Origin of the sequence: Sphingomonas folli, from assembly GCF_019429525.1 — a bacterium.
Classification (GTDB): domain Bacteria; phylum Pseudomonadota; class Alphaproteobacteria; order Sphingomonadales; family Sphingomonadaceae; genus Sphingomonas; species Sphingomonas folii.
The window spans coordinates 1-54797 of record NZ_JAHXZL010000002.1; the positions used below are offsets into that span (position 1 = coordinate 1).

Annotated in this window: 60 protein-coding genes, 3 tRNA genes and 1 pseudogene (1 of these 64 running past the window's edge); 27 read left to right on the plus strand and 37 right to left on the minus strand. The window is 69.1% G+C overall.

Annotated features, from left to right (window positions below; genetic code table 11):
- Positions 1-189: pseudogene (locus tag KZ813_RS02465) on the plus strand (hypothetical protein); the annotation flags it as partial.
- A gap of 64 nt (positions 190-253) precedes the next feature.
- Here the strand turns inward: KZ813_RS02465 and KZ813_RS02470 are convergent.
- Positions 254-1684, minus strand: coding sequence for an ISNCY family transposase (locus KZ813_RS02470; RefSeq protein WP_116462995.1), 1431 nt, complete (start codon positions 1682-1684; stop codon positions 254-256).
- 441 nt (positions 1685-2125) lie between these two features.
- Positions 2126-2524, minus strand: coding sequence for a MerR family transcriptional regulator (locus KZ813_RS02475; protein WP_219753421.1), 399 nt, complete (start codon positions 2522-2524; stop codon positions 2126-2128).
- Positions 2525-2587: 63 nt separating this feature from the next.
- Between KZ813_RS02475 and KZ813_RS02480 the strand changes: the two genes are divergently transcribed.
- The 3 genes from KZ813_RS02480 to KZ813_RS02490 are packed head-to-tail and all read left to right on the plus strand — an operon-like array spanning position 2588 to position 3976.
- Positions 2588-3355, plus strand: a complete 768-nt coding sequence (locus KZ813_RS02480) for a MauE/DoxX family redox-associated membrane protein (protein ID WP_219753422.1) — start codon at positions 2588-2590, stop codon at positions 3353-3355.
- 31 nt (positions 3356-3386) lie between these two features.
- On the plus strand, positions 3387-3722 hold the full coding sequence (locus tag KZ813_RS02485) for a hypothetical protein (protein WP_174195066.1): 336 nt from the start codon (positions 3387-3389) through the stop codon (positions 3720-3722).
- A gap of 38 nt (positions 3723-3760) precedes the next feature.
- Positions 3761-3976, plus strand: coding sequence for a hypothetical protein (locus KZ813_RS02490; RefSeq protein WP_174195065.1), 216 nt, complete (start codon positions 3761-3763; stop codon positions 3974-3976).
- 40 nt (positions 3977-4016) lie between these two features.
- On the opposite strand, the gene KZ813_RS02495 is transcribed toward KZ813_RS02490, so the two are convergent.
- From KZ813_RS02495 to KZ813_RS02535, 10 genes are all read right to left on the minus strand, one after another.
- Complete coding sequence (locus KZ813_RS02495) at positions 4017-4439, minus strand: DUF411 domain-containing protein (RefSeq protein ID WP_258046367.1); 423 nt, start codon at positions 4437-4439, stop codon at positions 4017-4019.
- Between the two features lie 81 nt (positions 4440-4520).
- A complete protein-coding gene (locus tag KZ813_RS20325; protein ID WP_308461765.1) occupies positions 4521-4685 on the minus strand; it encodes a DUF305 domain-containing protein in 165 nt (54 codons plus the stop codon).
- Between the two features lie 9 nt (positions 4686-4694).
- Positions 4695-4901 carry a hypothetical protein gene (locus tag KZ813_RS20330; RefSeq protein WP_308461766.1) on the minus strand — a complete coding sequence of 69 codons (207 nt, stop codon included), beginning with the start codon at positions 4899-4901 and terminating at the stop codon, positions 4695-4697.
- 74 nt (positions 4902-4975) lie between these two features.
- Entirely contained in the window at positions 4976-5578 is a 603-nt protein-coding gene (locus tag KZ813_RS02505) for a DUF305 domain-containing protein (RefSeq protein WP_219753423.1), read from the minus strand.
- 35 nt (positions 5579-5613) lie between these two features.
- Entirely contained in the window at positions 5614-6357 is a 744-nt protein-coding gene (locus KZ813_RS02510) for a PepSY domain-containing protein (RefSeq protein WP_258046396.1), read from the minus strand.
- Complete coding sequence (locus KZ813_RS02515; RefSeq protein WP_219753424.1) at positions 6348-7619, minus strand: copper resistance protein B; 1272 nt, start codon at positions 7617-7619, stop codon at positions 6348-6350. Before KZ813_RS02515 ends, KZ813_RS02510 begins: the two co-directional genes overlap by 10 nt.
- Positions 7616-9571 carry a copper resistance system multicopper oxidase gene (locus KZ813_RS02520; protein WP_219753425.1) on the minus strand — a complete coding sequence of 652 codons (1956 nt, stop codon included), beginning with the start codon at positions 9569-9571 and terminating at the stop codon, positions 7616-7618. The genes KZ813_RS02515 and KZ813_RS02520 overlap by 4 nt, the downstream gene beginning before the upstream one ends.
- Positions 9572-9641: 70 nt before the next feature.
- Positions 9642-10211 carry an RNA polymerase sigma factor gene (locus KZ813_RS02525; protein ID WP_219753426.1) on the minus strand — a complete coding sequence of 190 codons (570 nt, stop codon included), beginning with the start codon at positions 10209-10211 and terminating at the stop codon, positions 9642-9644.
- Positions 10208-10648, minus strand: a complete 441-nt coding sequence (locus KZ813_RS02530; RefSeq protein ID WP_219753427.1) for a periplasmic heavy metal sensor — start codon at positions 10646-10648, stop codon at positions 10208-10210. Before KZ813_RS02530 ends, KZ813_RS02525 begins: the two co-directional genes overlap by 4 nt.
- Positions 10645-10917 carry a hypothetical protein gene (locus tag KZ813_RS02535; RefSeq protein WP_219753428.1) on the minus strand — a complete coding sequence of 91 codons (273 nt, stop codon included), beginning with the start codon at positions 10915-10917 and terminating at the stop codon, positions 10645-10647. The genes KZ813_RS02530 and KZ813_RS02535 overlap by 4 nt, the downstream gene beginning before the upstream one ends.
- A gap of 119 nt (positions 10918-11036) precedes the next feature.
- On the opposite strand from KZ813_RS02535, the gene copC reads away from it, so the two are divergent.
- The 7 genes from copC (at position 11037) to arsH (ending at position 15705) form a co-directional block, all read left to right on the plus strand.
- A complete protein-coding gene (gene copC, locus KZ813_RS02540) occupies positions 11037-11408 on the plus strand; it encodes a copper homeostasis periplasmic binding protein CopC (RefSeq protein ID WP_219753429.1) in 372 nt (123 codons plus the stop codon).
- 1 nt (position 11409) lies between these two features.
- Positions 11410-12339: a copper homeostasis membrane protein CopD gene (gene copD, locus KZ813_RS02545; RefSeq protein ID WP_219753430.1), complete on the plus strand. Its 930-nt coding sequence runs from the start codon at positions 11410-11412 to the stop codon at positions 12337-12339.
- Between the two features lie 130 nt (positions 12340-12469).
- Positions 12470-12802, plus strand: a complete 333-nt coding sequence (locus KZ813_RS02550; RefSeq protein WP_219753431.1) for an ArsR/SmtB family transcription factor — start codon at positions 12470-12472, stop codon at positions 12800-12802.
- Between the two features lie 11 nt (positions 12803-12813).
- Positions 12814-13242, plus strand: a complete 429-nt coding sequence (gene arsC, locus KZ813_RS02555; protein WP_219753432.1) for an arsenate reductase (glutaredoxin) — start codon at positions 12814-12816, stop codon at positions 13240-13242.
- Entirely contained in the window at positions 13242-14528 is a 1287-nt protein-coding gene (locus KZ813_RS02560) for an arsenic transporter (RefSeq protein ID WP_219753433.1), read from the plus strand. Before arsC ends, KZ813_RS02560 begins: the two co-directional genes overlap by 1 nt.
- Positions 14525-14959 (plus strand): arsenic resistance N-acetyltransferase ArsN2, encoded by a 435-nt coding sequence (gene arsN2, locus KZ813_RS02565; RefSeq protein WP_373369236.1) that lies wholly within the window; start codon positions 14525-14527, stop codon positions 14957-14959. Before KZ813_RS02560 ends, arsN2 begins: the two co-directional genes overlap by 4 nt.
- Complete coding sequence (gene arsH, locus KZ813_RS02570; protein WP_219753434.1) at positions 14959-15705, plus strand: arsenical resistance protein ArsH; 747 nt, start codon at positions 14959-14961, stop codon at positions 15703-15705. Before arsN2 ends, arsH begins: the two co-directional genes overlap by 1 nt.
- A 31-nt stretch (positions 15706-15736) precedes the next feature.
- Here the strand turns inward: arsH and KZ813_RS02575 are convergent, their stop codons facing one another.
- Positions 15737-16150, minus strand: coding sequence for a MerR family transcriptional regulator (locus KZ813_RS02575; protein ID WP_219753822.1), 414 nt, complete (start codon positions 16148-16150; stop codon positions 15737-15739).
- Between the two features lie 67 nt (positions 16151-16217).
- On the opposite strand from KZ813_RS02575, the gene KZ813_RS02580 reads away from it, so the two are divergent.
- From KZ813_RS02580 to KZ813_RS02600, 5 genes are all read left to right on the plus strand, one after another.
- Positions 16218-16850 (plus strand): cation efflux transmembrane domain-containing protein, encoded by a 633-nt coding sequence (locus KZ813_RS02580; RefSeq protein ID WP_219753435.1) that lies wholly within the window; start codon positions 16218-16220, stop codon positions 16848-16850.
- An 80-nt stretch (positions 16851-16930) separates the two neighbouring features.
- The gene (locus KZ813_RS02585; RefSeq protein ID WP_131818578.1) at positions 16931-17263 is read left to right on the plus strand and encodes a hypothetical protein; all 333 of its coding nucleotides are present in this window, start codon (positions 16931-16933) and stop codon (positions 17261-17263) included.
- Between the two features lie 54 nt (positions 17264-17317).
- Positions 17318-18580, plus strand: coding sequence for a TolC family protein (locus KZ813_RS02590; RefSeq protein WP_219753436.1), 1263 nt, complete (start codon positions 17318-17320; stop codon positions 18578-18580).
- Positions 18577-19740, plus strand: a complete 1164-nt coding sequence (locus tag KZ813_RS02595; RefSeq protein ID WP_069319171.1) for an efflux RND transporter periplasmic adaptor subunit — start codon at positions 18577-18579, stop codon at positions 19738-19740. The genes KZ813_RS02590 and KZ813_RS02595 overlap by 4 nt, the downstream gene beginning before the upstream one ends.
- A 4-nt stretch (positions 19741-19744) precedes the next feature.
- Entirely contained in the window at positions 19745-22939 is a 3195-nt protein-coding gene (locus tag KZ813_RS02600; RefSeq protein ID WP_219753437.1) for an efflux RND transporter permease subunit, read from the plus strand.
- Here KZ813_RS02600 and KZ813_RS02605 read toward each other — a convergent pair.
- The 9 genes from KZ813_RS02605 to KZ813_RS02645 form a co-directional block, all read right to left on the minus strand.
- The gene (locus KZ813_RS02605; protein ID WP_219753438.1) at positions 22936-24354 is read right to left on the minus strand and encodes an ISNCY family transposase; all 1419 of its coding nucleotides are present in this window, start codon (positions 24352-24354) and stop codon (positions 22936-22938) included. The two genes, KZ813_RS02600 and KZ813_RS02605, sit on opposite strands and share 4 nt — an antisense overlap.
- A 136-nt stretch (positions 24355-24490) precedes the next feature.
- The gene (locus KZ813_RS02610; protein WP_219753439.1) at positions 24491-24655 is read right to left on the minus strand and encodes a hypothetical protein; all 165 of its coding nucleotides are present in this window, start codon (positions 24653-24655) and stop codon (positions 24491-24493) included.
- Positions 24652-25416 carry an MBL fold metallo-hydrolase gene (locus tag KZ813_RS02615; protein ID WP_219753440.1) on the minus strand — a complete coding sequence of 255 codons (765 nt, stop codon included), beginning with the start codon at positions 25414-25416 and terminating at the stop codon, positions 24652-24654. Before KZ813_RS02615 ends, KZ813_RS02610 begins: the two co-directional genes overlap by 4 nt.
- Positions 25413-26192 (minus strand): TatD family hydrolase, encoded by a 780-nt coding sequence (locus KZ813_RS02620; protein WP_219753441.1) that lies wholly within the window; start codon positions 26190-26192, stop codon positions 25413-25415. Before KZ813_RS02620 ends, KZ813_RS02615 begins: the two co-directional genes overlap by 4 nt.
- Positions 26192-27742: a methionine--tRNA ligase gene (gene metG / locus KZ813_RS02625; protein ID WP_219753442.1), complete on the minus strand. Its 1551-nt coding sequence runs from the start codon at positions 27740-27742 to the stop codon at positions 26192-26194. Before metG ends, KZ813_RS02620 begins: the two co-directional genes overlap by 1 nt.
- Before the next feature lie 9 nt (positions 27743-27751).
- On the minus strand, positions 27752-28741 hold the full coding sequence (locus KZ813_RS02630) for a DNA polymerase III delta subunit-related protein (RefSeq protein ID WP_219753443.1): 990 nt from the start codon (positions 28739-28741) through the stop codon (positions 27752-27754).
- Complete coding sequence (gene tmk / locus KZ813_RS02635) at positions 28738-29367, minus strand: dTMP kinase (RefSeq protein WP_219753444.1); 630 nt, start codon at positions 29365-29367, stop codon at positions 28738-28740. The genes KZ813_RS02630 and tmk overlap by 4 nt, the downstream gene beginning before the upstream one ends.
- Positions 29367-30539, minus strand: a complete 1173-nt coding sequence (locus tag KZ813_RS02640; RefSeq protein WP_183943591.1) for a D-alanyl-D-alanine carboxypeptidase family protein — start codon at positions 30537-30539, stop codon at positions 29367-29369. Before KZ813_RS02640 ends, tmk begins: the two co-directional genes overlap by 1 nt.
- Positions 30540-30603: 64 nt before the next feature.
- Positions 30604-31659 carry a lytic murein transglycosylase gene (locus KZ813_RS02645; protein ID WP_219753445.1) on the minus strand — a complete coding sequence of 352 codons (1056 nt, stop codon included), beginning with the start codon at positions 31657-31659 and terminating at the stop codon, positions 30604-30606.
- Between the two features lie 97 nt (positions 31660-31756).
- Here KZ813_RS02645 and KZ813_RS02650 point away from each other — a divergent pair.
- Together KZ813_RS02650 and KZ813_RS20335 are read left to right on the plus strand one after the other, a co-directional pair.
- Positions 31757-31846, plus strand: a tRNA-Ser gene (locus KZ813_RS02650).
- Between the two features lie 362 nt (positions 31847-32208).
- Complete coding sequence (locus KZ813_RS20335) at positions 32209-32844, plus strand: DUF4253 domain-containing protein (protein WP_219753446.1); 636 nt, start codon at positions 32209-32211, stop codon at positions 32842-32844.
- Positions 32845-33074: 230 nt separating this feature from the next.
- Here the strand turns inward: KZ813_RS20335 and KZ813_RS02660 are convergent.
- Positions 33075-33151, minus strand: a tRNA-Arg gene (locus KZ813_RS02660).
- A gap of 53 nt (positions 33152-33204) precedes the next feature.
- A tRNA-Arg gene (locus KZ813_RS02665) sits at positions 33205-33281 on the minus strand.
- 83 nt (positions 33282-33364) lie between these two features.
- On the opposite strand from KZ813_RS02665, the gene KZ813_RS02670 reads away from it, so the two are divergent.
- Both KZ813_RS02670 and KZ813_RS02675 read left to right on the plus strand, forming a co-directional pair.
- Positions 33365-33895 (plus strand): hypothetical protein, encoded by a 531-nt coding sequence (locus KZ813_RS02670; RefSeq protein WP_219753447.1) that lies wholly within the window; start codon positions 33365-33367, stop codon positions 33893-33895.
- Positions 33896-33993: 98 nt separating this feature from the next.
- Complete coding sequence (locus tag KZ813_RS02675) at positions 33994-34359, plus strand: VOC family protein (RefSeq protein ID WP_308461767.1); 366 nt, start codon at positions 33994-33996, stop codon at positions 34357-34359.
- Between the two features lie 48 nt (positions 34360-34407).
- On the opposite strand, the gene KZ813_RS02680 is transcribed toward KZ813_RS02675, so the two are convergent.
- The 4 genes from KZ813_RS02680 to hemB are packed head-to-tail and all read right to left on the minus strand — an operon-like array spanning position 34408 to position 38654.
- Positions 34408-36555, minus strand: a complete 2148-nt coding sequence (locus tag KZ813_RS02680; RefSeq protein WP_219753823.1) for a spermidine synthase — start codon at positions 36553-36555, stop codon at positions 34408-34410.
- A 46-nt stretch (positions 36556-36601) separates the two neighbouring features.
- Entirely contained in the window at positions 36602-37135 is a 534-nt protein-coding gene (locus KZ813_RS02685; protein ID WP_219753449.1) for a GNAT family N-acetyltransferase, read from the minus strand.
- Positions 37132-37665, minus strand: coding sequence for a GNAT family N-acetyltransferase (locus KZ813_RS02690; protein ID WP_219753450.1), 534 nt, complete (start codon positions 37663-37665; stop codon positions 37132-37134). Before KZ813_RS02690 ends, KZ813_RS02685 begins: the two co-directional genes overlap by 4 nt.
- Positions 37662-38654, minus strand: coding sequence for a porphobilinogen synthase (hemB, locus tag KZ813_RS02695; protein WP_219753451.1), 993 nt, complete (start codon positions 38652-38654; stop codon positions 37662-37664). The genes KZ813_RS02690 and hemB overlap by 4 nt, the downstream gene beginning before the upstream one ends.
- Positions 38655-38732: 78 nt before the next feature.
- On the opposite strand from hemB, the gene KZ813_RS02700 reads away from it, so the two are divergent.
- The 5 genes from KZ813_RS02700 (at position 38733) to acs (ending at position 44632) form a co-directional block, all read left to right on the plus strand.
- Entirely contained in the window at positions 38733-39620 is an 888-nt protein-coding gene (locus KZ813_RS02700; protein ID WP_219753452.1) for a diacylglycerol/lipid kinase family protein, read from the plus strand.
- Between the two features lie 231 nt (positions 39621-39851).
- Complete coding sequence (locus KZ813_RS02705; protein ID WP_219753453.1) at positions 39852-41033, plus strand: MiaB/RimO family radical SAM methylthiotransferase; 1182 nt, start codon at positions 39852-39854, stop codon at positions 41031-41033.
- The gene (ftsY, locus tag KZ813_RS02710; RefSeq protein ID WP_132907957.1) at positions 41030-41962 is read left to right on the plus strand and encodes a signal recognition particle-docking protein FtsY; all 933 of its coding nucleotides are present in this window, start codon (positions 41030-41032) and stop codon (positions 41960-41962) included. Before KZ813_RS02705 ends, ftsY begins: the two co-directional genes overlap by 4 nt.
- Positions 41959-42660, plus strand: a complete 702-nt coding sequence (locus KZ813_RS02715) for an inner membrane-spanning protein YciB (RefSeq protein WP_219753454.1) — start codon at positions 41959-41961, stop codon at positions 42658-42660. The genes ftsY and KZ813_RS02715 overlap by 4 nt, the downstream gene beginning before the upstream one ends.
- 43 nt (positions 42661-42703) lie before the next feature.
- Positions 42704-44632 (plus strand): acetate--CoA ligase, encoded by a 1929-nt coding sequence (gene acs / locus KZ813_RS02720; RefSeq protein WP_219753455.1) that lies wholly within the window; start codon positions 42704-42706, stop codon positions 44630-44632.
- A 206-nt stretch (positions 44633-44838) separates the two neighbouring features.
- Here the strand turns inward: acs and KZ813_RS02725 are convergent, their stop codons facing one another.
- Complete coding sequence (locus KZ813_RS02725; RefSeq protein ID WP_219753456.1) at positions 44839-45630, minus strand: alpha/beta fold hydrolase; 792 nt, start codon at positions 45628-45630, stop codon at positions 44839-44841.
- Between the two features lie 88 nt (positions 45631-45718).
- Here KZ813_RS02725 and KZ813_RS02730 point away from each other — a divergent pair, with 88 nt between their 5' ends.
- Complete coding sequence (locus KZ813_RS02730) at positions 45719-46654, plus strand: LysR family transcriptional regulator (RefSeq protein ID WP_219753457.1); 936 nt, start codon at positions 45719-45721, stop codon at positions 46652-46654.
- Between the two features lie 497 nt (positions 46655-47151).
- Here KZ813_RS02730 and asd read toward each other — a convergent pair whose 3' ends face one another.
- Positions 47152-48003, minus strand: a complete 852-nt coding sequence (asd, locus tag KZ813_RS02735; RefSeq protein ID WP_219753458.1) for an archaetidylserine decarboxylase — start codon at positions 48001-48003, stop codon at positions 47152-47154.
- A gap of 38 nt (positions 48004-48041) precedes the next feature.
- Here asd and KZ813_RS02740 point away from each other — a divergent pair, with 38 nt between their 5' ends.
- Positions 48042-49697: an aminotransferase class III-fold pyridoxal phosphate-dependent enzyme gene (locus KZ813_RS02740; protein ID WP_219753459.1), complete on the plus strand. Its 1656-nt coding sequence runs from the start codon at positions 48042-48044 to the stop codon at positions 49695-49697.
- 115 nt (positions 49698-49812) lie between these two features.
- Here KZ813_RS02740 and KZ813_RS02745 read toward each other — a convergent pair whose 3' ends face one another.
- The 7 genes from KZ813_RS02745 to KZ813_RS02775 all read right to left on the minus strand — a co-directional run.
- On the minus strand, positions 49813-50454 hold the full coding sequence (locus KZ813_RS02745; protein WP_219753460.1) for a DUF962 domain-containing protein: 642 nt from the start codon (positions 50452-50454) through the stop codon (positions 49813-49815).
- Entirely contained in the window at positions 50454-51095 is a 642-nt protein-coding gene (locus KZ813_RS02750) for a class I SAM-dependent methyltransferase (RefSeq protein WP_258046368.1), read from the minus strand. The genes KZ813_RS02745 and KZ813_RS02750 overlap by 1 nt, the downstream gene beginning before the upstream one ends.
- A gap of 352 nt (positions 51096-51447) precedes the next feature.
- Positions 51448-51996 carry a 30S ribosomal protein S9 gene (gene rpsI / locus KZ813_RS02755; RefSeq protein WP_219753462.1) on the minus strand — a complete coding sequence of 183 codons (549 nt, stop codon included), beginning with the start codon at positions 51994-51996 and terminating at the stop codon, positions 51448-51450.
- Entirely contained in the window at positions 51996-52475 is a 480-nt protein-coding gene (rplM, locus tag KZ813_RS02760) for a 50S ribosomal protein L13 (protein WP_219753463.1), read from the minus strand. The genes rpsI and rplM overlap by 1 nt, the downstream gene beginning before the upstream one ends.
- Before the next feature lie 149 nt (positions 52476-52624).
- Positions 52625-53665 carry a COX15/CtaA family protein gene (locus tag KZ813_RS02765; RefSeq protein ID WP_219753464.1) on the minus strand — a complete coding sequence of 347 codons (1041 nt, stop codon included), beginning with the start codon at positions 53663-53665 and terminating at the stop codon, positions 52625-52627.
- Position 53666: 1 nt separating this feature from the next.
- Positions 53667-54458 (minus strand): prolyl hydroxylase family protein, encoded by a 792-nt coding sequence (locus KZ813_RS02770; RefSeq protein ID WP_219753465.1) that lies wholly within the window; start codon positions 54456-54458, stop codon positions 53667-53669.
- Between the two features lie 58 nt (positions 54459-54516).
- Positions 54517-54797, minus strand: the 3' end of a protein-coding gene (locus tag KZ813_RS02775; protein WP_258046369.1) for an RcnB family protein. The gene runs 667 nt beyond the window's last position; 281 of the gene's 948 nt are visible here — the last part of the coding sequence; its start codon lies beyond the right edge, outside the window; its stop codon occupies positions 54517-54519.

Sequence of the window (54797 nt, forward strand, 5' to 3'; positions counted from 1 at the left end):
GCGGATCAGTGGAAGGCGACCGTCACCAAGATGCGTGAGGTGTATAAGGCGCCAGTGGCCGAGAAGGACGTCGATGCGATCGTTGCTTATCTCACCGCTATGCCGAGCCAGAAGGTGGCACCCGCGATCGGCAAGGCGCAGGACCCGGACCCCAAAGTGGCTCCTGATGTCTCAGGTGGAACCGGCTAACCGATCTACTTCCATAATCCCGAAATACCATCGTTTTTGAGACGCTGGCAGGCGTAGCTCCGGGTCATCCTGTTTGCTGGCGGACATACTCGCCGAGGCCGCGCGCGACGAGTTCGTCGTTGGAGAGGCGAGGGCCTCGCTTCAGGCGCTGATTGCCGAGTTTGCGGCGGTCCAGCTTCGGCCCGGGTAGTACGGGCGAGGGGGCCTTGAACACCCCGCCGGGCTGAGCGGTACGCGCCGGTTCCTTGTTGTTGCGCCTCGCGTGGTGCGGCTGCACCTGCTGAATGGCGTGGGCGAGCGCCAAGGCAGCGTCGAGGTGCTTGTTGTCGACTACCGGCGCCTGGTTCACCCGGCGCATCTTGTCGAAGATCCGATAGGGCAGGGCCTCACCCTCGTGCTGGATCTCAAGCCTTCCGTCCGGGTACTCGCACACGTCGACCTTCTTGCGCGCAAGCCCCTGTGCGACCGGGGTCGGCTCCAGGATGAACATCGCCTTGTTGTAGTGCAGGGTGAGGGCGCCGGTGACGGTGCGCTGCTCGCGCCAGACCATCTCGGCTTCGAGGTTCTCGTGGATGGCGAGCGGCCGATGCAGATCGCGCGGATCGAAGGGCGCCTTGGCGAACCGCTGATTGTGCTGCGCCATATAGGAGGGGAGGAAGGCGCTGGCTTGGTCGATGGTGTTGATGCGATGAAGCCGCATGGCCTTTACGAGCCGGTCCTGCAGCGTCGCGTTGGCCCGCTCTACACGCCCCTTCGCCTGCGGTGAGTTCGCGCAGATCAGGTCGATGTTCAGCCGGTCGAGCGCGCGTCCGAGATGGGTCATCCCGTCGCCATTCGCCGAGGCCGTGTTGTTGCGGAACGCACTGTGCTTGTCCGTGTAGAAGGCGACCGGCTTGCCGTGCCGCTCGAGGTACGTCCGCGTCGCGCGCATGTAGGAGAAGGTGCTTTCGCTCTCGACCATCTCGAGGTGCATCAGCTCGCTCGTGGCGTCGTCGATGAACACCAGCAGCGTGCATTGCGGGCCGCGGTCCTCGAACCACCAGTGTCTCGAGCCGTCGACCTGGACCAGTTCGCCGCGACAGTCGCGCCGGTAGCGGGGCTGATACGGGCGAGGGCGCCTGGCGGCACGGTCCTTCCAAAGGCCGGCTTCCATCATGATCTGCCGCAGCGTCTCGCACGACAGGCCAAGGCCATGGCGCTCGGCAAGGTACTCGCGCGCGAGCGTCGGCCCGAAGTCGGCATAGTTTTCTCGCACCAGCGCGACCACCTGGGCGCGGAAGGCATCACTGTAGCGCCGGTTGCTTGGCCGCCCGCGCTTGCGCGACACGAGGCCCGCAGCGCCTTCCTGTCGAAGGCGGTAGAGCAGCCGGTAGATTTGCCGCCGTTGGAGGCCCAGCAGCTCCATCGCGTCCACGATCCGGATCTCGCCGCGGTCGAGCCGCATCAGCGTGTCGAACCGGGTAATCTCTGCAGCACTCATCGTCAGCACCGTCATACCATGCGCGTCCTCGTTGCCGAGGAAGGCTATGACACCGGCGACGCGCTGACAGCACCGGCAGTGCCGTTTCTATCTAGCGGAGTGGTGTCATTTGTATCTGGCGCCTACAACACGTGTTGCCGCCAGTTAGAAAAGACACATTCTGCGCTAGATAGAAATGACACTCGTGGTGGCAGCGGGAGCAGCGTGGAGCCCCCCAAGCAGCGCAGCGCTGCTCCCGCTGAAGCGGCGTCGTCACGGCTCCTGCGCCCTTGGCGCGAGCTGGTCGAGGCGCCCGACGACGTGCGCATCACCGCACCGATCTTTATGTCTGGCGCGTCGATTCAAAGCCCCTCCCGCGATCGTCAGGGTCGTTGGCGAGCGGGGCGTGACCGGCGACAATGTCCGCGCCCGCCTCCCACCGGTTCATGAAATCGCGCAACTGACCGTCGAGTGCCGCTAGCCCTCGAAGGCCGTGAGGATCGGACATGGTCCCTCCGCACCTGACCCGCACTCATGCGCGAGCCGGCGAAGCGAGGCGCGCACCCGCTCGAGCTCCTCAATCTTCGCGTCCAGTTCGGCGATGCGCTCGCCGGCAAGCTGACGGGCGCGGGCGCGATCGTCGGTCGCGTCCAACGCCAGAAGCTCACCGATCTGCTCGAGCGTGAAACCGGCCGCCTGGGCCGAGCGGATGAAACGAAGGCGGCGGGCGCTGCCGTAGCGCCGGATGCCGCCTCCGGTGCCAGCCCCGGTCGGGCGGTCGGGCTCGTCCAGCAAACCGCGACGCTGATAGTAGCGCACCGTTTCGACGCCGACGCCGCCTTCGCGCGCGAGCCCTGCGATCGTCATGCCGGTCATGCCTTGACTCCGTACTATGGTACGGATCCTATATAGGCGGGGCGAGAATATTGGAGAAGCGGCATGGCGAGCGCCCCCGCCAAACAGGCGACGATCTACCGGATGGTGATGCCGGAACATACCTGCCCTTACGGGCTGAAGGCGAAGGATCTGCTGCGTCGGGCAGGCTATGCGGTCGATGACCATTGGTTGACGACGCGGGAAGAAACCGACGCTTTCAAGGCAAAGCACGGAGTAAAGACGACCCCGCAGACGTTCATCGCGGGGGAGCGGGTCGGCGGCTATGACGATCTACGCCGCTTTTTCGGCAAGACGGTCCGCGACCCCAAGGCCGTCACATATCGCCCGGTGATCGCCGTGTTCGCGATGACGGCGCTGATGGCGCTCGCCGTCAGCTATGCGGTATTCGGCACGCCCTTCACGGTGCGCGCGGGTGAATGGTTCATCGCGTTCTCGATGTGCGTTCTGGCGATGCTCAAGCTCCAGAACGTCGAGAGCTTCTCGAGCATGTTCCTCAACTACGATCTGCTCGCGAAGCGCTGGGTGCCCTATTCCTATGTCTATCCCTACGCGGAGGGAGCGGCGGGCGTCCTGATGGCAGCGGGTGCGCTGACCTGGCTGTCGGTGCCGGTCGCCCTCGTCATCGGGACGATCGGCGCGGTGTCGGTCATCAAGGCGGTTTATATCGACAAGCGCGAATTAAAATGCGCGTGCGTCGGCGGGGACAGCAACGTGCCGCTCGGCTTCCTTTCGCTTACCGAGAACGTGATGATGGTCGCGATGGCGCTTTGGATGGTCGCGGCGCCGGCAGTCCTCTCGATCACGCATTGACATCGATCTTCGGTCGGGGCGGATAGCGACCATGGAACGCCGACTGCCCCGTCTTGCCGGCACGCTCCGCCTCGTGGCTCTGGCCATGCTGGCGATGATGCTGGTCATGCGCCTGGGGCCGATCTGCGAGGCGATCGCGAACGCCGCGCCGGTCGCGTCCGAGATGGCCGGCTGTGAGGGCACGCAGAAGCCTGCGAAGGCGCCGCAGCAAGCAGCCTGCTCGACCCCGTGCACGGCAGTTCAGCCCACTGTGTTGGCGCCGGTCGACGCTGCTCCTTCCGTTCGCATGGCTCTCCGCCCTCGGCATGTTGAAGGACTCATCGGCATGCCCGTTCCTCCAGCCACGCCGCCTCCGCGAACCGTGTGATCTTCCCGACCACACACATTCAATCGACGGAGTTACCGATGACCAAGATCAAGCTGATCGGCGCCGCTCTGGCGCTGGCGATCCCCGGTGTCGCATTCGCGGCCGGCTCTTGCTGCGCCGACATGGCGTGCTGCAAGGACGGCGCAGATTGCTGCAAGGAAAAGGACGGCAAGAAGGCCGACTGCTGCGCCGGCATGAAGGACAGCAAGCAAGGCGATCATCCCGGCCACGACATGTCGGGCATGAAGCACTGATCCAGAGGCGGCGGGGGCGGCTATCCGCCCCCGCCGCTACCTAGCCATGATGGGCGTAGACGCGACGTCCACCCGGTCCGAACGCAATCACGTCGTAGGCCTGAGCCTTCATGCCGGGCATCTCCATACCCAGCGATCCCATCGGCATGCCCGCTACCGCGAGCCCGGTCACACCCTTTGGCTTGGTCGCCAACGCGCGCTTCATGTCGGCGATCGGTACATGGCCCTCGAAGGTCATGCCGTCGATGATCGCAGTGTGACATGATGCAAGGTCACCGGGCACGCCGCGAGCCTTCATTAGCGCCGGGCGGTTCGCGTCGTCGACGACGCGCACGGCGCGGCCGAACTGAGCCTTCACCTGCTTCGCCCATTTTTCACAGCACGGGCATCCCGGATCGCGGTGCATGGTGATGTCGGCCGCAGCCATCGCAGTCGCCGGGACACCGAGCAACAGAGCGGCCATCGCTGTGCGGAAAGATCGGCTCATCCCCAACTCCTCGAAAGCCTGCCCCCCTCACGGAGAGAGGGGCTAGGCTTGCATCCGTTACTGGGCGCGCTTGCCCATTTTGCGAAGCATCGCATTCAGCGTCGCGATCTCGCGGTTCTGGCTGTCGATGGTCTTCTGCGCCTCACGTCGGATTTCAGCGTTCTGGGTGCTCCGGAGTGCCGTCTGCGACATCGCGATCGCGCCGCGGTGGTGCTCGATCATCTGACGAATCTACGTCTCGCCGGCATCGGCGCCCTTCGCCGCCATCATGCGCTCGTGCATCTTCATCATGTCCGGGCCATAGGGATCAGCCGCCGTCGGCGGCATCATGCCGGAATGATTCATGCCCTGATGGTTCATACCCTGGTGCCCGGCTTGCTGGGCGAGCGCCGGTGAGGCGGCAAGCAGGGCGGCGGTCATGGTCGCGATCATCTTCATCTGGTTTCTCCACGTGGCCCCCGCCCGTGAAGATGATACGCGTCCCGACGCGCCATCCCTCAAGGCGGCGGGAATTACCGGATCGGCTGGAGCGTATTCACGCCAACGCTTTCATCCGTCTCCGGCGGGGGAGGAGCGACCTGCTTGTCCCGATAGGAAGGAAGGTCGGGCGCATCGTCGGCGGTTGGGTGAGCCTCGAGCCGAGCGATAGCCCGCTTCATTTGCGCGATCTCACGCACCTGGGCGTCGATGATCCCATCCGCCAGCTTCCGTACCTCAGGGTCTTTGATATGCGCGCGCTCGCTCGTCATGATCGCTATCGAGTGGTGCGGGATCATCGCTTTCATATAGGCGACGTCGCCCACGGTTTCCTGACTGCGAACAAGCCATAGAGCGCCCGCAAAGACGACGATCGCACCGGCGACGATGCCGAGGTTGGCGCGCCGGTCGGGGTACATACCCCACATGAAGCCGATCATGATGAGCGCCATCACCGCTCCCATGACGATCGCCATCCATGTCCTGGTCTGGCTGTATTCGACATGGCTCAACGCATAGGTGTTGAGGTACATGAGCCCGAACATGACGATCGTGGAGGTCGCGATCATCGCCGCGAACCGTCCATAGCTCATTCCCATCCCGCCACTCTGGCCAGACTGATGATCCTGGGGGTCCATCGCACATTCTCCTCTGGCACGCCGCCTGAAGAGTATTACGCGGCGCCCTGACGCATCCCTCGGGATTTACGCCGTCGACGCGGCCAGCGCATGAACAGAAGGATCGCGCCCGCCACGCCGAAGACGAGACCGCCGGCAGCGAACGCCTTCAGCCAAGGCGTGTTGAAACGCTCGTGCTGGGTCCAGTCCATGATGTGGAGCCCCCAGAAGAAATCGTAGAGCCGCCACGTGCCGGTGCGCACCGACGTCAGCCGTCCTGTCTCGGCCGACACGTAGATGCGGGTGGCATCGTCATCGGCGAACGAGGTGCGCCATGCTGGCAGTGCGCCACGATATTCGGGGCTCGCCCGCTCGACACGCTCCACGGTCGAGGTGGCGGACTTACCGCGATATGCCTTCCTGGCGATGGCGCCAGCGGTCGATGCATCAATCGGCGGGAGCACGGTCGCGGTGCGGGCGTCCAGCAACCGGACACCGCCCGACGCAAGTTGCGCTTCGACCACAGGCCGACCGAGCAGCACGCGATGCTGAAGCTGACGGACGGGCGAGCCAGCAGCCGTTAACAGCGTCGGAACGGGTGCGAATGCCTGGGCGCTCGAAAGCGCCGGCTCGGCATCACGATCTATCCGGTGATCTCCGTGCACCGTATCGATCGGCAGCAGGGCCATGACGAGCCCGCTGGTGAACCACACGATCACCTGCGCCCCGATCAGGAGGGCGAGCCAGCGGTGGACCTTGCTCGCCCCGATGTGGAGGCGCAGCCGCGGGCTCAGAACCAGGTCCTCACACCCGCCACGAAACTGAAGCCGCCGGTGTTGTCACCGCGTGCGCGGGTAAAGCGCGCCGTGTCGCCGAACTGCCGTTCCCAGGACACGCCGATGTAAGGGGCGAACTCGCGACGCCCCTCGTAGCGAAGACGAAACCCCGCCTCGAGGTCGGTGAGCCCCGAGCCGGTGCCGGTTTCGGGCACATCCTGGGCCGAGAAGTTGGCCTCTACCCGGGGCTGGAGCACGAACCAGTTGGTGATGCGCTGATCGTAATAGCCTTCGGCACGGCCAAGCACGTCGCCCTTGTCGGAGAGGAACAGCGCGCCCTCCACTTCGAACCAACCGGGGGCCAATCCCTCGATCCCTACCGTCGCATAGGTGCGCGAAGGGTTGGGCTTGAAGTCGTAGCGAACGCCTGCCTGGAGGTTCCAGTAAGGATCGAGCGCCCGACTGTAGAGCGCTTGCACCTCGGCCTGTTCGAGCGGCTTGCCGAACGTACCTTCTCCCTCGGTCTTGAGCGTGAAGCGATTGATGTCGCCTCCGATCCAAGCCTCGCCATCCCAGCGATAGCCGTCACCGCCCTCGCGCGCCTGATATTCGGCGAGGTTGAAGAGGATCTGATAGACGGTCATCCCGCCGTGCTCGCGGCGCAGATCGTTTTCGCGCGAGCTTGCCATGGCGTCCGCCCCCCAGAAACGGTCGGCGAGGTGGTCGCCGGCAGGAGCGGGAGCGGGCTTGTTGCCGGGGGAAAGGTCGGTTCCGACCTTCGCGGCCGACTGATTACCGGACATCGCCATGCCCGGCATCGCGCTCATGTCATGGCCTGCATGTGGGTCCTGCTGAGCGCCGGTCGATGCTCCCATGCCGGGCATGGCCGACATATCGTGCCCGGCGTGCGGGTCCTTGGCGGGCGCGGCCTGCTGACCGCCCATATCCATCCCCTGCATCCCGCTCATGTCGTGGCCGACGTGGGGATCGGGAGCCGGGGTCCGGCCCATGCTCATCCCGGGCATCTTCATGCCTGTCATGTCGTGCCCGGCGTGAGGGTCGGCCGCGGGCCGAGCGGCGCGCCTGACCGGTGCCTTCCGAGCCGGTGCCTTCCTGACCGCCGGCTTCTTCGTGGCCGGCTTCGCGCGCGCGGCCGGTTTTTTGGCGGGCATCTTCATCCCGGGCATGGACATGCCCGGCATCATGGAGTGGTCCATGCTTTGCCCGATCGCGGGGGCGGCGAGGCCGAACGACGCCAAGCCGGCGAGAAGAAGCGCGCGCGTCATGCTGCCGCTCCTGCCTTGCGGACCTGGACGACGCGCATCATGCCGGCATGCATGTGGTAGAGCATATGGCAGTGGAAGGCCCAGTCGCCTTCCTCCCCGGTCACGTCCCAGCTCACCGTGCCGCCCGGTTGGACCAGCACGGTATGCTTTCGAGGCGCATAGGCGCCCTTACCCGTCACCAAGTCGAAAAAGTGGCCGTGAATGTGGATGGGATGCCCCATCATCGTATCGTTGATGAGTGTCACCCGCACTCGCTCGCCATGGAGCAGGGTAATCGGATCGGGGTTCTCCGACAGTTTCTCGCCGTCGAAGCCCCACATGTAGCGCTCCATGTTACCGGTCAGATGCAGTTTGATCTCGCGTTCCGGCGCACGCGTGTCCGGATTGCGATCGAGCGCCATCAGATCTCGATACGTCAGCACACGGTGCCCGACGTTCTCGAGCCCCTGTCCGGGATCGCCGGTGCGATCGACCGGCATCGGCGAGATGGTCTGCACGCCCGGTCCCTTCTTCACCTCTGGCGCTTTGGAAAAGTCGCGCATGTTCATCGCGCCCATGTCCATGACCGACATGTCCATGCCGCCCATCTGATCGCCGCTCATGCCGGGCATTGCCCCGCCTGCCTGGCCCATCCCGGGCATGGCGGAGCCTTGGGCCTGCCCGTGATCCACGCCCGCCATGTCGCCTGCTGCGGCACCGGCCGCCCCGTGGTTCATTTGCGAATGATCCATGCCCGGCATCGTGCCGGTGCCGTGACCCATCGCGGCATGGTCCATGCCGGACATCGATCCCGCCGCGGCGCCCATAGCACCATGGTCCATCGTGCCATGATCCATGCCGCCCATGCCCATATCCTTCATGGTTGCGAGCGGACGCTTGCGGAGCGGGGGCACCTCGGCCGCCATGCCTTCGCGCGGCGCGAGCGTCGCGCGCGCCATGCCGGAGCGATCGACGCTCTCGCCGACCAGCGTATAGGCGCGCAGGTCGGACGGCGTGACGATCGCGTCATAGGTCTCGGCGGGGCCGAACTGAAACTCGTCGATCTCGACCGGACGAACGTTCAAGCCATCGGCCGCGACGATCGTCATCGGCAGGCCCGGGATGCGGACGTTGAAGGTGGTCATCGACGATGCGTTGATGAAGCGCAGCCGCACTCGCTCGCCGGGCTGGAACAGCGCAGTCCAATTGTCCTTGGGTCCGTAACCGTTGACCAGGTAGGTGTAGACCGAACCCGTGACGTCGGCGACGTCGGCGGGGTCCATCCGCATCTTGCCCCACTCGAGCCGCTCTTTCAGCGACTGATCCTTGCCGGCGAGAAGCCCGGATAGGGTCTGGCGTTGGCGGTTGAAGTAGCCCGATTCCTTCTTCAGCCGGTCGAACAGGTAATGCGGGTGACGGAAGCTGTGATCGGACAGCACGATGACGTGCTCCCGATCGAACTGCACCGGGTCGGGGTTCTTGGGATCGATCAGGATCGGACCATAATGCCCTTCCTGCTCCTGCAGTCCGGAATGGCTGTGATACCAGTACGTCCCGCTTTGGATGATCGGGAACTCGTAGGTGAAGGTGGAGCGCGCCGGGATACCCGGAAAGGCGATCCCCGGCACGCCATCCATCTGGAAAGGCAGTAGCAGCCCATGCCAGTGGATCGAGGTTTCCTCGTCCAGCTCGTTGACGACGTGAAGGCGGACGCTCTGGCCTTCACGCAGGCGGATGAGCGGGGCCGGCACGGTGCCGTTGATGCCGATCGCGTGGCTCTGCCGCCCGTCGATCATCATCATCTGATGCGCGACCTTGAGCGTGATGTCCTCGCCCGAAACGGTCGGCAACGGCTTGGCGATGCCCGCGGAGACAGGCTGCGCCCACGCCGGCATATAGGCCGACAGCGCGAGGCCACCTCCCGCCAGACTGGCACCGCGCAGAACTTGGCGGCGGTCGAGAACGCGCGACATGAAAACTCCTCGAAGGGTAGGGCAGCTCACTGCCCGTCTCACGCTTCTACGCGTGTCGGCGTCCCATCCCTCAGCCCGCGTTCAACTTTTCCATGAGGCGCGCCCGCGCGCGATATAGGCGGGTTTCGACCGCCTTTTGGCTGATCCCCAGGACCTCGGCCGTTTCGGCTTGGCTCAAACCTTCGATCGTCCGGAGCACCAGCGGCTCCTTCAGGTTCGCCGGCAGGGTCGAGATGGCGCGTGTCACGCGATCAAGCTCTTGACGGTCGGCCACGCCATCGTCGATCGGCACCTGGTCGTCGACGATCGCTTCGGTCTGGCTATCGATCGGAAGGGCAAAGGAGAGGAAGCGCCGGACCGCCCTCTTGCGAGCCCAGTCACGGCACTTGTTGATCGCGATCGTCGACAACCATGCCTTCATAGCGCGCTGCGCGTCGTATCGCGGCAGGGCCTGGTACGCGGCAACGAAGGTTTCCTGCACCAGATCGAGGGCCTCGTCGGCCTCCCCGACGCAGGCACGGGCGAGCCGGAATACCGGCTGGCGGTAGCGACGTACGATTTCGGCAAAAGCGGCCTGTCGACCGGCGATGCTGAGCGCTGCAAGCTCGCCATCGGACAGCGCGGTCCAGTCGAGGCTCACCCCTGGCCGTCGGTGAGCGCCTTCACCACCGCATCGTCAAACTGGGAGGTCTGGTTCGGGCGCAGGAGCTGCCGCATGGCGAAGATGTGCGCGAGCGTTGCCTTCTGCAGTTCGCCCATGGCGGCGTGGCTCTGATCGACCGCAGCCGCGACCCGAGGACCATTGCCGTGCTCGGCTTCGATCGCCTCGGCAAGGCGAGCATTGGTGGCGCGCAGCTCCAATTCGAGCGCGCGCCGCTGGACCGCGAACCGATCCTCCAAGACCTTCAAACGCGCTTGCTGGCTGGGATCGAGCGCGAGCTTGTGATGCAGCACCTCGTGGAGCGCCGCACCGGGCTGTTTGGGCTGGGGCAGCAACGCACGTCCGACGAACACGCCTCCGATCGCCGCGAGGAAAGCGAGCAAGACGCACAGCACGACCCGTCTGGTCGAGGTCATGGTTCGCCGATCAACAGGCTCGAGGGCGCGAGCGGCGAGGCGCCACCAAGCGGGGCGAGCGACACCGCCGGGCTGGCGGTCGCCGGCAGCTCGGCGCCGATCATGCCGATCGCAAGCGCCGCCATGGTCACGACACCGAGGCCGAGCCCGGCCTGGCGCACGACGGGGCGCGCGCTGATGCGCACGAGCACCTGCTCTTCGATACCTTCGAGCGCTGTCGGGACGGGTGCGCCCGCCAGCCTCGCCAATGCTCTGTCCAGATCGTCCATGCTTTCCACTCCGCCCCTCTAACATCCGTTACGCATGGCTGCCCATCACCCCTCATGGGACGGTGAGGGATCGGCGACCGGGCGGCGTAAATAGAGCACGAACCTCACGGAGTAGCCCCATGCGTCGGATCTTCCTGCCTGCCACCTTGGCCCTTCTCGGCATCGCCGGCGCCGCCCAGGCTCACCCGAAGCTCCTGTCGGCCTCGCCAGCGGCGAACGCGACCGTCGCCAAGCCTGCGCGCATCACGCTTCGCTTCAGCGAGAAGCTGATGCCGAAGTTTTCTGGCGCGGATCTCGTGATGACCGGTCATGGCGGCACCGAGCATGCACCGATGAAGGTCACAGCCGCGACCGCGATCGGCGGAGATGGCCGCACCCTCGTCGTCACGCCGAAAGCGCCGCTCGCCGCAGGACGCTATAGCGTCGCATGGCATGTCGTCTCGGCCGACACGCACCGCGTCACCGGCAACATCGCCTTCGCAGTGAAGTAAAGTGGCCGCCGACTGGCCGCTGATCGCGGTTCGCTTCGCGCTCTACATGACGCTGAGTGGCCTGTTCGGCTTATCGGCCTTCAGCCTCTACGGCCTCAAGGCCGGCGAACGCGCGGACGCTATCGCCTTGCGCCCGTGGCTCGTCGCATGCGCCCTGCTGGGGCTCGTGTTCTCCTGCATCGCTCTCGCGCTCCTCGCTGCGGCGATGGCAGGGGCGCCGCCCTGGCCGATCGACCGCGAGGCGATCGGAATGCTGCTTACCGGGTCGGCGACGGGCACGGCGTGGGAAACTCGCATGATCGCGCTGGTGGTCGGGACCATTTTCGCACTGATCGCGCGAGGACGGACCGCTCCGCTCGGCCTGGTAGCGCTCGCGGCGGGGATCGCGCTCGCAACACTCGCCTGGACGGGTCACGGCGCAATGGACGAGGGCGCGACCGGCTGGGTTCATCTACTGGCCGATATTCTGCACCTATGGGCAGCCGGCGCCTGGGTCGGCGCCCTGCTCGGTCTGACGCTGCTCGTCACGCGTGCGCCTAGTCGCGTCGACACCGCCCATCTCCGACTTAGCCATCGCGCACTGCATGGCTTCGGTCTGGCGGGTACGATTTTGGTCGGCACGATCGTGGTAACAGGGCTGGTGAATGGCTGGCTGCTGGTCGGCGTCGGCAATCTGCGACGCCTTCCCGACGCCCTCTACGGCCAGCTTCTTCTCGCCAAACTCGCGCTGTTCGGCGCAATGCTGGGGCTGGCGTCGATCAATCGCTTCCGACTGACGCCGGCTCTCGAGCGTTCGATCGCCGCGGCCGATCTTCGGGGCGCGCTCGGCACTCTGCAGCGCAGTCTCGCGATCGAGGCTGGCTGCGCCATCACGATACTAGCGCTCGTTGCCTGGCTGGGCACGATGGAACCACCCGCATCGGCGATGTGAGAGGCCGGCGCCGGATCGACGACTGGCGCGATCAAACCCGCATGGCCGTTGCTGCCATTCAGGCAGGTGCTGATGGCGAAATAGTGTGCGGAACACTGGACAAGCCTCATATATCCGTTAAGCTGGATATGTGGAAAACGAGACTGCTATTTTGGCGCTGGGTGCTCTTGCACAAGGAACGCGCCTGGACACGTTCCGCCTGTTGGTACGGCACGAACCGGATGGCTTGGCTGCCGGCGATATCGCGCGTCAGCTCGACGTGCCGCAGAACACCATGTCGGCGCATCTCGGTATTCTCGCGCGCGCCGGCCTGGTGCGCTCCGAGCGCCATAGCCGGTCGATCATCTACCGTGCCGACCTCGACGGCCTGCGCGCGCTGACGCTGTTCCTCGTCAAGGATTGCTGCGCCGGCAATTCGGAGCTGTGCGCGCCGCTCGTCGCCGAACTCGCCCCCTGCTGCTGAAAGGACGCCCCGTGGCCGTCGATATCGTCATCTATCACAACCCCGAGTGCGGCACGTCGCGCAACACGCTGGCGATGATCCGCAACGCCGGCATCGAGCCGCACGTGGTCGAGTATCTGAAAACCCCTCCAGCCCGCGCGTTGCTGATCGAGCTGATCGAGCGCGCCGGCCTGACGCCCCGCAATTTGCTGCGCGAGAAGGGGACGCCCTATGCGGAATTGGGTCTCGATAACACATCGCTGTCCGATGACGCGCTGTTGGACGCGATGATGGCGCATCCGATCCTCATCAACCGACCGCTGGTCGTCTCGCCGATCGGCGTGAAGCTCTGCCGGCCCTCCGAAGCCGTGCTTGATCTGCTGCCGACCGATCAGCTCGGCGCGTTCGCGAAAGAGGACGGCGAGCAAGTGGTGGACGCGTCGGGCCAGCGCGTCGCCTGATGCTCCTTGCCGTCCTGATCTTCGTCGCGACGATCGCGCTCGTCATCTGGCAACCCAAAGGGCTCGGGATCGGGTGGAGCGCGATGGGCGGGGCCGTCGTGGCGCTGCTCGCGGGGGTCGTCACGCTGTCCGACGTGCCGGTGGTGTGGGGCATCGTCTGGAACGCGACGGCCGCGTTCGTCGCGATCATCGTTATCAGCCTGCTGCTCGATGAAGCCGGATTCTTCGAATGGGCGGCCCTCCATGTCGCGCGCTGGGGCAGGGGGCATGGTCGCCGGCTGTTCGTTCTGATCGTGCTGCTCGGTGCGGCGGTCTCCGCGCTGTTCGCCAACGACGGCGCGGCGCTGATCCTGACGCCGATCGTCATCGCCATGCTGCGGGCGCTGGGCTTCAAAGACAAAGCGACGCTGGCGTTCGTCATGGCGGCGGGGTTCATCGCCGACACGGCCAGCCTGCCGCTGGTCGTATCGAACCTCGTCAACATCGTATCGGCCGACTTCTTCCGTGTCGGGTTCGGCGACTATGCGTCCGTGATGGTACCGGTCGACCTGGTGTCGATCGCCGCCACGCTGGGCGCGCTCTTGCTGTTCTTCCGGCGCGACATACCGGCGGACTATGACATAGGCGCGCTGCGTGCGCCGCGTGACGCGATCCGCGACGCCGCGACGTTCCGCGCCGGATGGGTCGTTCTCGCGCTGCTGCTCGCTGGGTTCTTCCTGCTTGAACCGCTCGGCGTGCCGGTCAGCGCCGTCGCCGCTGCCGGCGCGATCCTGCTGCTGGTGATCGCGGGGCGCGGCCATGTGATCTCAGCGGCCAAGGTGCTGCGCGGCGCACCCTGGCAGGTCGTGATCTTCTCGCTCGGCATGTACCTGGTCGTCTATGGCCTGCGGAACGCCGGCCTGACCGACCATCTGGCAGCACTGCTGGATCGCACCGCGCAAGGCGGCATGTGGGGTGCCGCGCTGGGCACAGGCGTCATCGCAGCGGTCCTGTCGTCGGTGATGAACAATATGCCGACCGTGCTGGTGGGCGCGCTGTCGATCGACGCCACCCACGCCACGGGCCCGATCAGGGAAGCAATGATCTACGCCAACGTGATCGGCTGCGATCTCGGTCCCAAGCTGACGCCGATCGGCTCGCTCGCGACGCTGCTCTGGCTCCACGTCCTCGGGCAAAAGGGCGTGCGGATCGGATGGGGCTATTACTTCCGTGTCGGCGTGACACTCACCGTGCCGGTGCTGCTCATCACGCTCGCGGCGCTTGCGATCAGGATTGGCATCGCATGACCAGAATGGTCGCCACGTTGCTCGACCCTGCCGGCCTGGCTGGCTTGGCACAGTTGCTGGATGCCGCGAACCTACCGAGTGCCGATCTCGCCGGTCCCGGCCGCCTGTTCTTCCGGTTCGAGGCCGATAACCTCGTCGGCTATGGTGGGGTCGAAGGCGAAGGGAGTGACCGGTTGCTCCGCTCGATCGTCGTCCTCGCCGATCGTCGCGGGCATGGCCTGGGCCGGACATTGGTCGTCACCCTCGAACGACAGGCTCGCGACTTCGGGGTGCAGCGCCTCCATCTCCTGACGACGACGGCTGCGCCTTTCTTCCGGACGCTCGGCTATGCCGACTCCGACCGCGGCGCGGCTCCCCCGGCCGTCGCTGCATCGCGCGAGTTCACCGCGCTGTGCCCCGCGTCGGCCGTCTATCTCGTGAAAGCCCTCTGATGCCGCTCCGCACGCTGCCCGATCCCGATACCATGCCGGCGCTCAATCCCGCCTATGCCATCCGGCGACCCGCCGTGGGGCTCGGCCCGCTCGACCCCGCGCCCCGTATCCTTCTGCTCTACGGTTCGCTGCGCGAACGGTCCTTCTCCCGGCTGTGCGTCGAGGAAGCGGCGCGCCTGCTCCGGCTCTTCGGCTGTGAAACGCGCATCTTCGATCCATCGACCCTGCCGCTGCCCGACCAACATGCCGGCGACGATCATCCGGCCGTCCACGAGTTGCGTGAGCTGTCCTTGTGGTCGGAGGGGCAGGTGTGGTGCAGCCCGGAGCGGCATGGCCAGATCACCGGCATCATGAAGCTGCAGATCGACCATCTGCCGCTGTCGATGGGCGGGATGCGTCCGACGCAGGGACGCACGCTCGCGGTCATGCAGGTGTCGGCCGGATCACAGTCTTTCAACAGCGTCAACACGCTGCGCGTGCTGGGTCGCTGGATGCGGATGGTGACGATCCCGAACCAGTCGAGCGTCGCCAAGGCGTTCAACGAGTTCGATGACACCGGGCGCATGAAGGCGTCGAGCTATTACGACCGGATTGTGGATGTGATGGAGGAGCTGGTGCGGTTCACGATACTGCTGCGCCCACACACTGCCCAACTCGTAGATCGCTATTCGGAGCGCAAGGAAGCCGGGATGCCGATCGACACCACCACGGACCCCTCCAGCATCGCGACAGCGCCGCAATCCTGACGGGCTTCGTCAGGAGTTGCGTATGTGCAGCTTAGACCCGCGTTCCGCTGTCGAAATCAGCCGGCATCGTGATCGCTTCCATAACCCGGCAATCGGCGATCCTGCCGCCCTCGCAATCCCGTGTCGCATCAGCCAATGCGTTTCGGAGCGCCGTCAGGCGGGCAATGCGGTCTTCCACGCTCGCAAGGTGCCGGCGAGCGAGCGAGCCTGCTTCCTTACAATCCTGATCGGGGTTGGCCGACAAAGCGATCAGGGATCGGATTTCGTCAGTCGAGAACCCCAGATCACGGGCGTGACGGATAAAAGCGAGCTGGCGAACCTCCGCATCACCATAGGTGCGGCGCCCGCCTGCCGTGCGCGCAGCCTCCGGCATCAAGCCTATATCTTCGTAGAAACGGATCGTGTTGACCTTGGTCCCGGTCCGTTTCGCTATGTCGCCGATCATCAACACCCTGCGGTCCTCGCAATTTTACGCTTGCTCCTACAGTGACTGTAGATCGTAACGGAGCGGGATGAGCGCAAGCGAATCCTCTACGTGCGGCTGCACGGGCGACACGAAACGTGCGGAGCGCGACGCTGCCTATCGGCGTGCCCTATGGATCGTGGTCCTCCTGAACCTGGGCTTCGGGCTGATCGAAATCGTCGGTGGGTTCGTCGCCGACAGTCAGGCGCTCAAAGCCGATGCGCTCGACTTCATTGGCGACGGCACGATCTCATTGCTCGGCCTCATCGCGTTGGGCTGGACGGTGCCAGCCCGTTCAAGGGTCGCTCTCGCCCAAGGCTTGTTCCTCGGAACACTGGGTCTGGGTGTCATCGGCTTTGCCATCTGGCGCGCGATGAACGCCGTGGCACCCGACGCCGATCTGATGGGCGGAATCGGGATCGTCGCCCTTATCGTCAACGTCAGCGCGGCGCTCGTCCTGTCACGGTTTCGCGAGGGCGATGCCAATGTACGGGCTATCTGGCTGTTTAGCCGGAACGATGCGCTCGCCAACATCGCCGTCGTCATTGCCGCCGGCCTGGTGGCATGGACCGGGAAGGCATGGCCCGACCTCGCGGTCGCCGGCATCATTGCGGTCCTGTTCCTGCACTCCGCTTGGGAGATTACCCGAGGTGCATTGGCAGAAATGGGTGGCAGCTCATGAAAGTCGAACGCAACGCTGGCCGGGTAGCGTCCGATGATCGCGGGTCACGCCATTCTCGCGGAATGATAAGGAGCAAGCTCATGCGCAAGCTGCTGCCCTTTCTCGCCTGTCTGATGCTGGTCCTGACCGGCTGGGCGGGCATGGCGGAGGCTACGGAAGGCGTCGGGTGCATCGAGACCTCTCAGGTCAACACAATCATGCACATGGCTGGCGACTGCGACGAGGTGCCGGCGGATGCGGATAAGGGCTATCCTCATCATCACACCGTCTGTCACGGCCACCATGTCGCCGCACCCGCTGAGCATAGTGTCGACGTCGCCGTGATCGACAGTTGGGCCGAATTTGCGAGCCACAAGGCTCCGGTCTGGCTTGCGCATCAGAGCGACCCGGCGCTTCGACCACCACAGGCCTGACGACGCACCGGGCGCCTTCCGGCGCCTGAGACTGGTTCGTCAGGAGCATCTACAATGAAGCGCATGATAGCGGCCGTGCTGGTCGCGACAGCCTGTGCGTCGAGCAACTCGGCACAGGCACAGGACACGGAGGCGTCGGCACCGCCGCTGACCCTTGATGAAGCTCTTACCGCGGCCGGTGCAGTATCGCCGGCGGTCGAGGTCTCCCGATCGGGCATTCAGGCGGCGCAAGCGCAACGCTCGATCGCCGGCTTGCGGCCTAATCCGTCGCTCGACGCGATGAGCGAGAACGTCGCCGGCACCGGTATCTATAAGGGACTGCGCTCGGCCGAAACGACGGTCGGCGTATCTTTGCCGCTTGAACTCGGCGGCAAGCGGTCCGCGCGCGTCGCGGTCGCCAATGCGCAACTCGACCGCGCGTCGCTCGAAGCGGCAATCATACAGGCCGATCTCCGGTTGCGGGTCACGCAGGCCTATAACGATGCCGCGGCGTCGCAACGCAGGGTAGTCACCGCCCGCGAACAGGTCGGGATCGCAAACGAGGTACTGCGTGCAGCGCGGGTTCGCGTTGCGGCCGGTCGCGCCTCACCGCTCGAAGAGCAGCGCGCCGACGTAGCTCGGCTGAATGCGGAAGGAGCGGCCGAGCGCGCGGAGCGATCCGCCCAAGTGGCGCTCGGCAATCTTGCCCGGCTGATCGGGCGCGGCCCCAGCTCGCTGGATACAGCCTGGTTCGCCCGGATCGAAGGCGCAGGACCACGGTTGCCGGTGCGCAGTGAAGGCACGCTGACGGCCGCGGCGGTGCAGGCCGATCTCACCACGGCGACGGCGCAGGTCCGCCTTGCCAGAAGCCAGAGGGTTCCCGACGTAACGATCAGCGCGTCCGCACGCAGGCTGGAGATGACCAACGATACGGCCGCGGTATTCGGCGTGTCGGTGCCCTTGCCACTGTTCAACAATGGCCGAGCGGCCGTTGATCTGGCCTCTGCTCAACGCACCCAGGCGGACGCGCAGCGCCGCCTCGCGCTGCTCGATGCGGAACAGGCCATCGCCACGGCACAGGGCGACGTTGCGAATGCGGCGACGACAGCCCGCAACGCGACCGGACCGACGCTTGCCGCGGCGCAGGAAGCCGCGCGGATCGCGCGGATCGGCTACCGCGAAGGCAAGTTCGGTCAGTTGGATCTCCTCGAGGCCGAACGCACGCTTGCCGACACCCGTGCGGCCGCGGTCGACGCGCTGGCCGCCTATCATGACGCACAGGCCCGGCTGGAACGGCTCGCCGCCCCGGCGCCTAACGATGCGAAGGACGCACGATGAAAACCAATCATGCGCGGACCCTACTGTCCGCCTTGCTTCCGCTGGCGCTCGCTGCGTGCGGCGGGGCCGAGAAGAAGACCGACGACATGGCCGGTATGGAGGGCATGGAGAAGGGCGAGGGGGCCGAGAAGAAGACGGATAAGGATGCGGTGACGCTCACGGCGCGGCAGATCGCCGACGCCGGCATTGAGGTCGCCCGCCCGACCGTGGGCGGGGTCGCCGGCGCGATCGAGTTGCCCGCGCTCATCCAGGGCGATCCCCAAGGCGTCCAGGTTGTCTCCGCAACCATTGGCGGTCGCTTGGTCGCGCTCACACGCAACCTCGGCCAGCCCGTCCGGCAGGGTGACCCGCTGGCGGTGATCGAGAGCCGCGAGGCCGCTTCTCTGAAGGCGGAAGTCGAGGCCGCTCGCGCCCGCGCCGCACTGGCACAGTCGAACCTTCGGCGCGAACAGCGGCTTTTTGCCGAGCGCGTTTCGCCCGAACAAGACCTGGTGGCGGCGCGGACCGCAGCGACGGAGGCGGCAATCGCGCTGCGCCTCGCGCAGCAACAGCTCGGTACCACGGGGGGCGGTGGTGGTGCCCTCAACCGCATCGCCATGCGCTCGCCGATCTCAGGTCAGGTAATCGCCCGTCCGGCGGTTCTCGGCCAGACTGTCGATGCGAACGCCGAACTCTACCGGGTTGCGAACCTCTCGCGGGTGACGATCACCGCCTCGGTCTCGCCCGCGGATGCAAGCCGTATCCGGCCGGGTACGCGGGTTGAGGTAACCGCAGCCGGTCGTAGACAGGAAGGACGGGTGTCGTTCGTGTCCCCAGCGCTCGATGACAGCACGCGCCTCGTGCCTGTCATCGCCACGCTCGACAATGCGGGGAATACCTGGCGGGTGGGCGAGCCGGTGACGGCGAGCTTCATGCTGCCCGCCAACGGCGATCGTAGCGTCTCGGTCCCCTCCACCGCGGTGCAAAGCATCGAGAACCGCACAGTTGTCTTCGTCCGCACCCCGACCGGCTTTCACGCCACCCCGGTCACGGCCGGTCGCCGCAATGGCGATCAGGTCATCATCAGTTCCGGCCTCAATGGCCAGGAGCGGATCGCCACCACTAACTCGTTCACCCTGAAAGCCGAACTCGGCAAGGGTGGCGGGATGGACATGGACTGAGCCCATGATCTCCCGCCTCGTCACCTTCTCGGTCGAGCGGCGCTGGCTAGTCCTGCTGCTGACTCTTGTCGCCGCGCTCGCGGGCATCTTCGCCCTCCAGCGCCTCCCCATCGATGCCGTCCCGGACATCACGAACAACCAGGTGCAGGTAAACGTCCTCGCACCATCGCTGTCGCCCGATCAGATCGAGCGGCAGGTCTCTTTCACGATCGAAACCTCGCTCAAGGGTATTCCGGGTCTTGCCTATACCCGGTCGCTCAACCGCAACGGCTTTGCCCAGATCACGGCCGTCTTCACCGACGCGACCGACATCTACTTCGCTCGCCAACAGGTCGCCGAGCGGATGCGGATGGCCGAGGAACGGCTGCCGCAGGGCGTCATGCCCGAGATGGGGCCGATCGCGACCGGTCTCGGCGACATCTTCATGTGGACCGTCGAGTTTCAAGAACTCAACCGCGTGAAGCATCGGGATGGCGAACCCGGGCTCCAGCGCGACGGCAGCTACATCACCCCCGAAGGCGAACACCTCGTCAACGAACGCGACAAGGCGACCTATCTTCACACCGTTCAGGAGTGGATCGTGTCGCCGCAGCTCCGCGGGACCGAAGGGGTCGCTGGCGTAGACTCGCTGGGTGGGTTCGACCGTGAATATCTGGTCATTCCGGACCTCCAGCGCTTGGCATCGATGCGACTGACGGTCCAGGACCTCGCTACCGCGCTCGAGCGCAGCAACACCAGCATCGGCGCAGGCACGGTCGATCGGAACGGCGAAGGGTTGTTCGTCCGCTCGGACGCGCGGGTTCGTACCGCTGATGAGCTGTCACGCACCGTGGTCGCAAGCCGCGACGGTGTGCCGATCGTGCTCAATCAGGTGGCAACCGTGAAGGCCGGGCAGGGCATCCGCACCGGCTCGGCGTCCGAGAACGGTCACGAGGTCGTCGTCGGCACAGCCGTGATGCGCATCGGCGAGAACAGCCGCACCGTCGCGACCGACGTCGGTGAACGGCTTCAGGCCATCGGCCGATCGCTGCCGACCGATGTCGTGGTCAAACCGGTGCTCGATCGTACCAAGCTCGTGAACTCCACGATCGCGACGGTTGCCCGCAACCTCGCGGAAGGCGCGGTGCTGGTCATCGTGGTGCTGTTCGTGCTGCTCGGCAACTTCCGCGCGGCGCTGATCGCCGCGATGGTGATTCCGATCACCATGCTGCTCACCGCCACGGGGATGCTGCGTGCCGGCGTCTCGGCCAATCTGATGAGCCTCGGCGCGCTCGACTTCGGCCTCATCGTCGATGGCGCGGTCATCATCGTCGAGAACGCACTGCGCCACCTCGGCACGCGCCAGCACGAAACCGGAGGTGTCCTCCCGCTCAAGGAACGCCTCGCGATCGTGGCGGCGTCGGCCCGCGAGATGATACGGCCCTCAGTCTATGGGCAGGCGATCATCATCCTCGTCTATGCGCCGCTGCTCACCTTCAGCGGCGTGGAGGGCAAGATGTTCGAACCGATGGCGCTGACCGTCATCATCGCGCTCGTCTTCGCTTTCGTGCTGTCCCTGACCTTCGTACCGGCGGCTATTGCCGCCTTCCTCGCGGGCAAGGTCGAGGAGAAGGAAAGCCGGATCGTGGTCTGGCTCAAGCGCCGCTACGAGCCTGGGCTCGATGCTGCCATGCGGCGTCCCAGTCTCACGATAGGGGGCGCGCTTGCCGGCGTCGTGCTGGCGGCGCTTGCCTTCACAACGCTGGGTCAGGAGTTCCTGCCGCAGCTCGACGAGGGCGACATCCTCGTCCAGGCCTGGCGCCCGCCCGGCACGTCGGTCGAACAGAGCCAGCGGATGCAGTTCGCGGTTGAGAAGACGATCAGCCGCGAACCGGAGGTGCAATACGCTTTCTCGCGGACGGGCACGTCGGAGATCGCCAGCGATCCGATGCCGCCCAACGCGACCGACACGTTTGTTATGCTGAAACCACGTAAGGAATGGCCGGACCCGAACCTGCCCAAGGAGGAACTGGTCGAGCGCATCGAGAAGAAGGTCTCGACCATCCCGGGGAACGGCTACGAGATTACGCAGCCGATCCAGATGCGCTTCAATGAGCTCGTCGCCGGCGTGCGCGGCGATATCGCGGTAAAGGTGTTTGGCGACGACTTTGCCAGCATGAATGCGACCGCGGTCCAGATCGCGGACGTGATGCGCAAGGTGCCTGGTGCAGCGGATGTCCGGGTGGAGCAGACCGAAGGACTGCCGCTTCTCGACATTCGTCCCAACCGGGACGCGATGGCGCGCGTCGGTGTTTCTGCCGGCGATGTCCAGGACGTCGTTGCGGCAACCGTAGGCGGCAAGCAGGCTGGCGTGATCTTCGAAGGCGACGCCCGCTTCCCGGTCGTGATCCGTCTCGGCGAAACGGCACGCGCCGATTTGCAGACCCTCGGGCAGATTCCGGTGCCCACCGCGAGCGGATCGTTCTTGCCGCTCGCCAGCGTTGCCGACATCGGTCTCGGCGACGGGCCGAACCAGATCAGCCGTGAGAACGGCAAACGGCGTGTCGTCGTCCAAGCCAATGTGCGCGGGCGAGACGTAGCCGGCGTCGTCGAGGAAGCGCAGGCCAAGATAGCGCAGCAGGTTGCCTTACCGGCCGGCACCTATCTCACCTGGGGTGGGCAGTTCGAGAACCTGGCCAGCGCCCGGGCACGCCTGACGATCGTGGTGCCAATATGCTTCGCCGTCATCATGCTGCTGCTCTACGGTGCGCTCGGATCGCTGCGCGACGCGGCCCTGGTCTTCACTGGCGTGCCGCTGGCGTTGGTTGGCGGTATTCTCGCGCTCCTGCTCCGCGGTCTGCCTTTCTCCATCTCGGCCGCGGTCGGGTTCATCGCACTGTCTGGCGTAGCGGTGCTCAACGGGCTGGTGATGGTGTCTTCCATCCACGATCTGATGCGGGAAGGGATGGACCGGGCGCGTGCCGCACGTGAGGGAGCACTGCTCCGATTGCGGCCCGTCGCGATGACTGCGCTCGTCGCCAGTCTTGGCTTCGTGCCGATGGCGCTGGGGCATGGGGCGGGCGCCGAGGTCCAGAGGCCGCTCGCCACGGTGGTAATCGGCGGGCTGATCTCGGCGACGCTGCTGACCTTGTTCGTCCTGCCGACGCTCTACGCCCGTTTCGGTGGGTGGAGGCCAACCGATGTCGGCTCTGGCCGTTAGCGGGCGTACTCGCCGAGGCCGCGCGCAACCAGCTCTTCGTTGGAGAGGCGGGGACCACGCTTGAGCCTGCTGTTGCCGAGCGTACGACGGTCCAGCTTCTGACCGGATGAAGCCGGGGAGGATGCCTTGAACACGCCGGCCGACTGAGCTGTGCGAGCCGGCTCGTTGTTGTTGCGCTTGGTATGGTGCGGCTGAACCTGCTGGATGGTGCGCGCTAGTGCCAGCGCTGCGTCGAGATGCTTGTTGTCGACCACAGCAGCCTGGTTCACGCGGCGCATCTTGTCGAACATGCGATAGGGTAGGGCCGTGCCCTCATGCTGGATCTCAAGCCGGCCATCCGGGTACTCGCACACGTCCACCTTCTTGCGCGCGAGCGCCTGCGAGGCAGGGGAGGGCTCCAGGATGAACATGGCCTTGTTGTAGTGCAGGGTGAGGGCGCCGGTGACGGTGCGCTGCTCCCGCCACACCAGCTCCGCCTCCAGGTCTTCGTGGATGGCCAGCGGCCGGTGCAGGTCGCGCGGGTCGAACGGCGCCTTGGCGAACCTACGATTATGCTGCGCCATGTAGGAGGGGAGGAAGGCGTTGGCTTGGTCGATGGTGGAGATGCGCTGTAGCCGCATCGCCTTGACCAGACGGTCCTGCAACGTCGCGTTGACGCGCTCGACGCGCCCCTTCGCCTGCGGCGAGTTCGCGCAGATCAGCTCGATGTTGAGCCGGTCCAACGCACGGCCGAGGTGGGTCATGCCGTCGCCCTTCGCCGAGGCCGTGTTGTTGCGGAAGGCGCTGTGCTTGTCGGTGTAGAAGGCCACCGGCTTGCCGTGCCGCTCGAGGTAGGTCCTCGTCGCGCGCATGTAGGAAAAGGTGCTCTCGCTCTCGACCATCTCGACGTGCATAAGCTCGCTGGTGGCATCGTCGATGAAGACCAGGAGCGTGCATTGCGGACCGCGGCCCTCGAACCACCAGTGCTTGGAGCCGTCGACCTGGACGAGCTCGCCGCGGCAGTCACGCCGGTAGCGCGGCTGATACGGGCGAGGGCGCTTGGCCGCACGGTCCTGCCACAACCCGGCCTCCATTATGATGCGCCGCAGGGTCTCGCACGACAGGCCGATGCCATGGCGCTCGGCGAGGTACTCGCGCGCCAGCGTCGGTCCGAAGTCGGCGTAGTGCTCGCGCACCAGCGTGGCCACCTCGGCGCGGAAAGCGTCGCTGTAGCGTCGATTGCTCGGTCGTCCTCGCTTGCGCGACACCAGGCCGCTGGTGCCGTCCTGTCGCAGGCGGCCCAGCAGCCGGTACACCTGCCGCCTGGCAAGGCCGAGCAGCTCCATCGCGTCCGCAACCCGGATCTCGCCGCGGTCGAGCCGCATCAGCGTGTCGAACCGGGTGATCTCAGCAGCACTCATCGCCAGCACCGTCATACAATGCGCGTCCTCGTTGCCGAGAACGGCTATGACACCGGCGACCCGCCGATAGCACCGCAGAGTGCCATTTCTATCTAGCGGGCTGGTGCCATTTGTACTTAGCGCTTACAGATGGCGAAAGCGATAATATGTATTATGTAAACAACAGGACGATCGCGAGGAGGGCGAGGAAGACTCCGCCCCACGCCAGCACGTAGCGCATTACCGTCGGCGCAGGCATGCGCCGCGCGACCAGCGCCGACAGAGGTAGAACCAGGACCAGCAGCAGGATCAGCGCGGTCCCGACACGCTCGCTCACGTCGCCAGCTCCCAGCCGTCATAACCCGGCTCGACGCCGGCGGGCAGTTCGGCACACAGCCCGGCATAGTCCATCGACTGGTCCATATGGACCAGCACCGCTCGCCCCGGGCGCAGCTCCTCGACCCAGCCCAGCACCGTGGCGAGATCGGGGTGAGTCGGGTGCGGCCGGCGGCGTAGCGCGTCGACGATCCAGACATCGACGCCGCGGTACAGCGCGCGCATCGCGTCGGTCATGCCGCTGATGTCGGTGGCATAGCCGACCGAGCGCCCGGCCGCGCTGAAGCGCAGCCCGGCCGAGCTGATCGATCCGTGCGGCTGGTCGACCACGTCGATCGTCAGCCCGCCGAGCACCAGCCGGTCGGGCAGCGGCGCCAGGTCGACCGTCGGCGGGTAGCCGCCAGCACCCTTGAACACATAAGCGAACTGCTGCCGCAGCGCCGCCGCGCAACCGTCCCGCGCGTAGCCCGGCACGGGATGGCCGAGCGCGTGATAGACCTGGCGCAGGTCATCGATGCCGAAGACATGGTCGGCGTGCTGGTGCGTCCAGATCACCGCGTCGACGCGTCCCACCGCGGCGGCGAGCAGCTGCTCGCGCATGTCCGGGCTGGTGTCGACGAGGACACGCACCCCGTCCTGCTCGACCAGCAGCGACGAGCGCGTGCGTCGGTTGCGCGGCTCGGCGGGGTCGCAGTCGCCCCAGTCGTTGCCGATCCGCGGCACCCCCGAGGACGTGCCCGAGCCGAGGATGCGGACCTTCACGCGGGCCGCGTCTTGCCGAAGAGCACGTGGAAGTTCTCTGCCGTATAGTTTTGAAGTTCCTCGACATCTTCGCCGCGCAGCCGCGCCAGGAAGGCGGCGGTGTCGGCGACGAAGCCGGGCTCGCCGGTCTTGCCCCGATGCGGCACCGGCGCGAGGAAGGGCGCGTCGGTCTCGATCAGCAGCCGCTCGCGCGGGATCCGCGCCGCGGTGGCGCGCAGCCCCTCGGCGTTGCGGAAGGTGACGATCCCCGAGATCGAGATAAACAGGCCAATCTCAAGCGCTTGGTCCGCGAACCTATCGCTCGCCGTGAAGCAGTGGATCACGCCGGTATAGGCCCCCTCCTCCATCTCCTCGCGCAGGATCGCGGCGGTGTCGTCCTCGGCGTCGCGCGTGTGGACGATGATCGGCGTGCCGCTCTCGCGCGCCGCGGCGATGTGCGCGCGGAAGCTCGCCTGCTGCCGCTGTCGGTCGGAGTGATCGTAATGATAGTCGAGCCCGCTCTCGCCGATGCCGACCACGCGCGGGTGGCGCGCGCGCTCGACCAGCCGGGCGGTGTCGACATGCGGGTGCTGGTCGGCCTCGTGCGGGTGGATCCCGACGCTGGCCCAGACATCGGGCTCGCGCTCCGCGGTGGCGAGCACCGCGTCCCACTCGCGCTCGCGCGTGGCGATGTTGAGCATGGCGGTGACGCCGCGCGCGCGGGCGCGCTCGAGCACCGCGGCCTGCTGCTCGAAGACACCCTCATAGTTGAGGTGGCAGTGGCTGTCGGCGAGCATCAGGCGGGCTCCGTCTCGGCGGGCAGCTCGAGCCGCGGGAAGGCGGGCGTCGGCGGCGCGATCACCGCGCCCGCGTCGACGCGCCGCTGGTACCAGCCATCATCGTCGATCGCGACGTGGTCGCGCTCCGCCGCGCCGAGCTGGTCGAGCACCCTCCCGGCGCCCGCGGGCACCACCGGAAGGATCGCGATCGCCAGCATGCGGATCGCGCGCACCAGCGTGCGCAGCACCGCGTGCATCCGCTCCGGATCGGTCTTGCGCAGCGACCAGGGTGCCTGCGCGTCGATATATTGGTTGCACGCGAAGACGCCGCGCAGCCACGCCTCGACCCCCTGGCTCAGCAGCAAATCGTCGAAGCCGGCACGCAGCCCGGCGCAGGCGACCACCACCTCCTCGATCAACTGCGCGTCGGCCAGGTCGGCGCGGCCCGTCTCGGGGAAGGCGCCGCCCAGGTTCTTGGCGATGAACGACAGCGTGCGCTGCGCGAGGTTGCCGAAGGCGTTGGCGAGCTCGGCGTTGACCCGGGTGACGATCGCCTCGGCGGAATAGCTGCCATCCTGGCCGAAGCTCACCTCGCGCAGCAGGAAATAGCGCAGTCCGTCCACCCCGAACAGGTCGGCGAGGTCGAGCGGGTCGACGACGTTGCCGAGGCTCTTCGACATCTTCTCGCCGCGGTGGAGCAGGAAGCCGTGGCCAAACACCGTCTTCGGCAGCGCGATCCCGGCCGACATCAGGAACGCGGGCCAGTAGACCGCGTGGAAGCGCACGATGTCCTTGCCGATCAGGTGCAGGTCGGCGGGCCAGTACGTCATGTCGCCGTCGGGGTAGCCGGCGCCGGTGAGATAGTTGGTGAGCGCGTCGACCCACACGTACATGACGTGCCCGGGGCTGCCCGGCACCGCCACGCCCCAGTCGAAGCTGGTGCGCGACACCGACAGGTCAGAAAGACCGCCCTCGACGAAGCGCAGGATCTCGTTGCGCCGCGCCTCGGGGCGGATGAAATCGGAGTTCGCCGCATAGAAGTCGAGCAGCGGCTGCTGATATCGCGAGAGGCGGAAGAACCACGTCTCCTCGGCGGTCCAGGTCACCGGCGTGCCCTGGGGGGAGAGCTTCGCCCCCCCTTCCCCCTCGACCAGCTCCTTCTCGTCGTAGAAGGCCTCGTCGCGGACCGAATACCAGCCCTCGTAGCGGTCGAGGTAGAGATCACCCGCGTCCGCCATGGCCTGCCAGATCGCCTGGCTGGCGCGGTGGTGATCGGTGTCGGTGGTGCGGATGAAGCGATCGTAGCTTACCTCAAGCTTGTCGCACATCGCTTTGAAATAGCCTGACATCTCATCTGCGAGCGCGCGCACCTCGACGCCGCGGTCGCGCGCCGTCTGCACCATCTTCAGCCCGTGCTCGTCGGTGCCGGTCTGGAAGCGCACGTCGCGGCCGGCCTGGCGCTGGAAGCGCGCGATCGCGTCGGCCGCGATCGCCTCATAGGCATGACCGATATGCGGGCGGCCGTTGGGGTAGCTGATCGCGGTGGTGATGTAGAAGGGGTGGCCCATGCCGGCCTCCTAACGCTCTCCCTCGCGCGATGCCAGCCGCGCGACGATCCCGGCGAGCTCGTACACCGTGCCCTGCTGGTCGAGCGACAGCGCGCGCGCCGCCGCGGCGACCGAGCGCGCCTCGTCATAGGCGTCGAGCGCGGCGCGCAGGTCGGCGCCGACCCGCGTCGCCGCGGCGCGCGCGATCACCGTCGGCACGCGATCGAGGAACGCCTCGTAGCGCGGCTGCGCCGCCTTGAGCGCGAGCGACTTGGCCAGCGCGCCGCGGCGGGTGAGCGTCGGGTCGCCGTCGCGCGCGATGCCCGCCAGCGCCTGCTCGATCGTGCCCAGGTCGAGCCCGGCATAGCCGAGCGCGCGCCCCGGCGAGCCCTCCCCCGCGGTGACCAGCGACGCGATCTCCTCTGGCTCGGCCTCGGGCAGCGCGTCGCGCAGCACCGCGGCCATGTCCTCGTCGCCGAGCAGCTCGAAGCGCAGCACGCGGCAGCGCGAGCGGATCGTCGCGAGCAGCCGGCCCGGCGCGTGGCTGACGAGCAGGAACACCGTGCCCGCGGGCGGCTCCTCCAGGCTCTTCAGCAGGGCGTTGGAGGCGCCGGGGCGCTCGAGGTCGTCGGCGGCGTCGATCACGATCGCGCGGCGCGGTGAGAGCGACGGCATCGTGCCGAGGAAGGGACCGAGCGAGCGCACCTGGTCGACCGTGATCGAGCGCGCCAGCTCGTCGTCTCTGTCCTTCCTGGGCAGCCGGCGCAGCTCGCGATAATCGGGGTGCGAGCCCGCCGCGAGCAGGGTCGCGGCGCGATGGTCGGCCGGCACCGCCAACCCGGGGGCGAGCTGGCCCGGGGTCATCGCCTCGGCGAGCAGCCTGGCCGCCGCGGCGCGCGCGAAGCTGGCCTTGCCCACGCCCTCGGGACCGGCGAGCAGCCAGGCATGGTGAACCGCGCCGCCGCGCAGCGCGGCGGTGAAGGCGTCGACCGCGGCGCGATGACCGCGAAGGCCGGTCACGGCAGCCAGTCCGCCAGCGCGGCGAGCATCGCCGCGGTCACCGCCGCGGGCGGCTGCGCCGCGTCGATGCGGCGGAAGCGGTCGGGCTCGGCCTCGGCGAAGCGCTCGAAGGCCGCGCCGACCGCGGCGTGGAAGTCGCTCTCGCGCGCGGCGAAGCGGTCGCTCGCGCCGCGGTCACGCCGCGCCGCGCGCTCGGCGCCGAGCGCGAGCGGCAGCGTCAGCAGGAATGTCCGGTCCGGCAGGAGCCCCTCGCTGCCGAAGGCGTGGAGCGCCAGCACCTCGGCGTCGGCGACCCCGCCGGCGACGCCCTGATAGGCGCGCGTCGAGTCGACGAAACGGTCGCAGATCACCCAGCACCCATTCTCCAGCGCCGGCCGGATCACCTTCTCCAGGTGATCCGCGCGCGCCGCGGCGAACAGCAACGTCTCCGCGCGCGCGCTCCACCGCCCCGACTCGCCCTCGAGCAGCAGCGCGCGGATCGCCTCCGCACCGGGGCTGCCCCCGGGCTCGCGCGTGATCACCGCCGCGACGCCGCGATCGCGCAGTGCCGCGGCGAGCGCGCGCGCCTGGGTCGACTTCCCGGCCCCTTCCCCGCCCTCCAGGCTGAGGAAGCGCCCCCGCGGCATCAGAACAGGCCGCGCAGGCCCGCCATGGCGCGCCCGAAGAACCCGGCCTGGCCGACGTCGCGCGCCGCCACGAGCGGCATGCGCTGCTCGGGCAGGCCGGGGGCGGAGACGACCAGGTCGGCGATATGCGCGCCCTGCTTGATCGGCGCCTTGACCGGCCCGTCATAGACGATCTTGCCCGACAGCTGCGGGCGCGTGCCCGAGGGGACCGTCACCGCCAGCGCCTTGGGCGCGACCAGCTCGACCTCGCTCGAGTCCCCCAGCTGCACCGCGGCGGTGCCGACGGTCTTGCCCGCCTTCACCACCGGGCGCGCCTGCCAGGCGCGGAAGCCCCATTCCATGAAGCGGATGGACTCCTGCGCGCGCTGGTTGAAGCTGGTCAGCCCGGCGACGACCATCACCAGCCGGCGCCCGTTCTGCTCGGCCGAGCCGGTGAAGCCATAGCCCGCCTCGTCGGTGTGGCCGGTCTTGAGCCCGTCCGCGCCGGCGACGCGGCCCAGCAGCGGGTCGCGGTTGGCCTGGGTGATCGCCGCGCCGGCGCCCATGGTCTTGCCCCAGGTGAAATCGCGGCGCGAGTAGAACTGCTTGTAGAGCTGCGGGAAGTCGGTGATCGTCGCGGCGGCGAGCTTGGCCAGGTCGCGCGCGGTGACATAGGTGACGCCGCCGTCGGGCCAGCCGTTCGAGGTGCCGAAATGGCTGTTGGTCAACCCGAGCTTCTGGGCGTTCTCGTTCATGCGCTCGGTGAAGGCCTGCTCGGTCCCCGACGCGCCCTCGGCCAGTACGACGCACGCGTCGTTGCCCGACAGCGTGACGATGCCGTACAGCAGGTTCGCCACCGACACGCGCTCGCCGACCGAGAGGAACATGGTCGATCCCGCCGCGGGGCCGTGCCAGCGCTTCCAGGTCTCGGGGCGGACCTCGAACTCGGTCGAGAGCTTCAGATCCCCCGACTTGATCATCTGGAAGGCGGTGTAGACCGTCATCATCTTCGCCATCGACGCGGGCGGCATGCGGCGATCGGCGTCCTTGGCGTAGAGCACCGCGCCCGAGGACAGGTCCTCCATGAAGGCGACCGGCGCGGGCGTGTCGAACTGCGGCGCCGCCGCCATGGCGGGATAGGCGACCGCGAGGACGGCGGCGGGCAACGCGAGGACGGTCAGCAGCTTGGTCATGGCTCGGGATCCGGTTCGATAACGGTCGTGGGAGATGCGTTTGGGCGCGCTCGAGGCTCGCGCCCTAGCGTGCGATCGCGTCGGCGAGCAAGCCCACCGACAGAGCGTAGAAGTTGGAGCAATTATAGTCGAGGATGACGCGATAGTTGCTCGTCAGCAGATAGGCGGTCGCGCCGGGCCCGTCGGGCTCGATCAGCACCGCCTGCACCTGGTCGCCGGGCCAGCGCGCGTCGAGCGGCGCGACACCGAGCGCGCGCCACTCCGCCATCGTGCGCCAGCCGCTGTGCCGCTCGAACACGCGCGGGCAGCGCGGCGAGACCAGCCGGTTGGCGACGCCCGCGCGCGCGAGGCCGGCGGGGACGCTGACCGCGACGCCCCACGGCTCGCCGGGGCGCCAGCCCGCCTGGGTGAAGTAATTGCCGATCGAGGCGAGCGTGTCGGCTGAGGAGTTCCAGATGTCGGCGCGCCCGTCGCCGTCGCCGTCGCGCGCGAGGCGGAGGTAGACCGAGGGAAGGAACTGCGGGTTGCCCATCGCGCCCGCCCAGCTGCCGACCAGCTGCGACCGCGGCACGCCGCGATCGATCATCTTGAGCGCGGCGATCAGCTCGCCCTCGAACAGGGGGCGGCGGCGCCCCTCATAGGCGAGGCTGGCGAGGCTGCGAAGCAGGTCGAAGTCACCCGTGTAGGAGCCGTAATTGGTCTCGTGGCCCCAGATCGCGACCATGATCTGCTCGGGCACGCCGGTCTCGGCCTCGACGCGCGCGAGCCTGGCGCGGTTGGCGGCATATGTGGCGCGCCCGCGCGAGATCCGCGCGCCGTCGACGTGCGAGTCACGATAGGGCGCGAACAGGGGGACCGGCGCGTTGGGTCGCGCCTCGGGCTGGCGCTGGTCGAGCGCGACGACGCGCGGGTTGAAGCTCAGCCCGGCGAGCGCGCTGTCGGCGGTGGCGGGGCGCACCCCCGCGGCGACGGCGCGCGCGCGGACCTGCGCGAGATAGGCGTCGAAGCCCGACGCGTCGGGAGCGGCGGAGGGGGCCACGCCCTGGGCCGACGAGGCCGGCGCGACGAGCAGGAGGAGCGTGGCGGCGATGCCGCGGGCGAGCGTTGCGACCGCTGTCATGGTCGGGGCGTTCTGGCACAGCGGGTCGGCGCGCGGAACCGCAAATCGAGCGAGCGCTTGCACTCGCCGCCGCGCCGCGTTTAAGCGGGACCCCTGCGGAGGGGTGGCCGAGTGGTTTAAGGCAGCGGTCTTGAAAACCGCCGTGGGTTCACGCTCACCGTGGGTTCGAATCCCACCCTCTCCGCCACTGCGCCGGCATCTCCTACTCAGACGCCGCCGTACCCCGTTGGCCGAAGTGGGTAGCCCGGGCTCCTTTGTTTCGCCTGACAGCCGTCGACTATCAGCACCGAGCTATTAAGCTCTGCTGATGATTAGACGTGCACTGTTCGGCTGGATCGGCGGTTTCCTAGCCGCGATCGTCGGAACGAACCGTTCGGTCCCGGGCGATGGGCAATCCAGCTATCCACCCCCGATGTCGCCCGAGCAACGCGCCGAATGGGACCGGTTTCGGGCGCGAGCGCTCGCCGCGCTGCCCTATCCACGTGTCTCCGTACCCGGTGAGCGCGTGCTCGCGGAATGGGAGCGCCTTCGGAAGGCCGTGGCTGGCCTGTGATCATCGGCGATGATGAACAGCTCGACGCGATCGCCGAGCAATACTCATCACAGGATCAGGCAGTGTTCCCGTGGGCGCCGCCCGGCGTGGCTTCTCCTTTCGGCAACGCGCGCGCTCCCACGCCGGCCGCGATCTTGGCCGAGGCAGCGACGCTCACCTTCCCTGCGAGTTTAGCGCGATGGTCCGGCACCGATCCCGATCTTCCTGAGCCGCCACTCGGTGAATGGCCGATGCGAAGTGCGGTGGAGGAGACTGGACTGACGGTGGCGAGCGACGTTCTGTCCGGCAGGTTTTTCCGGCTAGTCCACATCCTATTGATACCGACCACGCATAGTTGGGAAGTACCGGCCTACTTGCGCTGGGGAGATTGGAATGGCTGCCCGCCGCCGGCCCAACATGTTGCGGCACTCAGGCATTGGCACGAGCGTTTCGGTGTCGAACTGGTCGGGATGGATCGTGACACGCTGAACCTGCGAGCGACTCGCCGCCCGGCAGATCGCGAGGCGGCATTGGCCTTGGCGCACGAGCAATATCGCTACTGCCAGGACATCATTGACCAAGGCGTCGGCAGCTTGTCAGAGCTGGCAGCATTGTTGATGAACAAAGACTGGTGGTTTTTCTGGTGGGATTAGATCCAAGATCGTATGCACGATACTTGAATTGACTTACCTTATACTCTGAAAATCCATCGTCTATTAGCGCGCAGTTTTGCTGGGGGTGAAGAGGGCGGCGAACAGGAAAACGTCGGCCGTATTCAACACGGGACCCACAAGATCAACGGCGCCTGCCGACAGGTTCCCCGAACGCGTCGAGGCCGGATCATCGCTTACTCGGCTCCCGCGAGCGCTAGGTCGATCAGCGATGGCGCGCCCGGAACGATTCGAACGTCCGACCCTCAGATTCGTAGTCTGATGCTCTATCCAGCTGAGCTACGGGCGCATCGCGGCACGGCATCGGCCGTCCGTCTACCCCACCCTGCGGTGGGCATCCATTGGCGCGCCCGGAACGATTCGAACGTCCGACCCTCAGATTCGTAGTCTGATGCTCTATCCAGCTGAGCTACGGGCGCGCAATGGAGCGGCGCTGTTAGACGCCGCCGCGCGGGGGCGCAAGAGCGTTGCGGTAAGTTTTTCGCGCCTCTACGCAGATCGCATGCCACGCCCCCCGCGCGCCCGCGCGCCGCTCGCCCTTCTCCCTCCCGCGCTCGCGATCGCGGCCTCGCTCGCGGGGTGCAGCGCCGACATGAGCGGCTATCCCTCGCTCGCGCCGCGGCCGGTCGAGAGACTGGGCTTCGAGGAACCCGCGACGCCGCCCCCCGTCCCGGTCGCCGCCGACCCGGCGCTCGACGCGCGGCTCGCCGAGATCGCCGCCGCGCGCGCCGCCGCCGCGCGCGACTTCGACGCCGCGGTCGAGCGCGCCGCCGCGCGCGCCGCCGCGGCGCGCGGCGCCGCCGCCGGGAGCGAGCGCTGGCTCGACGCGCAGACCGCGATCGCCGAACTCGACTCGCTGCGCTCGACCCACGCCGACTCGGTCGGCCAGCTGGAGGAGCTGTCGGCGACGCGCGCGCAGGCGCTGCAGCCCGCCTATCCCGCGCTCGAGCGGGCGCTGGAGGCGGCGCGCGCCACCGCGACGGCGCAGACCGCGCGCATCGACTCGCTCGCGGCCTCGCTGCCGAGCGGCTGAGCCGGGCGCGGCCGCCGCTTGACGGTGACGCGGATCACGCCAGGATCGAGCGCCTGGCTCGGAGGTGTGAGATGATCGTACCCGAAGGATTCGCGGCCGTGACCCCGTATCTCTTCGCCGAGGGGGCGAGCGGCTACGTCGACTTTCTCGTGGCCGCGTTCGGCGCGCGCGAGGTCGGGCGCAGCGTCGCGCCGGACGGCAGCATCGCCAACTGCCAGCTCCGCGTCGACACCGCGACGATCATGGTCAGCGAGGCGTCGGCGGCATTCCCGGCGAGCCGCGCCGCGCTGTACCTCTACGTCGCCGACGCGGACGCCGCGATGGCGCAGGCCGAACGCGCCGGCGCCGAGCGGATCATGGCGGTCGCCGACATGCCCTACGGCGATCGGCAGGGCGGCGTGCGCGACCCGGCCGGCACCATCTGGTGGGTGTCGCAGCGCCTGAGCGACGCGCCCTATTTCTGACTGGCGGGGACTCCCGCTCCCCCGCCTGAGCGCACCGCCGTCGCCGCGTCAGAACCGGAGCAGCGGCAGGATCGTGGCATAGTCGTCGCTCCAGGGCGCGAAACCGGGGCGCCGCCGCAGCGCGTGCCAGTCGCCGTCGTCGCCCGCCAGCAGCGCCTGGGTCCAGGGGTCGCGCGTCAGCACGATCCAGGACGAGGGAACGGCCTCCTCCTCGCCCGCGACCGGGACATGGTCGAGGATCAGCGCGCGCCAGCCGCCCGCGCGCGCCGCCGCGGCGACTACCGGGCCCAGGTTCACGAAGCGGTTGGAGATATGCACCGCGAGCACGCCGTGACGCGCCAGCACGCGCGCGTAGACCGCGAACGCCTCGACCGTCAGCAGGTGCATCGGCACCGCGTCCGAGGAGAAAGCGTCCAGCGCGAGCAGGTCGAGGCTGGCGGGCGCGGCGCGCTCGAGCGACACGCGCGCGTCGCCGAGTTCGACCGCCGCGCCGGGCGCGCAGTCGGCGAGGAAGGTGAAGCGACGCCGCGCGCTGAGCTCGGCCATCGCCGGATCGATCTCGTAGAAGCGCCAGCGCTGCCCGGGGCGCGCGTAGCAGGCGAGCGTCCCCGTCCCGAGCCCGACGACGCCGACCCGCGCATGCTCGCCGAACAGCAGCGGCGCGGCACGCAGCGCGCGGCCGACGCCGCTCTCGGGCGTGTAATAGGTCGTCGGCACGCGCTCGCGCGCGGGCGTGCCGGTGAGCTGGACGCCGTGGAGCGTGGTGCCATGGACGAGCGTGCGCCGCCGCGGCTCCTCCACCAGCGTGTAGACCCCGAAGTAGCTGCGCAGCCGCGCCCCCGGCTCGAGCGAGAGCGACAGCGAGCGGAAGCCGCCGAACAGCAGCAGGGCGCTCGCCAGCACCATCAGATAGGGCGGACGCGCGCCGAGCGTGACCAGCCCGACCGCGGCGATCACCGCGAAGGTCGCGCCGGTGTGGCGCACCGTGCGCAGGCCGCCCGCCTCATGCGCGAACACGCCCGCGACGACCGCCAGCGCGAGCGCGATCACGGCGACGGCCGCCCAGCGCGCCCCGCGCCGCGCCCACAGCACGCGCAGCGCGGCGGCGAGCGGCTCCTGCGGCACCAGCGCGCCCGCGGCGAGGATCAGGATCGGATATTCCCACGTCCAGTCGAACAGGATCGGCGCGACCAGCCCCGCGAACACGCCGCCCAGCGCGCCGCCGACCGCCATCGCCAGGTAGAAGCCGGTCAGTCGTGCCGGCTCGGGGCGCAGCCGGTACAGCCGCGCGTGCAGCGCGACCGAGATCATGAAGAGCAGCAGCAGCGCCATCAGCGTGCTCGCGGTCGCCATGTCGGCGAAGCCGCCCATCATGATGCCGCCGAACAGCAGGATCGTCACCGGCGCCGCGCGCGTCAGCGTGTCGGCGAGCCAGCGTCGCGCCGCGAAGGCGATCGAGAAGCTTAGCAGGTACAGCGCCAGCGGGATCACCCACAGCAGCGGCATCGCCACCAGGTCGGTGCTGATGAAGGTCGACGTCGCGAGCATCATGCCCGAGGGCACCAGGCCGAGGATCACCCACAGCAGCACGCGCGACCGCGGCGGCGGCGGCGCGCTCGGGGCGACGTCGGCGGCGGAGGTCGCGCGCGGCGGCAGCCGGGTCGCGCACAGCAGCACCAGCGCGAGCAGCAGCAGATACCCCCCGCTCCACAGCCAGCGCTGCTGGGTCACCGGCAGCAGCGGCTCGACCAGCAGCGGGAAGGCGATCAGCCCCGCGAAGCTGCCGAGGTTCGAGGCGGCGTAGAGCGGGTACGGGTCGGTGCCCGGCCGCGCCAGCTCGTACCAGCGCTGCATCAGCGGCGCCTGCGACGACACCGCGAAGAACAGCGGCCCGATCGAGAGTGCGAACAGATAGGGCACCCACAGCGCCGGCTCGGCGCCCGCGGGCAGCGCGCGGTCGCTCAGCCCGATCGGCAGGAAGGCGCAGGCGACGAGGAGCAGCGCGAGGTGGATCGCGCGCTGCCGCCGCGGCGCCAGCCGGCCGAGCCAATGCGCGTAGCCGTAGCCGCCGAGCAGCAGCGCCTGGTAGACCAGCATCGCCGAGTTCCACACCGCCGGGGCGCCGCCGAGCCGCGGCAGCGCCAGCCGCGCGATCATCGGCTGCACCAGGAACAGCAGGAACGAGCCCGTCAGCATGGTCGCGACGAACAGCGGCGCCACGCCGCCGCGCCGCGCCCGCGGCTCAGCCACGCGTCGGCCGCGCGATGCGATAGAGCAGGTGGCGCCGCAGCGGGTCGCCCGCCTCCAGCTCGGGATGGTCGAAGTCGCCGCCGATCACCCGCGTCATGCCCAGCCGCTCCATCAGCAGGCGGCTGCGCGTGTTGCCGGGCACCGTGACCGCCGCGATCGTCGGCACGTCGAGATGCTCCCACGCCCATTCGAGGCAGGCGGTGGCCGCCTCATGCGCATAGCCCCTGCCCCAGTGCGCGCGGCCGAGCCGCCAGCCGATCTCGACCTCGCCCGCGATCGGGCGCGGCAGCGGCAGCAGCCCGCACAGGCCGATGAAAGTGCGATCGGCGCGTCGCTCCACCGCCCAGAAGCAATGGCCGTAGCGCGCCTGCGCCGCCGCCATGCGCCGCCACGCGCGGCGGCTCTCGCGCCGCGTCTCGGACGGGCCGATATGGCGCATCACCTCGGCGTCCTGCGCCATCGCGTGGAAGGACTCGACGTCCTCGGCGCGCCAGCCGCGCAGCGTCAGCCGCTCGGTCTCGATCATCGCGCGCGGTCGATCGCGTAGGTCACCGTGGCGCGGCGCGGGTCGTCGGCGGCGAAGTCGGGATGGTCGAAGTCGCCGTCGGCGAGCCGGCGCAGGCCGAGCCGCGCCATCAGCCGCCGGCTCGCCGCGTTGCCCGCCGCGGTGATCGCGACGACGCGCGGCTCGGTGCGGTGCGCCCAGGCCCAGTCGAGCCACGCCGCGGCGGCCTCGTGCGCATAGCCCCTGCCCCAGGCGGCGTGCGCGAGCATCCAGCCGATCTCGAGCTCGCCGCGGATCGGCGTGGTCGGGGCGCCCGGCTTGAGCCCGCAGAAGCCGATTGCGTCGCCCGCGTCGCGCCGCTCCACCACGCAGAAGCCGACGCCGTCGTCGGCGCGGTAGCCGGCGTGGCGCGCGATCGCGGCGTCGCTCGCGGCCGCGTCCTTCACCGGGCCGAGGTCCGCCATCACGCGCGGGTCGGCCCACATCGCGTGGAGCGCGGCGCGGTCGCGCGGCTCGGCGGGGCGCAGGATCAGGCGCTCGGTGACGATCACGCGCCGAGCAGCCGCGCCGCGTGCACCGCGTGATAGGTGAGCACGCCGGCGCAGCCCGCGCGCTTGAAGGCCAGCAGCGTCTCCAGCACCATCGCGTCGCGATCCGCCGCGCCGGCGGCCACCGCCGCCTCGATCATCGCGTACTCGCCCGACACCTGATAGGCGAACACCGGCACCGCGAAGGCGTCCTTCACCGCGCGGACGATGTCGAGGTACGGCAGGCCCGGCTTGACCATCACGCTGTCGGCGCCCTCGGCGAGGTCGAGCGCGACCTCGCGCAGCGCCTCCTCGCGGTTGGACGGGTCCATCTGATAGGTGGTCTTGTCGCCCTTGAGCAGGCCGCGCGTGCCGACCGCGTCGCGGAACGGGCCGTAATAGGCCGAGGCATATTTCGCCGCATAGGCCATGATCTGGACGTTGACGTGCGAGTCCCGCTCCAGCGCCGCGCGGATCGCGCCGACCCGGCCGTCCATCATGTCGCTCGGCGCGATGATGTCGGCGCCGGCGCGCGCCTGGTTGAGGCTCTGCCCGACCAGCAGCTCGACCGTGTCGTCGTTGCGGACATAGCCCGCCGTGTCGATCACCCCGTCGTGGCCGTGCGCGGTATAAGGGTCGAGCGCGACGTCGGTGAGGATGCCGATGTCGGGCACCGCGTCCTTGATCGCGCGGGTGGCGCGGCAGATCAGATTGTCGGGGTTGAGTGCCTCGGCACCGTCGTCGCTGCGGCGGTCGCGCGGCGTGTTGGGGAAGAGCGCGAGGCACGGGATGCCGAGGTCGTGCGCCTCGCGCGCGCGCGCCACCGCGAGATCGATCGACCAGCGCGACACGCCCGGCAGCGTCGCGATCGGCTCCTCGAGCTGCTCGCCGTCCGTCACGAACATCGGCCAGATCAGGTCGGCCGGGGTGAGGATATGCTCGGCGTGGAGGCGGCGGCTCCAGCCGGCGGCGCGGGTGCGGCGCAGGCGCAGCGCGGGATAGGCAGCGTGCATGCCAGCGGCTTTCCCGCAATCGGACGCGCCATGCAAGCGTTACGGCAGCGGAACTGCCGCTCGCGCGTTAGCCGGCGCATGAGAGAGATCCGCTCCGCCGCGCTCGTCGTCAACGCCAAGTCGCGGCGCGGGCGCAAGCTGTTCCGCCGCGCCTGTCGGCGGCTGCGCGAGCTGCCGTTCAAGGTCGAGCCGCACGCGGTCAAGGACCCGAAGCACCTCGACCGCACCGTGCGCAAGGCGCTGGAGAAGAAACCCGACCTCCTCATCCTCGGCGGCGGCGACGGCACCATCAGCGGGCTGGTCGACCTGATGGTCGGGCACGACGTCGTGCTCGGCGTGCTGCCGCTCGGCACCGCCAACAGCTTCGCGCGCACGCTGGGGCTCCCGCTCGACATCGACGGCGCGATCGAGGTGTTCCGCACCGGCGCGCCGCGGCGGATCGACCTCGGCATGATCGACGACGATTATTTCGCCAACTGCGCCGCGATGGGGCTGAGCCCGCAGATCGCCGAGACGGTGCCGCACCGGCTCAAGAAGGTGGCGGGGCGGCTCGGCTATCTCGGCTGGGCGGGCTATCAGCTGACCCGCTTCCGGCCGTTCACGCTCTACGTCGACGCGGGTGACGGCAAGGGCGAGCAGAAGCTCAAGGCGGTCGAGGTGCGGATCTCCAACGGCCCCTATCACGGCGGCACCTGGCTGGTGGACGAGGCCGCGGTCGACTCGGGCAAGATCGTCGTCCAGGTGGTGAAGGGCCATTACAAGCGCCGGCTGGTGACCAACTGGGCGGCGAGCTGGCTCGGCCGCGACGAGCGCCACCACGAGGTCGTGACCTTCTCGGGCACGTCGATCCGGGTGAGGAGCGACCCGCCGCTGCCGATCTCGATCGACGGCGAGGTGCTGGCGCACACGCCGGTCACCGCGCATGTCGCCGCCGGCGTGATCGAGGTGATGGCGCCGCGGGGGTGAGCGCTGGAGTTTGAGGGAGCCTGCGGCATGCCAATCCTCCCCGGCACGGGGAGGGGGGCTGCGCCCAGGCGCGGTGGAGGGGGGCCTCCACCAACGCTGCGCTTCGTGGCCAGCCCCCTCCACCACCGCGCTGGCGCGCGGCGGTCCCCCTCCCCGCCGAGCGGGGAGGATCGTGCCCTCCCCCACACCGCAGGGTCGACTTCGCCCGCGCCGCCCCCTAGATCGCGCGCCATGTCCGCCGTTCCCCAGCCCGAGGTCGTGACGCTCGGCTGCCGCCTCAACATCGCCGAGAGCGAGGCGATCCGCCAGCTCGCCGGTGCACGCGTGGCGGTGGTGAACGGCTGCGGCGTCACGAACCAGGCGATGCGTGACACGCGCGCGGCGGTGCGCCGGCTGCGGCGCCGCCGGCCCGACGCGGAGCTCGTCGTCACCGGCTGCGCCGCCGAGATGGACCGCGCCGGCTTCGCCGCCATGCCCGAGGTTGACCGCCTCGTGCCGAACGCCGCCAAGCTGCTGCCGACGAGCTGGGGCGCGCGCGGCAACGCGCCCCGCCCGCGCGCGCAGACCCGCGCCTTCGTCGGCGTGCAGAACGGCTGCGACCACGCCTGCACCTTCTGCGCCATCCCGCAGGGGCGCGGCGCGAGCCGCAGCGACGCGATCGCCGAGATCGTGCCCAGCGTCGCGGCGTTGGTCGAGGCGGGGCAGCGCGAGGTGGTGCTGAGCGGGGTCGACCTCGCCAGCTACGACGACCGCGGCGCGGGCCTCGCCGCGCTGATCGAGCGGCTGCTCGCGGGCGTGCCCGGGCTGGAGCGAGTCCGCCTCTCCTCGCTCGACCCGCACGTGATCGACGACGCGCTGTTCGCGCTGCTCACCCGGGAGCCGCGGGTCATGCCGCACGTCCACCTCTCGCTCCAGGCGGGCGACGACCTGATCCTCAAGCGCATGCGCCGGCGCCACCGCCGCGCCGGGGCGCTGGCGCTGGTCGAGCGGCTGCGCGCGGCGCGACCCGAGCTGGCGATCGGGGCCGACCTGATCGCGGGTTTCCCGACCGAGGACGAGGCGATGTTCGCCAACACGCTCGCGCTGATCGAGCAGGCCGACATCACCCACGCGCACGTCTTCCCCTACTCGCCGCGCGCGGGCACGCCGGCCGCGCGCATGCCGCAGGTCGAGCCCGAGGTGGCGCGCGCCCGCGCCGCGACGCTGCGCGCCGCCTCGGCCGCGCGGCTCGCGCGCCGGCTGGCGGCGCAGGTCGGCACGGTGCGGCGCGTGCTGGTCGAGCGCCCCGGCGACCGTGGCCACGCCCCCGATTTCAGCGCGGTCCGCCTCGCCGCCCCCCTCCCCATCGGCAGCGTGCACGACGTCACGATCGTCGCCGCCGCGCCCGACCATCTCACCGGAACGATCGCATGAGCACGAGCTGGCACGACAAGCTGCTGGGCGGCTTCCGCCGCACCTCCGACCGGCTGGTCGGCAATCTCGCCGGTCTCGGCGGCGCGCGGCTCGAGGAGCACACGCTCGACGAGGTCGAGGAGGCGCTGATCGGCTCCGACCTCGGCCCCGAGACCGCGGGCCGGGTCCGCGCGCGGCTCGCCGAGGGCACGTTCGAGCGCAACATGGAGGAGCTCGGCATCCGCCTCGTCGTCGCCGAGGAGGTGGAGAAGGTGCTGGCGCAGGTGGCCAAGCCGCTCGGCATCGACGCTTTCCCGCGCCCGCAGGTGGTGCTGGTGATCGGCGTCAACGGCTCGGGCAAGACCACCACCATCGCCAAGCTGGCGCATTTGTTCCTCGAGCAGGACTATCAGGTGATGCTCGCCGCGGGCGACACCTTCCGCGCCGCCGCGATCGGCCAGCTGCGCACCTGGGCCGAGCGGATCGGCGTGCCGATCGTCACCGGGCCCGAGGGCGGCGACGCCGCCGGGATCGTGTGGGACGCGGTGAAGAAGGCGACCGAGATCGGCACCGACGTGCTGATCGTCGACACCGCCGGCCGGCTGCAGAACAAGCGCGAGCTGATGGACGAGCTCGCCAAGATCCGCCGCGTGCTCGGCCGGCTCAACCCCGCCGCGCCGCACGACGTGCTGCTGGTGCTCGACGCCACCACCGGGCAGAACGCGCTCAACCAGATCGAGGTGTTCAAGGAGGTGGCGGGGGTCACCGGGCTCGTCATGACCAAGCTCGACGGCACCGCGCGCGGCGGCGTGCTGGTGGCGGCGGCGGAGCGCTACGGCCTGCCGATCCACGCCATCGGGGTCGGCGAGCAGATGGACGATCTGCGCCCGTTCGACGCGCGCGAGGTCAGCCGCATCATCGCCGGGGTCGACACGGGGCCGCGCAAGTGAGCGCGACGCCGAAGGAGTCCGCGGGCGCGCGGGCGCTAGTCGATTACGGCCCGCTCGCGGTGTTCTTCGCGGTCAACTTCCTGCTGCCGGGCGAGAGCGCGCGGCGGATCGTCGGCGCGCTCACGCCCGCTCTGTCGGATCTGACGAAGGTCGAGGCGCTGCTGCTCGCGCGCGTGATCGTCGCCACCGCCGCCTTCGTGCTGGCGAGCGTCGTCGCGCTGGTGATCGCCAAGGCGAAGCTCGGCCGCGTGCCGCCGATGCTGCTGATCTCGGCCGGGCTGGTGATCGTGTTCGGCGGGCTGACGATGTATTTCCGCGACCCGCGCTTCATCCAGACCAAGCCGACGATCGTCTACGCGCTGCTCGCCGCGACATTGGGCTTCGGCGCCGCGACGGGGCGGCCGCTGCTGCAGCAGCTGATGGGGTCGAGCTACCCCGGGCTGAGCGAGCGCGGCTGGCACCGGCTCACGCTCAACTGGGTGTGGTTCTTCGTCGCCATGGCCTTCGCCAACGAGGCGGTGTGGCGCGGCGCCGCCGCGCTATACGGCGCGCAGCGCGGCTGGGACCTGTGGGCGATCTACAAGGTATGGGTGGTGATCCCGGCGACGATGCTGTTCGCGGTGGCCAACGTGCCGATGCTGATGCGCCACGGGCTGAACCTGGGCGACGAGGCGCCGCCGTTGCCGCCCGAGGGCTGAGCGCCGCGCGACGACGACGAGGATCGAGGAGAGAGAACGAGCGATGAGCGAGACGCTTCACCCCGCGCCGGCGGGCACGCCCGAGAGCATCGACCGCGCCGGCTACGAGGAGGCCTACCGCCGCTCGGTCGCCGATCCCGAGGGCTATTGGCGCGACGAGGCGGGGCGGCTCGACTGGATCACCCCCTTCACCCAGGTGAAGGACACCTCGTTCGACGAGGCGGACTTCCGCATCCGCTGGTACGCCGACGGCCAGCTCAACGTCTCGGTCAACTGCGTCGACCGCCACCTCGCGACGCGCGGCGACCAGGTCGCGATCGTGTGGGAGGGCGACGAGCCCGGCGAGACTCGGGAGCTCACCTATCGCGAGCTCCACCGCGACATGTGCCGCTTCGCCAACGTGCTCAAGTCGCTCGGCGTGCGCCGCGGTGACCGGGTGACGCTCTACCTGCCGATGATCGCCGAGGCGGCCGCGGCGATGCTGGCCTGCACGCGGATCGGCGCGATCCACTCGATCGTGTTCGGCGGCTTCTCCCCCGACAGCCTCGCCAACCGGATCCAGGACTGCGACTCCCGGATCGTCATCACCGCCGACGAGGGCTGCCGCGGCGGCAAGCGCATCCCGCTCAAGGCGAACGTCGACCGGGCGGTGGCGCACTGCCCGGGGGTGGAGCACGTGCTGGTGATCCGCCGCACCGGCGGCGACGTGGCGATGACCGAGGGCCGCGACGTCTGGCTCCACGACGCGCTGGAGGGCGTGGAGGACGACTGCACGCCCGAGCCGATGGGCGCCGAGGACCCGCTCTTCATCCTCTACACCTCGGGCTCGACCGGCAAGCCCAAGGGCGTGCTCCACACCACGGGCGGCTATCTCGTCTGGGTCGCGAAGACCTTCAGGGAGGTGTTCGACTATCGCGACGGCGAGGTGTTCTGGTGCACCGCCGACATCGGCTGGGTCACCGGGCACAGCTATGTGGTCTACGGCCCGCTCGCCAACGGCGCCACCACGGTGATGTTCGACGGCGTGCCCAACTATCCGGACCACGGCCGGCTATGGGAGACGGTCGACCGGCTCGGCGTCAACGTGCTCTACACCGCGCCGACCGCGATCCGCGCGCTGATGCGCGAGGGGGACCAGTGGGTCACGCGCCACAGCCGCGCCTCGCTGCGGCTGCTCGGCAGCGTCGGCGAGCCGATCAACCCCGAGGCGTGGAACTGGTATTATCGCGTCGTCGGCGACTCGCGCTGCCCCGTGGTGGACACGTGGTGGCAGACCGAGACGGGCGGCATCCTGATCTCGCCTCTGCCCTATGCCACCGACCTCAAGCCCGGTTCGGCGACCTTGCCGCTGCCCGGCGTCCAGCCGCAGATCGTCGACGCGGAGGGTCAGGTGCTCGAGGGCGCGACCGAGGGCAACCTCTGCCTGGTCGACAGCTGGCCGGGGCAGATGCGCACCGTGTGGAACGACCACGAGCGCTTCTTCCAGACCTATTTCACCACCTACCCCGGCCGGTATTTCACCGGCGACGGCTGCCGCCGCGACGCCGACGGTTACTATTGGATTACCGGGCGGGTCGACGACGTCATCAACGTGAGCGGCCATCGCATGGGCACCGCCGAGGTGGAGAGCGCGCTCGTGGCGCACGCGAGCGTCGCCGAGGCGGCGGTGGTAGGCATGCCGCACGAGGTGAAGGGCCAGGGGATCTACGCCTTCGTCACGCTCAACGCCGGCGAGGAACCGTCGGACGATCTGCGCGCGGCGCTGCGGCAATGGGTGCGCGAGGAGATCGGCCCGATCGCCTCGCCCGACACGCTCCAGTTCGCGCCGGGCCTGCCGAAGACCCGGTCGGGCAAGATCATGCGTCGCATCCTGCGCAAGATCGCGGAGAACGACCTCGGCGCGCTGGGCGACACCTCGACCCTGGCCGACCCGTCGGTGGTCGACGCGCTGGTGGCGGATCGGGTGGGGTGAGGCGGGCAGATGCTCCCCGTCACGGGGAGGGGAGCGGCGACGCGCGGCGTCGGGGTGGAGGGGGTTCACCGCGAGCGAGCCGGGGCGCGGGAGGAGAGCCCCCTCACCAGACCTCGGCTGCTCCCCGTCCGATGCCGGGGAAGACGGTTGTCAGACTCGCTCGGCGCGCAGACGCGACCGCCCGGAAGAGGGTCGCGGAGAAAGGCTCAGTGCGCCCGCTCCCCGCCACCGCTCCCGAGCCACGCGCGCAACAGCGCGCTCACCCGCTCGGGCTCCTCGAGCGCGGGCATGTGACCGCAGTCGGGTAGCACGTGGAGCGTCGCGCCGGGGATCGCCGCCGCCAGCTCGCGCGCGTGCTCGACCGGGGTGATCCGGTCGCCCTCGCCGACCACCACCAGCGTCTCCACCGCGATCCGCGGCAGCGCCGCGACGCCGTCGGGGCGGCACATGATCGCGTGCTGCTGGCGCAGGAAGGCCTGCTTGCCGACGCGCTGCGCCATCGCGCGCATCGCGTCGCCGACGCCGTCGTCGACGTGGGTCGGGTGGACCAGCTCGCCGAGCAGCTTGCGGGTCACGCCGACGAAGGCGCCGCGGCGCAGCGAGTCGATCCCCGCCTGGCGCTGCGCGGTGCGCGCCGGCGTGTCGCCGCGCGCGCTGGTGTCGATCAGCGCGAGCCGGCGGACCCGCTCGGGCGCCTGGCGCATGATCTCGAGCGCGACATAGCCGCCCATCGACAGCGCCGCGAGCGAGAACAGCGGCGGCGCCACCGCGAGGACGCGGCGCGCCATCGCCTCGACCGTGTCGTCGAGCGTCAGGTCCGCGACCATCGGCGAGGCGACGTCGGCGAGCGCCTCGACCTGATACCGCCAGAGCGCCTGGTCGCACAGGAGACCGGGCAGCAGCACCAGCGGCTCATACGCGGCCGGTGCGGGTGCGACGGGCCGTCGCGTCCCCGCCCCGCTCGCCGCCCACCCCAGATCGATCGCCGCCGTCGCCATCGCGCACCTCCGTCACGACGGATATGCGGCTTGCACCGGTCATATGTCCAATACATGCTACACGCGATCTCAATAGCCAGGAGCGATGATGGAGCTGCGCCACCTCCGCTATTTCCTCGCGGTCGCCGAGGAGCGGCACTTCACCCGCGCGGCACGCCGGCTCGGCATCGCGCAGCCGGCGCTCAGCCAGCAGATCAAGGACCTGGAGCGCGAGATCGGCGCCGCGCTGTTCCACCGGGTACCCCATGGCGCCGAGCTGACCGCCGCCGGGGCGAGCTTCCTCGATCGCGTGCGGGCGGTGCCGCGGCTCGTCGCCGACGCCGTCGAGGAGGCGCGCCGCGCCGCGCGCGGGGAGATCGGCTCGCTGCGGCTCGGCTTCACCGGCTCGGCGGCGTTCAACCAGCGCGTGCCCGCCGCGATCCGCACCTTCCGCCGCGCCTTCCCCGCGGTCGAGCTGACACTGCGCGAGGCGAACTCCAACGCGCTGGTCGACTGGCTGCGCGAGGGCGCGCTCGACCTCGCCTTCCTCCGCCCCGAGGGGATCGCGCGCGACGGGCTGACGCTCCATCCGATCGCGGCGGAGCCACTGATCGCCGCGCTCGCCGCGAGCCGGATGCCGCACGCGGCGCCGATCCGGCTGGCCGAGCTGGCCGAGGATTCATTCGTGATGACCCCGCGCGCGCTCGGGCCGACGCTGTACGACGCCACCGTGGCGGCGTGCCGCGAGGCGGGCTTCGAGCCTCTGCCCGGCCAGTCCGCGCCGCAGGTCGCCTCGGTGCTGGCGCTGGTGGCGGCCGAGCTGGGCGTGGCGCTGGTGCCCGCCTCGATGCGCGACACCCCGCTCAAGGGCGTGACCTACCACGACCTGCTCGACTCGAGCGCGCGTGCGTCGCTGGCGCTGGCGACGCGCCGCGATGAGCGCTCGCCCGCGGTGGCGGCGTTCGTCGCGGAGGCGCGGCGCGGCCTTGAGGGGGAGATCGAGAAGGCTTCCGAGGCGGCGATCGAGAAGACGGCCGAGGATTAAGGCGAGGGCGCGGCTGATGGAACGTTGCGAGTGCCTCCGCCGCGGTCTCCCGCGGACCACCGATCTACCCGTGAAAGTCTGATCCGTCCCATCGATCCGTGCTCCGGCGAACGCCGGAGCCCAGGGCCGCTCGCGTGACGCTCGCGGTTCTGGGCTCCTGCGTCCGCGGGAGCGCCCGCTGGTTCACATCGATTGGATCAGCCTCTAGCGTCATCCTAACGGCGTCCCCGCTTCCGTTGCGCCTGGGAATGGGGGCGTCGCCGATCAGCCGGCGCCGGCACCGTCGCACCGTGGCGGCGGCGACGGCGCTGACATACCCGTCCCCACCATAGCTCGCCGCACGCCGAGGCGAAGGTACGGGAAGATGACCCGCGATCGCGCTCGCCCCACGGCGCTCCCTGAGACGCGTTCAGGACGACCCCGCGGGGTGAGCGTCTCGTGCCAGCGACGATCGGTCCGCGAGCGACGGCGCCGCCACCGACCGCCCGGGCCATCTCTCACCAGTCCGCCAGCACCTGCCCCGCGCGAATCGTGTCGCCCAGCGCGAGCGCGCCGCGCAGCCGCGCCTCGCGCGGCAGGAACAGCAGGATGGTCGAGCCGTGCTCGAACCACCCCATCTCCTCGCCCTTCTCCAGCCGCGCGTCGCATGCCACGCGCGCGCTTCCCTGCTCGCGCAGCACCGTCTCGACGTCGAGGAAGCCCAGCCGGATGCTCGCCACCAGGATCGCCGCGACCGGCACCAGCAGCAGCCGTCGCCCGCCCGCGCTCGCCTCGATCACCGCGCGCTCGTTGCGGCAGAAGAGCTGCTCCACGCGCCGCAGCGCGATCGGGTTCACGTTCCAGCAGTCGCCCGAGAGATAGGTCACCGCCTCCACCGTGAGATCGGCCGGGGCGTGGAAGCGGTGGTACATCGCCGCGGTGAGCCGCAGCGTGACGTACCAGCCGTCGCGGAAACGCGCGACCAGCGCGGGATCGGGGACGAGATCACCGAGCCGATAGGGGAAGCCTTTGACCTGATAGACGCGATCGCCCTCGATCCGGCCGTGCGCGCCGAGGATCGCGTCGCACGGGCTCGCCAGCGTCGCGCGATCACGGTCATAGGCGCGCGCGCCGGGGCGCAGCCGGCGGATGAAGCCGTCGCGCAGCGAGCGGAACTCGGTGGTGGCGGCATCGGAGAGGTCGACGTCGGAGAAGAAGCGCCACGCCGCGAGCGCGGGTCGCGCCACGATCGGATGCTCCACCGCGGCGATGCGGCCCACCACGTTGGTCGCCCAGCGCCGCGGGATGCGGTTCGTCAGCAGGAAGTTGAGGTCCTCCTGCAGCAGCAGGCGGAGGAAAGCCGAGCGCATTGTCACACCTGCGTCATCGTGAGGGTCTGTGGAGAGGCATGCAGAAGAAGACATTCGTCGCGGTGGCCGGCGCGGTCGCCACCACCTTGTTCGCGGTCAGCAGGGGGCGCGAGCGGCTGCGCCTGTCGCGCGCCAAACATCCCTCGCTGGGCGGCCACGTCCGCATGGCCAAGCGCGTGGCGGGGCAGATCCCTTATTACAGCCACCCGGAGGAGCGCTTCTTCCGCGCCGACGGCTGCGACGACGCGGTCGCGACGCGGCGCCGCGACGGCTTCCGCCGGCTGAGCGAGCTCTACGCCGGGCGCTTCCCGAAGACGCTGGCGCTCACCGCCGAGACCCGCGCCGGCCTCTCCGACCTGCAGTTCACCGGGCGCTACCGCGTCCCCTTCCCCTTCGCCGAGGTGGTGCGCGCGCGATTGCCGACCGGCGCGTTCGTCGCGCGCACCGAGGGCGCGTGGCTGATCGACCTCGACGGGAACCGGCTGATCGACTGCACCGGCTCCTATGGCGTGAACCTGTTCGGCAACGACTTCTACAAGGAGACGCTGCGCGAGGCGGTCGCCACCGCCGAGCCGCTCGGCGCCTTGCTCGGCGCCTATCACCCGGTGGTGGCGGACAATGTCCGCCGGCTGCGCGCTCTGTCGGGGCACGACGAGGTGTCGTTCCACATGTCCGGCACCGAGGCGGTGATGCAGGCGGTGCGGCTGGCGCGCTATCACACCGGCCGGCGGCGGCTGGTGCGCTTCGCCGGCGCCTATCACGGCTGGTGGGGCGACGTGCAGCCCGGCATCGGCAACCCCGTCCCCGCCGACCACACGCTGACGCTCGCCGAGATGAGCGAGGAGACGCTGCGCGTGCTCGCGACGCGCAAGGACATCGCCTGCGTGCTGGTCAACCCGCTCCAGGCGCTCCACCCCAACGCGGGCGCCCCGTCGGACAGCCAGCTGGTCGACAGCGCGCGTCGCGCGGGCGCCGACCTCGACGGCTACGCGCGCTGGCTCCACCGCCTCGCCGAGACCTGCCGCGCCAACGATATCGTGCTGATCGCGGACGAGGTGTTCGTCGGCTTCCGGCTCGCGCCGGGCAGCCTGCTGCGTCGCGTGGGGGTCGAGCCCGACCTCATCACCTGGGGCAAGACTCTGGGGGGCGGGCTGCCCGTCGGCGTGCTCACCGGGCGCGCCGACCTGATGCGGCGCTGGCGCGACGACCGGCCGGTCGACATCTGCTTCGCGCGCGGCACCTTCAACGCGCATCCCTATGTGATGGCGGCGATGGATGCCTTCCTGCGCCGGCTCGAGACGCGCCCGGTGCAGGCGTTGTACGACGGGCTCGACGCCAAGTGGGACGCGCGCGCGGCGCAGCTCAACGACGCGCTCGCCGCCGAGGGGCTGCCCGTCTCGGTCGCCAACCTCTCGACGATCTGGACCGTGCTGTACGCGCGACCGTCGCGCTACAATTGGATGCTGCAATATTACCTCCGCGCCGAGGGGCTGGCGCTGAGCTGGGTCGGCACCGGGCGACTGATCTTCAGCCTCGACGTGGACGAGGTGCTGTTCGACGAGATCGTCCGCCGCTTCGTCGCCGCCGCGCGCGCGATGCAGGCGGACGGCTGGTGGAGCGGCCCGGCGGCCAGCGACAAGCAGTTGCGGCGGATGGCGCTGCGCGAGTCGCTGCGGGCGCGGCTGGGAGGGTGACGCTTACTCCCCTTCCCTGCGGAGGGGAGCGGGATAAGGCGTCGCCCTCTCGTCGAGACCGACGTCCGGGGGGAGCGCCGCACCCTCTCCCCTCGAGGAGAGCGTGCGGCCTCGCTCATGCCGCGGCGTGATCCTCACTGCGCTCGCCCTTGAGCAGCCGCGCCGGCGCGGTGCGGTAGAGGCGGAAGTCGCTGAACGGATCGGTCACGATCTTGGTCGCCCAGACGATCCCGGTCTCCAGGTCGCGCTCGACCCACAGCTGGGTGACGCGGAACAGGATCGCCGCCACGCCGAAGAACAGCCAGCCGAAGCCGACGTGCCGCAGGAAGTCGAGCATCCCCTCGGGCCGCTCGAGCAGGCCGAACAGGGTGGGCTCGACCGCCAGCACGACCGGGATCGCCAGCCACAGCCCCATCAGCACATATTTGCGCGTGAGATTATAGCCGACCTTCACCTCTTCCTTATACTCGTGGCTGACCCCGTTCTCGTGGTCATAGTCCTTGGGCTCGAAGAAGAAGTGCCCGGCCTGGCGGCTCGTCATCGCGACGCCCCAGGCGAGCAGGCTGGCCAGCGCGGCGTCGACGAACAGCAGCGCGTACGCCACCAGGAAGGTGCAGGCGCTGACGAAGTGCAGGCTCTGGTTGACCAGATTGTGATGGTAGAAGCGGTGGTCGTCCCAGCGCTGCTCCTTGAGCTGCGCGCGGAAGCCGGGGTTGCCCTGCTCGTCCTCGAAGCGGAGCTTGCGGATCGTCGGCATCACTGGTCCTCCCGGTCGAGCTTGGCGATGCGCACCAGCGAGAAATGGCCGAGCGGCGGGATCTCGCGGCGCTCGATCAGCGCGACGTCGTCGCGCCCCGCGACCCAGTCGGCGTAGAGCGCGAACGGGAAGTCGGTGCGGAAGCCGAGGCGGCTCGTCACCGGCATCAGCGTCTTCTCGATCGTGCCGCGGACGCCCTTCTCGGCGCCGACGCGCGTGGTGATGACGATCTCGCCGCCCGGCCGGCAGACGCGCGCGAACTCGTCCAGCGCGCGGCCCGGGTTGGCGACCGCGCTGACGACATATTGCGCGACGACGACGTCGAACGATTCGTCGGCGAAGTCGAGCGCCTCGGCGTCCCCGACGCGGATCGCGTCGACGTTGTGGAGGTTCTGCCGGCGGACGCGCGCGCGCGCCTTGTCGAGCATGTCCTCGGAGATGTCCACGCCCGTGACCCGGCTGGTCCGCGCATAGCCCGGGAGCGAGATGCCGGTGCCGACCCCCACCTCGAGGATGCGGCCGCCGATCCGGTCGGCGGCGCGGATCGCGCTGGCGCGGCCCTGGCGGAAGACGGGCCCGAACACGAGGTCGTAGATCGGGGCCCAGCGATCATAGGCCTGGGCGACCCCGGCCGTCGTCATCACTGCTGTCATGTCAGCGCATTACCCTCGTTTGACCCGGCAAACGGGCCGCGGTGATGTCCGACCTCTCTCCACTGGTTGCGTGTCAGCTTGACGACGGATCGGTGACGAGCGCTGTCACCTCGCTGTTACCGAAGTGACATGGAGCACGCGCGGAAAGGGCGGCCCGTCGCCGGACCGCCCTCCTCGGGTTCGTTGATGACCGGTGTTCCTGCGCACGCAGGAACCCAGGGTCACGCGCGCGCAGATGTCCGCGATCGCGAACAGGCGCCACGCCGTCGGACGTCGCCGGCGCTGCCGTCCGCCGTGGCGACTCCTTGGATCGCTCACGCCATCCAAGGGCGCCCGCCGCTTAGCGCTTCGAGAACTGGAAGCTGCGACGCGCCTTGGCGCGGCCGTACTTCTTGCGCTCGACGACGCGGCTGTCGCGGGTCAGGAAGCCCGCCGCCTTCACCGGCGCGCGCAGCGTCGGCTCGTACTTGGTGATCGCCTGGCTGATGCCGTGCTTCACCGCGCCGGCCTGGCCCGAGAGCCCGCCACCCTTGACCGTGCAGATCACGTCATACTGGCCCTCGCGCTCGGTGATACCGAAGACCTGGTTGATGACGAGGCGCAGCGTCGGGCGCGCGAAATAGATCTCCTGGTCGCGGCCGTTGATCGTGATCTTGCCCGAGCCCGGCTTCAGCCAGACTCGCGCCACCGCGTCCTTGCGGCGCCCGGTGGCATAGGCGCGGCCCTGCTTGTCGAGCTCCTGCGCGCGCAGCGGGGCGCGCTGGACCGGCGCCTCGACGTCGCCCGCGAGATAGGCCTCGGCCGACGCGTCGGCGCCGTCCTGCTGGGTCTCGCGCTGCTCCTGAAGCGCCGCGCCGAGGTCGGAGAGGGACTGGCGGTTGTCGGACATTATGCGCCCACCTTGTTCTTGCGGTTCATGCCGGCGATGTCGAGCACCGCGGGGTTCTGCGCCTCGTGCGGGTGCTCGGCGCCCTTGTAGATGCGCAGGTTGCGCATCTGCTGGCGGCCCAGCGGGCCGCGCGGGATCATCCGCTCCACGGCCTTCTCGAGCACGCGCTCCGGGAAGCGACCCTCGAGCACCTTGGCCGCGGTGACGCCCTTGATGCCGCCGGCATAACCGGTGTGCTTGTAATAGACCTTGTCGCCCAGCTTGTTGCCGGTGAAGCGCACCTTGTCGGCGTTGATCACGATGACATTGTCACCGCAGTCGACGTGCGGGGTGAAGCTGGTCTTGTGCTTGCCGCGCAGCACGTTGGCGATCACCACCGCGGCGCGACCGACCACCAGGCCGTCGGCGTCGACGATGTGCCACTTCTTCTCCACCTCGTGCGGCTTGGCCGCCTTGGTGGTCTTCATCAGCGCCTTCATGGTGCCTGTGACCTCGTTTCGCGTTCGAATAGAAAAGACGCGCCGCCCCGCCGGGCGTGCGCGCCGATGCCGGTCCAATGCCGTCGTCGCGCGCGCAAGTCAAGGTTTCCGCGGGTTTGTCGACGGGTATCGAGATACCTTAGGTGTTCTCAGGCGCGGTTGCGGCTCACCGCATGCGCCGCCACCACGGCCGCGATCAGCAGCAGCGCGGCATTGGCCTGGTGCGCCACCGCTATCGGCAGCGCGACCCCGCTGAGCAGCGTGGCGACGCCGAGCGCCACCTGCGCCACCACCAGCAGCGTCACCGCGGCGGCGGCGCGATAGGCGCGCACGCCGCGCGCCCGGTGCGCCAGCAGCAGCAGCCCGGCCGCGGCGACGAAGGCGAACCAGCGGTGGATGAACTGCACCACGATCGGGTTGTCGACCGCGTTGCGCCAGGCCGGCGCCACCATCGGCGTCCCCGCGGGGAACATTGCGTCGCCCATCAGCGGCCAGCTCGCGAAGGCATAGCCGGCGTCCAGCCCCGCGGTGAAGGCGCCGAACACGATCTGCACCGCCAGCAGCGCGAGCGCGAGCGCGGGCAGCGCGCGCATCGGCGCGGGATGCGCCAGCGGGTTCTCGGCGAGCGCGGCGAGGTCGCGCGCGGTCCACACGATCCCCGCCAGGATGAACAACGCGGTGCCGAGATGCACCGCGAGCCGCACGTGGCTGACGTCGGTCCGGACCGACAGGCCCGAGGCGACCATCCACCAGCCGATCGCGCCCTGCAGCCCGCCGAGCGCCAGCAGCGCGCCGAGCCGCCAGCCATAGCCGCGCGGCACCTGTCGCCGCACCGCGAACCACAGCAGCGGCAGCGCGAAGGCCAGGCCGATCACGCGGCCGAGCAGGCGGTGCGCATATTCCCAGAAGAAGATCGCCTTGAAGCCGTCGAGCGTCATGCCGCGGTTGAGCTGCTGATACTCGGGGATGCGCTGGTAATTGGCGAACTCGGCCTGCCATTGCGCGGCGGTGAGCGGCGGGATCACGCCCGAGATCGGCTTCCACTCGGTGATCGACAGGCCGGACTCGGTCAGCCGCGTGACGCCGCCGACCACCACCATCGCCAGGATCAGCGCGGCGACGCAGTAGAGCCAGCGCGCGATCGCGCGCGGGCGGGTGCTGAGCGAGAAACCGGGGCTGGCCTGAAGCATGTCACCGCTTAGCAGAGGCGCGCGCGTCCGTCGACGCCGCCCCCGCCTGCCCCGCTCCCGCCTGCCCCGCCCCCGCCTGCCCCGCAGCTGCGGCCGCCTCGGCCGCCGCGCGCGCGGCGCGGCCCCAGGGCTCCTCGCGGAACCACTTGGTCACGACATATTTGGTGCCCTCCACCACCGCCATGCCCTCGTGCAGCGTGGCGGTGTTGGGGCTGCCGTCGGGGTTCATGTTATCCCAGGCGAGCAACATGCCCGGCCGGGGCGCGACGCGCAGCCCGCCCTGCGGGAACCAGGTCGCGCCGCCCTCCTCCACCTGGTTGAGGTAGATCATCGCGGTGAAGGTGCGCTGGCCGCCGTTCTCGCGCATCCGCGGCCAATAGCTCTCGCCCTCGTGGAAATAATCGTGGTGGGTGCGGAACAGCTGGCCCGGGGCGTAGCGCTGCCCCTGCATCGTCTCGCCGAACTCGGGCGCGATGCCGAGCAGCGCCGCGACCGATTCGTCGACCTGCCGGATACCGTCGGCGAAACGGTCCATGTCGCAGCTCTCGCTGGTGCGGTTCCTGGGGTCGCCGCGGTCGCTCAGCAGCGACGACGGGCGGCGGTTGGAGTCGATCACCTGGATCAGCCAGTCGCACCACGGCTGGTCGAGGAAGTCGAGGCAGCGCCACGCCGCGATCCGGTCGCTGGGCAGGCGCTGCATCCTGGGATCGGCGTCGAGCCTGGCGGCCACCGCCGCGCCGATCGCGGCGCGCGAGGCGGAGGGGCCGCCCGGGGGAAGGGTCGTCAGGGCCATGCCGAGTCCATCGCGCGGCGCGGGGCGGCGCGCAAGCCACCCGGCGCGCGCGTCCGGCTCACCAGAAGATGTCGTAGATCACGTCGACCACCTGCCCGCTGTCGACGTCGACCAGCAGCGCGTCGTCATAGTAGCGCACCCAGCGGTACGGGCCGTAGGCGTCGGGGAGGCGATACGACCAGGGATCGTCGATCCAATAGCTGCGCGCGAACAGGGTCGGCGCGATCCGCACGCCGATGCCGAAGCGCGTGTAGCCGGCGCCCCAGCCGTAGGGCGCGTAATAGCGCGGCAGGCGATAGGCGTAGCGGTTGCTGCTGCGATAGCCGCTGTAATCGTAGC

Coding starts and splice junctions, on each gene's coding strand:
- KZ813_RS20325 (WP_308461765.1), bottom strand. CDS start 4,685: ATGATCGAGCACCACCGCGGCGCGATCGCGATGTCGCAGACGGCACTC.
- asd (WP_219753458.1), bottom strand. CDS start 48,003: ATGCGCTCGGCTTTCCTCCGCCTGCTGCTGCAGGAGGACCTCAACTTC.
- KZ813_RS02640 (WP_183943591.1), bottom strand. CDS start 30,539: ATGACCAAGCTGCTGACCGTCCTCGCGTTGCCCGCCGCCGTCCTCGCG.
- KZ813_RS02505 (WP_219753423.1), bottom strand. CDS start 5,578: ATGGACCCCCAGGATCATCAGTCTGGCCAGAGTGGCGGGATGGGAATG.
- KZ813_RS02685 (WP_219753449.1), bottom strand. CDS start 37,135: ATGATCGAGACCGAGCGGCTGACGCTGCGCGGCTGGCGCGCCGAGGAC.
- KZ813_RS02595 (WP_069319171.1), top strand. CDS start 18,577: ATGAAAACCAATCATGCGCGGACCCTACTGTCCGCCTTGCTTCCGCTG.
- KZ813_RS02620 (WP_219753441.1), bottom strand. CDS start 26,192: ATGCTCGCCGACAGCCACTGCCACCTCAACTATGAGGGTGTCTTCGAG.
- KZ813_RS20330 (WP_308461766.1), bottom strand. CDS start 4,901: ATGAAGATGATCGCGACCATGACCGCCGCCCTGCTTGCCGCCTCACCG.
- KZ813_RS02535 (WP_219753428.1), bottom strand. CDS start 10,917: ATGGACGATCTGGACAGAGCATTGGCGAGGCTGGCGGGCGCACCCGTC.
- KZ813_RS02515 (WP_219753424.1), bottom strand. CDS start 7,619: ATGACGCGCGCGCTTCTTCTCGCCGGCTTGGCGTCGTTCGGCCTCGCC.
- KZ813_RS02605 (WP_219753438.1), bottom strand. CDS start 24,354: ATGACGGTGCTGGCGATGAGTGCTGCTGAGATCACCCGGTTCGACACG.
- arsH (WP_219753434.1), top strand. CDS start 14,959: ATGCCGCTCCGCACGCTGCCCGATCCCGATACCATGCCGGCGCTCAAT.
- KZ813_RS02580 (WP_219753435.1), top strand. CDS start 16,218: ATGAGCGCAAGCGAATCCTCTACGTGCGGCTGCACGGGCGACACGAAA.
- KZ813_RS02725 (WP_219753456.1), bottom strand. CDS start 45,630: ATGGCGACGGCGGCGATCGATCTGGGGTGGGCGGCGAGCGGGGCGGGG.
- tmk (WP_219753444.1), bottom strand. CDS start 29,367: ATGCCGCGGGGGCGCTTCCTCAGCCTGGAGGGCGGGGAAGGGGCCGGG.
- KZ813_RS02680 (WP_219753823.1), bottom strand. CDS start 36,555: ATGCTGACGGGCTCGTTCCTGCTGTTCCTGGTGCAGCCGATGATCGCG.
- KZ813_RS02730 (WP_219753457.1), top strand. CDS start 45,719: ATGGAGCTGCGCCACCTCCGCTATTTCCTCGCGGTCGCCGAGGAGCGG.
- KZ813_RS02645 (WP_219753445.1), bottom strand. CDS start 31,659: ATGACAGCGGTCGCAACGCTCGCCCGCGGCATCGCCGCCACGCTCCTC.
- KZ813_RS02745 (WP_219753460.1), bottom strand. CDS start 50,454: ATGCCGACGATCCGCAAGCTCCGCTTCGAGGACGAGCAGGGCAACCCC.
- KZ813_RS02495 (WP_258046367.1), bottom strand. CDS start 4,439: ATGGCCGCTCTGTTGCTCGGTGTCCCGGCGACTGCGATGGCTGCGGCC.
- KZ813_RS02765 (WP_219753464.1), bottom strand. CDS start 53,665: ATGCTTCAGGCCAGCCCCGGTTTCTCGCTCAGCACCCGCCCGCGCGCG.
- KZ813_RS02670 (WP_219753447.1), top strand. CDS start 33,365: ATGCCACGCCCCCCGCGCGCCCGCGCGCCGCTCGCCCTTCTCCCTCCC.
- KZ813_RS02520 (WP_219753425.1), bottom strand. CDS start 9,571: ATGTCGCGCGTTCTCGACCGCCGCCAAGTTCTGCGCGGTGCCAGTCTG.
- KZ813_RS02770 (WP_219753465.1), bottom strand. CDS start 54,458: ATGGCCCTGACGACCCTTCCCCCGGGCGGCCCCTCCGCCTCGCGCGCC.
- KZ813_RS02750 (WP_258046368.1), bottom strand. CDS start 51,095: ATGACGACGGCCGGGGTCGCCCAGGCCTATGATCGCTGGGCCCCGATC.
- KZ813_RS02705 (WP_219753453.1), top strand. CDS start 39,852: ATGTCCGCCGTTCCCCAGCCCGAGGTCGTGACGCTCGGCTGCCGCCTC.
- metG (WP_219753442.1), bottom strand. CDS start 27,742: ATGGGCCACCCCTTCTACATCACCACCGCGATCAGCTACCCCAACGGC.
- KZ813_RS02470 (WP_116462995.1), bottom strand. CDS start 1,684: ATGACGGTGCTGACGATGAGTGCTGCAGAGATTACCCGGTTCGACACG.
- rpsI (WP_219753462.1), bottom strand. CDS start 51,996: ATGTCCGACAACCGCCAGTCCCTCTCCGACCTCGGCGCGGCGCTTCAG.
- copC (WP_219753429.1), top strand. CDS start 11,037: ATGCGTCGGATCTTCCTGCCTGCCACCTTGGCCCTTCTCGGCATCGCC.
- KZ813_RS02485 (WP_174195066.1), top strand. CDS start 3,387: ATGGAACGCCGACTGCCCCGTCTTGCCGGCACGCTCCGCCTCGTGGCT.
- KZ813_RS02700 (WP_219753452.1), top strand. CDS start 38,733: ATGAGAGAGATCCGCTCCGCCGCGCTCGTCGTCAACGCCAAGTCGCGG.
- KZ813_RS02575 (WP_219753822.1), bottom strand. CDS start 16,150: ATGATCGGCGACATAGCGAAACGGACCGGGACCAAGGTCAACACGATC.
- ftsY (WP_132907957.1), top strand. CDS start 41,030: ATGAGCACGAGCTGGCACGACAAGCTGCTGGGCGGCTTCCGCCGCACC.
- KZ813_RS02560 (WP_219753433.1), top strand. CDS start 13,242: ATGCTCCTTGCCGTCCTGATCTTCGTCGCGACGATCGCGCTCGTCATC.
- KZ813_RS02585 (WP_131818578.1), top strand. CDS start 16,931: ATGCGCAAGCTGCTGCCCTTTCTCGCCTGTCTGATGCTGGTCCTGACC.
- KZ813_RS02530 (WP_219753427.1), bottom strand. CDS start 10,648: ATGACCTCGACCAGACGGGTCGTGCTGTGCGTCTTGCTCGCTTTCCTC.
- KZ813_RS02490 (WP_174195065.1), top strand. CDS start 3,761: ATGACCAAGATCAAGCTGATCGGCGCCGCTCTGGCGCTGGCGATCCCC.
- KZ813_RS02475 (WP_219753421.1), bottom strand. CDS start 2,524: ATGACCGGCATGACGATCGCAGGGCTCGCGCGCGAAGGCGGCGTCGGC.
- hemB (WP_219753451.1), bottom strand. CDS start 38,654: ATGCACGCTGCCTATCCCGCGCTGCGCCTGCGCCGCACCCGCGCCGCC.
- arsN2 (WP_373369236.1), top strand. CDS start 14,525: ATGACCAGAATGGTCGCCACGTTGCTCGACCCTGCCGGCCTGGCTGGC.
- KZ813_RS02480 (WP_219753422.1), top strand. CDS start 2,588: ATGGCGAGCGCCCCCGCCAAACAGGCGACGATCTACCGGATGGTGATG.
- KZ813_RS02740 (WP_219753459.1), top strand. CDS start 48,042: ATGCAGAAGAAGACATTCGTCGCGGTGGCCGGCGCGGTCGCCACCACC.
- KZ813_RS02600 (WP_219753437.1), top strand. CDS start 19,745: ATGATCTCCCGCCTCGTCACCTTCTCGGTCGAGCGGCGCTGGCTAGTC.
- acs (WP_219753455.1), top strand. CDS start 42,704: ATGAGCGAGACGCTTCACCCCGCGCCGGCGGGCACGCCCGAGAGCATC.
- KZ813_RS02590 (WP_219753436.1), top strand. CDS start 17,318: ATGAAGCGCATGATAGCGGCCGTGCTGGTCGCGACAGCCTGTGCGTCG.
- rplM (WP_219753463.1), bottom strand. CDS start 52,475: ATGAAGGCGCTGATGAAGACCACCAAGGCGGCCAAGCCGCACGAGGTG.